Genomic DNA, 57671 nt, shown 5'->3' with positions numbered 1-57671 from the left:
GTGGATGCCGCCTTTGCCTTGCCGTCTGGGCCGATGAGCTTGGAGCAGGCGTGCAGCGAAGCACCGCGCCTGCTGCGTGAGCGCGCGGCAGATATTGCGCGGGTGTGGCGAGTGGCAGCGTTGCGCTCCTGATAGCGGCACTCCTACACTGGCCCGCCACTTGTCTTTCAAAGGATGAAACACAATGCACACACCTGAGCCCCACATCGTCATCCAGCGTTTCACCGAGGCCCATCTTGAAGGCGTCGCTGCGCTCTATAACGACCCGGCCGTGTGCCGTCAGGTGCTGCAGATGCCTTTCCAGGCCGTGGAGATGTGGCGCAAACGGTTGGTCATGGACAACGAACGGCGGCTACAGCTGGTGGCCGTGCATGGCGGCGAAGTGATCGGCCAGTTGGGCCTGGAGCAGTACCTGCGGGTGCGCCAGAGCCATGTCGGTTCGTTCGGCATGGGCGTGGCGACGGCCTGGCAGGGCAAGGGCGTGGGTTCGCGCTTGCTGGCGGCCGCGCTGGACGTGGCCGACAACTGGATGAATCTGCACCGTGTGGAATTGACGGTGTTTGCCGACAACGAGGCCGCGCAAAGCCTGTACCGCAAGTTCGGCTTTGAAGTCGAAGGCCGGCTGCGCGACTACGCGGTGCGCGATGGCAAGTATGTCGACACCGTGAGCATGGCCCGCCTGCGCCGGCCGGTTTAATCCCCCAGAGCAAACGCCACCGCAGCCTGCGCATGCAGCTCGGTGGTGTCCAGCAGCGGCAGGTCGCTGTGTTCCGGCTTGATCAGCAAGCCGATTTCCGTGCACCCCAGGATGATCGCCTGGGCGCCACGTGCGGCGAGGGACTCGATCACGCGTTGATAGACTTGGCGCGACGCGTCACTGATCACGCCCACACACAATTCCTCGTAGATGATCCGGTGTACCGCCTGGCGTTCGTCCGCCTCGGGCACCAGCACGGTCAGGCCCTGGGCGGCCAGGCGGGATTTAAGAAAGTCCTGCTCCATAGTGAACGCCGTGCCCAGCAAACCAACCGTCAGCGTGCCCGCTTCGACGGCCGCCGCACCCGCCGCATCGGCAATGTGCAGGAACGGAATCGACACCGCTGCCTCGATACGTGGCGCCACCAAATGCATGGTGTTGGTACACAGCACCACACACTCTGCGCCCCCGGCTTGCAGGCGCCGGGCGGCGTCTTCGAGGATCAGCGCGGTGTCGTCCCAGCGGCCAGCGTGCTGCGCCTGTTCCACCGGGCCGAAGTCCACGCTGTACATCAACAGCTGCGCCGAACGCAGCGGCCCCAGTTGGTCGCGCACGCGCTGATTGATGATGCGGTAATACTCGGCGCTGGACTCCCAGCTCATGCCGCCGATAAGGCCGATGGTGCGCATGCGATGCTCCTGACATGGAATGTCGCCTCACCTTACCCATTGGCCACGGATTAGTCATACGCAGTTGCCGAGCAAATGACCGGAGCAGTTCCTTCCTCCAGGCACCCTCTGTTCGGTGTTGTGCACTTGCACAGCGTTAACCGCACGCAGCACCCGCGTATCTGCCATGATCGACACTCGCAACCTGGCTCACCGGAGGACATTCGCAATGGACGACGTACAGCAACTGGGCGAGATGCTTCGTCATTACGCCGAGAGCGAAGCGCACAAAAAGCAGCAATTCGACGTGCAGTCGGCCCGTTGGGCGCAAAAGCTCAACGAGTTGTTCGGGCAGATCGAGCACTGGCTGGCGCCGGTCAAGACGGTGGGCTTGCTCGAAGTGCAGCGTGAAGCCTATGTGGCCAGTGGCCCGAGCGTGCCGGTGGAAGCCTCGATCTTCAAGACCGAGAAGCTGAATGTACAGATCACCGGAAAAACCGTGGAGTTCGTGCCGGATGTGATGGGCGCGGGTGGGTTGATTACGGTGGCGGTGATCGGTCTCACCGCCGCGCGCCACGGCAGCGTCTCGCTGGTACTGCCGGCGGATAAAAATGATTGGCTCTGGAAGAAAACCAACGGCCTCAAAGACCCGGACACCTTCGCCTTCGACGCCAACTTCCTCGCCGCCCAGCTCCAGAGCCTGATCCCGCGGGAACGTATTTAAGGCAACGGTTGCCATCGCCGGCAAGCCAGCTCCCACAGGTGACCGAGTACACCCGCTGACCTGTCCTCACTGTAGGAGCCGGCTTGCCGGCGATAGCGATCCATCAGCCAGCAGAGTTGCAGCTGACCCACCGCCATCGCTGGCAAGCCAGCTCCTACAGTAGATCTTCGTCGTTACGCAGCCCCCTGTGGGAGCAAGCTGTCGAGCTTTAGCGAGGCTGCGAAGACGGAGGTATTGGCGTTAAAGAGTGTTCAGACAAGCGCTTATTTCAGTGCCGGGTCGCCTGGGTTGAGGTTTTTCCAGGCTTGCATCACGACCTGGGCCTTGGGCTCCTGGCCGTTTTCCAGGTAGTACTGGATCAGTGACAGTCGTGCGTTACGGCTGTACGGCTGGCGCTGCAACAGCGACTCCAATTGTTGGCAGGCCTCATCAACCTTTCCACTGTCGTGCAACGCCACCGCCAGTACGTAGGCGTACTGGGCGTTCGCCGGGTCGAGGCGAGCGGCGTTGCGCAGGTGCGGCATCGCTTGGGCAGTGTCTCCTGCGCGGATCAACATCAACCCCTGGGTGTGTTGCAGCAGCGGTGCCTCAGGGTGCAGGACCAACTGATCGCCGATCAACGTGCGCGCCTCGTCCGCACGGCCATTGGCCTCCAGCCACTGAATCAGCGTTACCAATGCCGGGAAAAAGTCCGGATCACGCAGCAAGGCCGTGCGCAGTTGCGCCTCGACCTTGTCGCCACGGCCGCTGGCCTGGTAGAGCATCGCCAGGTTGAGGTTCGCTTCGGCACGCTCCAGCAGGCTCAATTGCACTTGTTCGTATTCGGCGATGGCGCTGTCCCACGCCGGCCCCAAGCCCTGGCTGGAGACACTCAATAAATCCCGCGCAGCAATGATGCGCACGGCGCGCACCGGGTCCTTGAGCAATGGCGTATACAGCGCAACCCGCTCTGGCGGCGGCAGCAACGCACTCACCGCACGCACGGCACTTTCGCGCACGTGTGGGGCAGGGTGACCCAGGTCCCGGGTGGCCAGCTTGAGCGCCTGCTCGCTGGGATAGTTGGGCAACTCCACCAGCAAGGTCGCTCGCTGGATGGCCGGCAGGTTGCTGCGTGCCAATTGGTCATACAGCGCTTGTGCCGCCCCCGGTTGGCCGCCGCGAATCAACAGCATGCTCTCGGCATAAGTAGGCGCCTTCAACGCGTCCCGTGCGCCGGCGGGGATGCTGAAACTATGGTCATGGCGCAAGTCATTGCCCATGTACACCTTGCCCGGCATATGGCAGTCGACACAGAACGAACCCGGCTGGCCCACCGGTTTGCCGGTGTGTTCGGGAGCATCGTAATTTTTGGCCTGCAGCCCACGCCCGTCCACCGTAGTAAACGGGGTTTTGCCGGCGCTGTTGTGACACTGCAAGCACACCGCATTGCCCGGCGCCTTGAGTTCGTTGCTGTGGGGGTTGTGGCAGTTGCTGCAGCGCACGCCTTTTTCGGCCATTTTGCTTTGGGCGAAGGAGCCATGTTCAAACACTTCGTCCTTGATCTTGCCGTCCAGGGCATACAGCTCGCGGGTCAGCACGCTGGGCAGGTAGTCATCCATCAAACGCTTGCCGACGGTAAACCCGTCACCCAACGGTGCGCGCCGGGCATGGCAGCGCGCGCAGGTTTCCAGCTCGACGGTGGCGTCCTTATCGTTGAGGTCCACGGCAAACCCGGCGTGCAGCAGGTCGCCTTTTTTAGCCGCCCATTGCAGGTGGTTGGAGGCCGGGCCATGGCAGGCCTGGCAGCCCACACCGAGGCTGTTCCATTGGCTGTTGAAGCTGTTTTTTACCGGATCGAAGTTGCGGGTGTAGCCGGTGGTGTGGCATTCGACGCACATGAAATTGGCGTTCTGGTTGGGCTTGCTCCAATGCAGCGGGTTCTTGAAGGTCACGCCTTGGCCTGGGTAGAGGTGAAACCAGCGATTTTTTTGCGTATCCCAGGCCACGCCCAGCGCCTGCAAGCGACCATCGCCCACGTCGATCAGGTATTGCTGTAGCGGCGCGATGCCAAAGGTGTAGGCCACCTTGAAGTCAGCAGGCTTGCCGTCGCTGCCGGGCGTATTGACCCAGAACGCATCGTCCCGGCGAAAGAACCGCGTGGTTTCACCCTCGCCGGTAAACGTGGCGTCATTGAAGTCGGCCGGCACCGTCTGTGGCGTGGCCTGCTGCATCGCCAATTGGTGGTGGGAGCCTTGCCAATCCTTGACCTGAGCCTGGTGACAGCCCTGGCATTGCTGTTCATCCACCATCGTCGCCGGTGCGATGGCCACCGGTTTTATCGCCACCACGGGCGCGGGCAGCCGAGGCGCGCTCGCCTGCAGGTAAAACCAGATCCCGGCCATGGCCAACAGCAACAACACAATCAGAATGGGGTACAGGTAACGACGGGGTGATTCACGGCGGGGTGCAGCTTTTTTGGTTTTGGGCGCTGGCATTCCGACTTCCGTTGTCTTGATGCAGGGACGCTCTACGGCGTGCTTTAAGCTCCGTGCAGCTTTGACGCTGGGGGCGGGTCTGTCAAACGCCGGGCAGGAAATAACGGCTATTTCCCCAGAGTTGGCTATACCTACAGCTCAGTGTTTCAGTGATGACTGCCAGGGAGTTCAATGATGAAACTAAGGCTAATGATCAGCACGCTGTGCCTCGCTTCAATTGGAATGACAGGCTGCGCCAGCAAAGTCACACAACCGGAGGAGTACTCCGGCTTTCTCTCGGACTACAGCCAACTCAAGCAAGCCAAGTCGCCTTCGGGCGCGGATGTGATGCGCTGGGTGGACCCCAAGCTGGACCTGAGCCGCTACACCGCGGTGTATGTCGAGCCGACCCAGTTCTACCCCAAGCCCCAGGCCACCGCGAAGATCCCTGAGAGCACCCTTGACGGTATCAACACCTACTACAACCAGGCGCTCAAGCGTGAGCTGGAAAAATCCCTGCCGCTGGCCAATGCGCCGGGCCCGGGTGTGATCGTCGTGCGGGCGGCAATCACCGCCGTGAGCAGCAAGACCGAAGCGCTCGCGCCCTATGAGTACATTCCGGTAGCGCTGGTCGTCGCGGCCGCGAGTACCGCCACCGGCCACCGCGACCAGGAAACCACCCTGGGCACCGAGGCGCAGTTCCTCGACGGTGCCAGCGGCAAGGTGATCGCCCAAGTGGTGCGCAAAGGTACCGGCAAGCCGCTGTCCAACGACGCGCAGGTGATGAAGGCCGACGATGTGAAGGGCGTTATCGATGGCTGGGCGTCAGACCTGCATCAGTCCTACGTGAAACTGAAAAGACACTAAGCCTCAAAACGCGTTGCGTGCCGGCCGGTTGTAATAGCTGAGCAGGGCGTCGTAGCGGCGGGTGACGAGGTAATAGTCGTCACTCAGTTGCTGCGGCGCGGCATGGTGCAGCCAGTCCTGGTGCAACGTGCCCAGCGCGGCCAGGTAGGCATCGGCGGCCGGGGTGATCGTGTACCAGAGGTGGCGCGCCTCCTCATCCAGGTGCTCGTTGGGGTGGGTGCGCAGGTAGGCTTTGCCAGCGTCGGCAGCCTGTTGCAAGGCCGCTGCCTGGCTGGCGACGGCCTGGGGTGTCAGGCGTGTGTCGCGCATCCCTTGCTCAAGCGTGTTCACAGCCTGGCGCGCGACGATCATGTAGTTGAGCACGTGCCAATGCAGATCGCGGCCGAAGCGCGACTCCAGCAGCGCCAATTGCGCCGGGCGTATGTTCAGGTCCTGCTCTTCCAGCTGTTGACGCAGTTGGGTGGAAACCCTCAGGTAGTCGTCGCTTTCTTGCACCAGCTCCTGCCTCAACGATTCTGTGACGGGCAGCACCACGGCTTGCCGGCCGCTCAGCGAGAGCCGTTCGGCCTGGGTCGGCGTGACCCGGTCGGCCACGGACGTGAACCTGTGCAGCCTGTACGCATACTCCGAGGCCAGGCCGACCAATTGGCTCCCGGGCTGTTGGCGCTCCAGCTTCAGGGTGTACAGCTGGGAGCAGACAGCCGCCTGGATAACGCGCGGTTCAGGCTCGCTGCTGTCGCCAAACTGATCGTGGTCCGGCGCTTCGGGTTCTGTTGAACGCATGCGGTAAAAGGCCAGGCGCGTGTCGCGGTCGATGCGGTTCGCGCAATCGATGATCGGCGCCAGGGCGCTCGCTGCTGCGGTATGGGGGCTGTCACGTTGGTCCAGCCAGAACTGAATCCGCTGCAGGGGTTTGGTGGCGCCGGCCAGGCCGAGCAAGGCCAGGCCCAGGATCAGGCCGATGGGTAACAACCATTTGGGGTTCATTGCGCGGCCTCCTGGCCATACCACTGTTTCTGGGTGGCAGGCGCCTGGCACTCGGCATCGCTGCGCGGCATGCGGCTGCACAGGCGCTCGGTCCACTGTTGCAGGCCCTGGTTACGCACGACCCGGTGGCCGTTGTCGAGCAACACCAAGCCCGCGTAGAGCGCAATCACACCGACCACGCCGAGGGCCGCACCCAGCAGGGCCCAGCGCGGGTGGCTTGCGGTCCAGGGCGTGTGACGGTTCATGCCGGGGCGCTTGATTACGCCGATCAGTGCCAAGGCCGCGATCAGCGTCACGCTGGCCAGCGGGCCGAATAGGTAGCCGAGGGCTGCCACCAGGACCAGACCGGGCACCAGGTCACGTACCGGCAGCAGCGGTAGGTGGGTAGGGCTGAGCCAGCCGGGCAGGCGCTGGCTGAACGCTTCGTCCTGCACACGGTAGTGATGGGCGAGGGGGCGCCAGCCTTGCCAGGCCAGCCCGGCGCCGACCACGAAGGCCAGCGACCACAAGAGCCCGTGGCCCAGCGTCGGCACCACATTGCCGGCCAGGAACTCGGCTTTCTCCAGCACGCCCACCAGGCAGCTCACGACCAGCGCGACGACCCAGGGCCAGGTGTCCATGGCCTTGTCCCAGTCTTGCCAGAAATACACGGTGCCGCCGGGCATGGCTTCAGCGACGACCACGTGGTCGGCATAGATGTCTGCGCTGAGGCTTTGGCAGGCCTTCCAGTCGTCTTCGTTCAAGCGCTGGGCGAAAGCCCGACGCTGGCCCAGGCTCATCGGCGCCAGCAGTAAACGTGCCGCGCGTTGCTGAGGGCTGTAGGGCGGTTCAGCGGCCAATGCCCGCTGGCGTGCGAGGAAGGCTGGCCCTTGCTGGCGCTTCAACAGCAGCGTCCAATCGCTGGCAGGGCAGTTGTGGTCGGCACCGCCGTGCCAGCCTTGGCCGGCACAGACGGCATCGAACACGGCACTGGACCAGAAATGGCTCTGGGCAAGCAGCTTGGCCAGCCATTCGTTGAACCACTCGCCGTGGGGATGATTGTGCACCCACGGGTATTCATCGCGCGCGGCATAGGCGACAAGGAACGCCGCTTCATCTTTTTGCTCAAGGGCCACACGCAACGGTTGCTGCAAGGCGACGCGCTGCTGGCGTTCGAGCCGCTCGATCAGCTCGGCTGGCAGTTCGAGGCGTTGCCAGGCCGTGAGCCAGTTGAAGGTCTGGAATGCCCAGCGGGCGTCTTCGGCGCTGAGTTCGCCGTCAACGCAGCGATGCAACAGGTGGATTTCGAAAAACAACGTCGTGCCGTTGGCCATTGCCGCTTGATAGCGTTGTTCCAGGGTTTCCTCCACGTGTTCGGTGACGACCTCAACGGCTTCACCCACGTGCGCGATGACCACCTCAGCGGTTTCCCCCACATGCTCGATGACCACCTCAACAGTTTCCCGCTGCTCCTGACTCCACCGCAGAGCCTGCTCGTAGGCTTCGCGCAGGCGCTGGAACCCCTCGGGATCATCGTCCGGCCGGGTTTTCTTCAGCAGCGCAGCGTATTGGCGCTTGATCGCGCGGCTGTCGGCGTCAGGCGTGAGGCCCAGGATATTCCAGCAGGTCATGTGCGGCGCAACTCCCTAAACAATCGCGCGCACATTACCTGTTTTAGGGGCTGATAAACCAGCGGTAGTAGGGGTTGGCACTGTCTTGTTGCAGCACGTCACGAATATCCCGGCCCCAGGCGTCGCGGTCACCGTCGTAGGCATGCAGGCTGGCGCGGTAGAACTGCATCAAGCGTTGTTGTTCAGCGGCCAGGGTGCGGGCAAAAGACGCCTCTGCGTTGATCAGCGGCGCCGGTACACGCAGGTCCAGCAGGGCCGGCAATACCCGGGTGATTTCCTTGCTGCGCACCCATGGGGCGTATTCGATGCGCGGCCTGTCGTCGGTGACCGGCAGCGCATCTGCGGCAAACCGCTCCAGGCCCTGGCGGTCAGTGACCCAGGTGGCGAGCAGCGTGGCCGCCGAATCGATGCCGACCTCAGCCAACGCCGAACGCACCTGGGGCTGTTCAAAGCGCTGGCGAATACGCTCGGCGTCCAGCGCCATAGGCTCCAGGGAGCCCACTAGCAACATCTCGTGGAACTCGCTGGTCCATAGCGAGGCGTGGGGGAATACATTGAGGAAACTGCGTACCAACGCGCGGGAGTCATCGATGTTTTGCGTGGGCAGCGGCAGCCACTGAGCCAGCAGCCCATGTTTTTCCAGCCGTGTTGCAGCCAACGCATAGAAGTCCTGGGAATACAGGTTGACCACCCCTGCAGCAGACGGCGGCGGTGGTTCCAGGGTGATCAGGTCATAGCGCTGGGCATTGCGCAGCAGTTCCTGGCGGCCATCGCGCAGGCGCAGGTCGATGGCCGGGTCCTGGGCAGCATTGAAGTTGCCCTTGAACAGCGACGCAGCCTGCACCACCGACGGCAGCAACTCAGCCACCACCCGATGCTCCAGCCCCGGGTAACGCAACAGCGCACCCGCTGTGATCCCGGTGCCAAAGCCAATCACCAGCGCCGACTTGGGCTCGGCATTGTGGATCAGCAATGGCAGCAACGCCTGGACGCGCATGTAGCGCAACGACGGCATCGCATCACCGGTATTGGAAACACCCTGGATATACAGACGCTGAAAAGCCCGCGCCCCTTGACCCTGGGTGACCACGGCCACCGTCGCGCCGCGACCTTCCTGGTAAAACGCCAGGCTGGCATTGCGTGCGCCGGGCAGCAACTTGGCCAGGCGATCGACTGGCGTCAGCAGCGCTACCGCCAACGACAGCAGCCCGAGCGCGACCACTGCCTGGCGCCGCGACTTCTTCACCCCGTGGCCCCGGCGCACCGCCAAATAGCCCACGCCACCAGCAACCACCGCCAGCAGGCCGAGGGTACGCACCAGGCCCAACCAGGGAATCAGCACAAACCCGCAAAGCATTACCCCGACGATCCCGCCCAGTGTGTTGAATGCCACCACCGCGCCGACATCCCGGCCGACATGGCGATTACCCACGCTCAAGCGCAACGCCAACGGAAATGCCGCCCCCAGCAGCAAGGTCGGAACTAACACAATGCACAGTGCCGCCACGGCGAACCGTGCACTCATGCCCGGCAACTCACTGCCCCCCAAGCTCAGCACCAACGCTTCAGCCTGGGTTTGCAGCAGAATCAGCCAGCGCCCCAGCACCGCGATTTCCAACAGCGCCACCAAGCCGGCGCCCGCAATCAGCAGGCCAAACACCCCCCAGGGATCGCGAATGCGCTCAACCCGCTGTGACATCAATTGGCTGCCGATAAACAAGCCGGTCAGATAGGTGGCCAGCACCACGGCGAACGCGTAGGTGCGCGTGCTCATGAACTGCACGATGGACTGCGACCACACCACTTCATAACCGAGGGCGACCCCCCCCGCGATGGCATACAGCACCAGCGCCAGGCGGGCCGGTTGAACGCTGCGCGCAGGGGCGACAACGACGGGAGCGTGATGACGCACAGACAACAACGCGCCGGCCGCTGCGACCAGGTTCAACGTCGCCGCCACCACCGCGCTGCCACGCACGCCGAACTGCGCGATCAACACAAACGCCGTGAGCAGGGTGCCGGCAATAGCCCCTGCGGTGTTGGCCGCGTACAAACGGCCACCGGCCTGGCTCAGGCCCTTGGCATTGATATCCAGTGCACGCACCAGTACCGGCAGCGTGCCTCCCATCAACAGCGCAGGCAGGCCCACCAACGCAAAAGGCAGCGCCCAGGCCGCAAGGCCGATGCGGTGTTCCAACCAGGCAAACGGCTCGGCCGCCATACCCAGCGCCACGGTGGCGCCCACGCCGAACGCGGCGACCAATAATTCCAGGGCGGCATACAACAGCAGCGGCCGCGAAAAGCGGTCTGCCAGCCGTCCAAACAACACACCACCCAGGGCCAGCCCGGCAAAAAACGCGCTGATGCCCGTGGTGATCGCATACACCTCCACGCCCACCACCAGCGACAGTTGCTTGATCCACAGCACCTGATAGACCAGCGCCGCGCCACCTGAGACAAACAGGAGCAGGGCAGGGATCAGGGTCGAGGTGGCATTGCCGATTTCAACAGGCTTGCTGGCGGTGCGAGAGGTCATTACAAAATTCCAGAACGTACAAAGAACCCCTGTAGGAGCCGGCTTGCCGGCGATAGCGGTGTGTCAGGGTAAATCGCTATCGCCGGCAAGCCGGCTCCTACACAGGGTGTTTGAATCAGGACGCCGGGACGGCCTTCATCTTCTCTTCAATTTTCTTGTCCACCGCCCCACGGATCTGGTCGATGCTGAAGCTCGCCGGTTTCTGGCTGGGTGGGTACTCGATAAAGGTCTGGAGGAACTTCGCGGATTTGGTCACGGCGACGGCCACCAGGTAGACGTTTTTGGTACTCCAGTCGTAATACTGGTCAGAGACCACGTCCGCCCGTTCATAAGGGTCCATGCGCAGGTTGAAGATCTTCGGCACCCGCAGGCACACGAAGGGCTCGCTCCACACGGCAAAACCACCCGGAGCACGCTGCTCGCAGTACACGGCTTTCCAATTGCCGAAGCGCGCCGACACCAGCACACCGTCATCGTTGAAGTAGTAAAACTCGTCACGAGCGCCCTTGGGTTGCTGGCCCGTCAGGTAGGGCAACTGGTTGAAGCCATCCAGGTGCACCTTGAAGCTCTGCCCGCCGGATGTCGGGGCCCAGCCCTTGAGCAGCTTGTCCTTGACGTCGGCGTCACCCGCTGCCGCCAACAGGGTCGGGAACCAGTCCATGCCCGAGAACATTTCGTTGGAGACCTCGGCCGGCTTGATCTTGCCCGGCCAGCGGATCATCGCCGGCACGCGATAGGCGCCTTCCCAGTTGGAGTTCTTCTCGTTACGGAACGGTGTCGTCGCCGCGTCCGGCCAGGAGAACTGATTCGGCCCGTTATCGGTGGTGTAGACCACGATGGTGTTGTCGGCGATTTTCAGGTCGTCGAGGGTCTGCAGCAGTTTGCCCACATCGCCGTCGTGTTCCAGCATGCCGTCGGCGTACTCGTTGCCGGGCATGCCGCTCTGGCCCTTCATCGAGTCACGTACATGGGTGAACAGGTGCATGCGCGTGGTATTCATCCACACGAAGAACGGTTTGTTGGCCTCGGCTTGTTTCTTGATGAACGCCTGGGCTGCCGCGGTGGTTTCGTCGTCGATGGTCTCCATGCGCTTGGTGGTCAAGGCGCCGGTGTCCTCGATCTTGCCGTCCGCGAAGCTATGAATGACGCCACGGGGCGAGTTGGCCTTGACGAACTCGGGGTCGTCCTTCGGCCAGTAAGGGCGTTCGGGTTCCTCTTCAGCGTTGAGGTGATAGAGGTTGCCGAAGAACTCGTCGAAACCGTGGTTGGTCGGCAGGTATTCATCTTTATCACCCAGGTGGTTCTTGCCGAACTGCCCCGTGGCATAACCCAGAGACTTCAGCGCCTGGGCAATGGTGATGTCGCGCTTTTGCAGGCCGACCGAGGCCCCTGGCGCACCGACCTTCGACAGGCCCGTGCGCAACGGCGTCTGGCCGGTGATGAAGGACGAACGCCCAGCCGTGCAGCTGTTCTCCGCGTAGTAGTCGGTGAACATCATGCCTTCTTTGGCGATCCGGTCGATATTGGGCGTCTTGTAGCCCACCACGCCCATGGAATAGGCGCTGATGTTGGTTTGCCCGATGTCATCGCCGAATATCACCAGGATATTCGGCTTCTCGGCGGCCAGGGCGGATGCCGAGGCGCCTATTACCGACACCGCCACCAGGGCGAGTTTCGGCAGCCACTTACGTATGCGAGTCATAAGACTTGCTCCTTTTAGGGCTTGAGTCGCATTGCCTGCGACCAACGTTTTTGTACAGTCCGTCGTGACGTTTTGTTATTGCACCTTTGCTTGCACAGCGGGCTCGAAGGGGTAGATACGGCGCCAGTCGCTCGCCATGTCCACCACGATCCAGCCGTTTGCCCTGGCCAGGTCCAACGCCTTGTCGAGGCGCCCCACCTGAGAGTTTCGGTCATAGGCCCACTCGCGCTGGGCGTCGGTGTGGTGCACCAGGCCCATCAAGCGCTTGCCACTGCCAGCGGCGGTCCACTGCAGCATTTGCAGGTCGCCGTCGGAGTTGCCGAAGGCCAGCAGGGGCCGCCGGCCGATAATCGCGTCGATGCTTTCCGGCTTGCCCGGGCCATCGTCGTTGTGCGCCAGCTTGGCGGTGCGCAGGATCTGGGGTTTGCCGTCCTTGAGCTGGTACTGGGTGACAAAGTTGGTGCCGATCACCTGTTCCGGTGGTACGCCATACACCACCTCGGCAAAGGCGCGCATGAAGGCCGTGTCGCCGCCCGAGACGATGTAGGTCTTGAATTGCTGGCTGCGCAGGTAGTCGAGCATTTCCAGCATCGGCTGGTAGATCATCTGGTCGAAGGGCTTGCCCGTCTTGGGGTGGCGCGCCTGCTTCAGCCAGGCTTTCGCGTTGTCGATGAAGGCTTCGGTGCTGATGCCGGTGTGGGTGGCGCCGATGATCTTCAGCAAGCCCTGCATGCCCGTGGCCGCGAGGGCCTGGTGGTCGCCTTCGAGTACCGCCTGGAATGGCTGGGTGGTTTTCCACTCGGGGTGCTGGGGCGCCATGCGCTTGATTTCATCGAAGGCGAACAACACCTCGAAATAGGCCGGTTGTTCGGTCCAGAGCGTGCCGTCGTTGTCGAAGACGGCGATGCGTTCGGCGGGTTTGACATAGTCCCTGGAGCCTTCGACGGTGACCGCCTGCACGAAGTCGACAATCTGTTTTTTGCTGGGGCCATCGTTCCATGACGGCAGTGGATCAGCGGCCAGGGCCGGCAGGCTGAGGAGAAAAAGCAGGGGCAGGGCAGAACGCAGCGACGTCATGGGAAGTCCTTTTCGTGACGAGGGTTCAGTGGAACCAAGCGTAGTTGACGACACACCCAGCGCAATGTTGTGCACACGTTTCGCCACAGTGGCGGCAGGCGTGGCCACAGCGCATGGAGCAGGTAACCGGCAAGAATCAGCATGGTCACCGCGGCAATCCAGGCAAACAGGTGCCGCGAGACTGACCAGCGGCTGTGCTGCCCGAGGGCCTTGAGGTCGTCGGCAATGGAGAAGGTGGGCGTGTAGACGCTGCCCGCCTGGGCCTCGAACGTGAGGGCGGGCAACTGGGCGGTTTGCACGCGCCGGTTGCGGCTGTCCCACCATTTCACACTGACCGATGGCAAGGTGTAATGACCCCCTTGCTCGACGCGATACACCAGCCGATCGATGCGCTGGCCACCGGTGATTACGCCGCGACCGTCGTCCAGGTTGCTGATGCTCGGCGCTTGCGGGTACAACCGCAGGCCCTGGATGGGCGCGGAGGCGGGCGGTGGCAGGGAAAGTCCCGGCGTGTCGTCGGCTTGCAGCGTGAAGGTGCGGGTCAGGCTGTCGCCTACCTTGAGGTCGGTGGCTGACAGCGTCTGGCTCAGGCGCAGGCCACTGGCGACCAGCACCGGCTCCCCGGGGGCGAACCCCGGTGGTTGGGTGGCGGTGAACGACAGCGGCGTGCTCTGGGCACTCAAGGGCGCAGTGGCCTGGCCCGGCTGGGCGCTGACGGTCAGTGCCGGCACCGTGAATGCCTGGGCGACATTCGGCGTGATGCGGTAGCGGTAGCGCATGCCGTAGAACATCTGCCCGCCAATCTCTTGGGTGGTGTGTTCAGCTTCGCCACCCGGGGGCTGTACCCGTGCACCGGCCAGTTTCAGCACCGGCAGGCTGGCGCCGGAGGTAAACCAGGTGTCGGTGAGCACATCCACCTGCACTTGCAGTTGTTCACCCACTACCACCGCAGCGCCGGGCAGCAGGTGTGCCTGCACCTTGAGCTGCGGCTCGGCCGCCCACAACGGCCCGGAAAGCAACAACAGCACGCCGCAGTAGCGGTTCATCGCTTCGCCTCCTGATCCTGCAGGCTGAATTTGCGCCGCAGGAAGTTGGCCGGTGAGGTCGTCAGGTTCTGCAACCAGAGGGCATCGTTGTTGGCTTGTTCGGTCTGGATCGCCTTGCTTTGGCCCTTGCCCGGTGCCTTGTCGAACTTGATCTCATCGGGCTTGACCTCGGGGGTGTTGTTCGCTGCGCTCTCAGTGTCCTTTTTCAGCGCAATGGCCAGGGCCAGGTTGGCGCTGGCCTCGGGAAACGTCGGTTGCAGCTGCAATGCACGCTGATAGGCCACGATGGCGTCGTCGAACTTGAAGCGGCGCACATGGATATTGCCCAGGTAGAACGCCGCCTGTGCGGTGTCGAGGGTGGTGAAGGTGGTTTCGGCCAACGCGTAGTCAGCCGCGTTATAGGCGGCAATGCCTTTCCAGTACGGGTCCTGGAACAGGGAGGCCGCCTCGGGGTAATGATGATGCTCGAACGCCCAGCGGCCTTGCTGGTCGGGGGTGAGGAACGGGTTGGCTTCGGCGTGCAGCGGTTGCAGCAACAGGCCGAGCAGTACCGTCGCCACCCAGTTCAGGCTCCAGCCGCGCCGCAGGCTCAGCAGCGCCACCACCAACAGCGGCCAGCACAGCCAGTAACCGGCGTCCTTCCACTGCAACAGGCGCTGTTGCTCATCGGCATTTTGGAAGTGCTGCTGGGCGTGCAGCTCGATCCAGTCCAGATCGTCGTCATTGAGGGTCAGGCTGCCCAGTGGCGCGTCGGTGGCCGAGGCCAGTTGCTTGAGGGCGGGATTGCTGCCCAGTGCCAGCACCAGCACTTGCAGCGGGCTGTCGGCCAGGTGTTGCTTGAGGCTTGGCAATTGCGTGCTGTCGGCGCCATCGGTGACCAGCAACAACGTGCCGGGCGACTGTGCCAACAACCGCTTGGCCTGGTCGATGACGCCGGCGACATCCTTGCCGGCTGTGCTGATCAAGTCGGTGCCAAGCGCCTGGATGAAGGTGTCGAGCAGCGCCGGGTCATCGGTCGGCGGCAACACCAGATGGGCACTGCCGGCATACACCAGCAGCGCAGTGCGCGCCCCTTTGCGCCCCTGTACCAGGTCCTGGAGCTTGTGCTTGGCGGCGGTCAGGCGGGTCGGTGGCACATCGGCGGTGTCCATGGACGGCGACAGGTCCACGGCGATGATCAACGGCGCGCGGTTTTCCAGGAAATCCGGACGGTCCTGCTCCCACGTCGGCCCTGCAGCGGCGACTGCGCCGAGCATCAACAGCACGCTCGCCAGGTGCACCGGGCGTAGACGGTGCGAATCCGTCGGGGTGAGCAACAAATGCGGCAGCAGGTGTGGGGCGATATTGCCACGCAGACGACGTTGCAGGTCGCGGCTGCGTTGCCAGGCCAGTGGCAATAAAGCCCCCAGTAAGGCCAGCAATAGCCACGCGGGGCGCAGGAAGTGGAAGTCACTGAAGTCCATCGGCGACCTCCCGTTTGATCCGGTGGGGCCATAACGCCGCCAACAGGTGGTACAGCGCAAACAGCCCAAGCGCCGCGCACAGCGGCCACCAGAACAGGTCGCGCTTGGGTTGGTGGCTCAAGGTCTTCACTTGATGCGGGGTGATCTGGTCGAGCGTTGTATACACCTGGTTCAGGCTGTCGCGGTCTTCGGCACGGAAATAGCGGCCGCCGGTGGCGCTGGCGATATCTTGCAATGCGCTGAGGTTGACCTTGGCTTCGCCGCTGGCCTGCGGGTCGCCAATGCCGATGGTATGGATGACCACGCCCTTGGCGGCCGCCATGTCGGCGGCATGGTCGGGGGTGATGGCGCTGCTGGTGTCGTTGCCATCGGTGAGCAGAATCAGCACTTTCTCGGGTTCATGGGCCTGGTCCAGCAGCTTGAGCCCCAGGCCGATGGCATCGCCAATGGCGGTGTTCGGCCCGGCCATGCCGATACCGCTGTCATCCAGCAGCAGCGACAGGCTGCTGTGATCAAGGGTCAACGGCGCCTGGGGGTAGGCGCCGCTGCCAAACAGAATCAGGCCGATGCGATCGTCTTTGCGGCGCGCGATAAAGTCATGGACCACCTGTTTGACGGCGGCGAGACGGTCGATCTTTTGCCCGGTTGCGTCGGTAAAGTCCTGGGTTTGCATGGACTGGGAGATATCGATGGCGAGCATCAGGTCGCGCACCGGCTGCTGGCGTTCGATGGGTTTTTCCACCCACACCGGGCGGGCAACCGCCAGCACCAGCAGTACCCAGACCATCAGGTTGAGCACGAGCTGGCTGCGATTATTACGCCCGCCACTCGCAGCGGGCGCGCCACCGACGGCCTGGCTCATGCCGGTGAAAAACGGCACCCGCACGGCGCTGCGAGCTTCGAGGTAGGCAGGCAGATACCGGTACGCCAGCCAGGGCAGCGGCAGCAGTAGCAACAGCCACGGGTTATCAAGCTGCCACATGGTGCTGCTCCACCCAGGCTTTGCACTGGGCCAGTAGTTGCGTGTGTTGGGCGTTGGGCAAGGACGCGGCGTAAGCCAGCTCAGCCAGTTGCTGGCTCAAGTCCTCGGGGATCGGTGCGCCTGCGTGGCGCTGCAAAAACGCTTGCCAATCAGCCCCCGTCAACGTCGGGATGGAGGCGTGTTCCTGCGCCGGGAGTGGCATCGACAGCGCCACACGCTTGAGCAGTTCGGGCAATTCACGCAGGTCGGTCAGCGCGTCCAGGCGTGCCACGGCCTCACGTCGATAGGCATCGCGGCGCCAGTGCAGCCAGTTGCGTACCACCAGCACCAGCAGAGCCAGCACCACCAGGCCAAGGACTACCGCCCACCCCCAGGTTTGCGGCCAGTAACTGACGGGCGCGGGCAAGCCCAACTCCTGCAGTTGTTCGATGCTCGGCACAGGGGTACTCACTGGCGTCTACCCAGTTCGCTGCGCAGTTGGTCGGCAGCTGGCAGGGCGGTGCTGATCATCAGCAACGGCACCTGGCTGCGGCGCAGCAGGGTCGCGACGTCCTTGATCCGCCCGCCCAGATAGTCCCCCAAGGGCTGGCGAACCTGGCGTTTGTTCACGGCCAGCTCCACTTGCAACTGGCCCTGGGTGACCATCAGTTGCCCGCTGTCGGGCACGTTGAGGGCCAGGGGGTCGTACACCTGCAACGCCACCACGTCGTTATGCGTTGACAGTTCGCGCAGCAGTTGCAGGGTGCGCGGGCCGGCACCGGCGAAGTCACTGACCAGGCAGATCAAATGATCATGCCCGGCTACTGCGCGACACTGCTGCAGCACGCGGTCAAGCTGGCTGTCGCCTTCGTGGTCAGGGCAGGTGGCGTTCAGTTCGCCGTTTTGCTGGGCGATACGACTGCACAAGGCTTCAACGCGTTTGCGACTGCGCAGCGGTGCCACGCTGTCGATGCGCGTGTCATTGAACACCAGGCCGCCGACCCGATCCCCGGCGTTGAACACCATCCACGCGGCGAGGGCACCCAGCTCGGCGGCAACCGCCGATTTGAAGCTGCGCACCGAGCCAAAAAACATCGACATGCGTTGGTCCACCACGATCAGGGCCGGGCGGTCGCGCTCTTCGGTGAAGGTGCGCACCACCGGTTTGCCGGTGCGCAACGAGGCGCGCCAATCCAGGTGACGCAGGTCATCGCCGGGCTGATAGCGCCGCAGTTCGTCGAAGTTCAACCCACGCCCGCGCAGCCTTGAGGCATGGTTGCCGGCCAGGACGCTGCCCTGGGGCTGGCGCGCAACAAAACTCAAGTCCCGCGCCTGGAACTGCAAGGCCATCAGTTGCGCCAGGCTGACGTAGACGAAGCCGTCGGCGTTCATGCCGGGATCGCCACTGTGCTGAGCAGGCGGTCGAGCACTTGGTCGGCCGTCACGCCGTCTGCCACCGCGTCATAGCTTAATTGCAGGCGGTGGCGCAGCACCGGGTGCGCCACCGCCCGCACGTTGTCCGGGGTCACGAAGGTTTGGCCTTGCAACCAGGCGTCCGCCCGCGCGCAGCGATCCAGCCCGATACCGCCCCGTGGGCTGGCACCCAGGCTGATCCAGCGGGCCAGGTCGGGGTCGTAGTCGGCGGGGTGGCGCGTGGCGTTGATCAGGTCGATCAGGTAGCGGTCGATGGCCGGCGACACCTGGATCGCGCTGACTTCCTTGCGCGCCGTGAAAATCACCTCTTGAGCCAGGGTACAGCCCACGGCCACCTGGGCGGTGGCAGCCTGTTCTTCGTCGCGCAATAGCCGCAAGACCTGGCTTTCGTTGTCGGCACTGGGGTAATCCAGCAGCACCTTCATCACGAAACGGTCCATCTGCGCTTCCGGCAGCGGATAGGTGCCTTCCTGCTCGATGGGGTTTTGTGTGGCCACCACGATAAACAACGCAGGCAGCGGATGGCTGGCCCCGGCGACGGTGATTTGCCGTTCTTCCATGGCCTCCAGCAATGCGGCCTGAACCTTGGCCGGTGCCCGGTTGATCTCATCGGCCAGGATCAAGTTGCCGAACAGCGGGCCGGGCTGGAAGCGGATCTGGTTCTGGCCGTCGACCTGATGCAGCACTTCGGCGCCGGTGATGTCCGAGGGCAACAGGTCGGGGGTGAACTGGATGCGGCTCATCTTCGCCTCCAGGTGCCGCGCCAGGGCCTTGACCGTGCGGGTCTTGGCCAGCCCCGGCAAGCTTTCCAGCAACAGGTGACCATTGGCCAGGAGGCCCAGCAGGATCTGGCGGATCACCTGGTCCTGGCCGAGTACGCTTTCAGCCATGCTGGCCTGCAGGGCATTCACATCGTTGAGTGCTGTCATACCAATCGTCCTTGAAGCAGTGGGTCACCAGGGCGCGGCGACCACGATGTATTGCACGGCATCGCCGACATAACGCGGCGGGTACAAAGTGGGCCCGCAGTGCTGGCGCCGATGCGAAAGGCCAAGGATTACGACCCTGCGTGTGCGATGAAAACGCGACATGGCGCACCTCGTTCACAGCATGAAAGTGGGGATCACCGGGATAAACGACACGCGGAAATTCCAGCGGCTGCTGATCAGGTCGTCAGCGTGGATCACCGAGTACTGCACTTCACCGGAAATGCGCACCGGCAACTTGCCGAAATTGACGATGCGTCCGGCGCCGATGCCGATGGGGAAGTTGACCTTGTTGCCACCTTCGGCTTTCCAGTTGACGGTGACATTGGGCGTCATGCCCACCCGCCATTGCCCCGGGCCAGGAATGGCGCGTTGGATGAAGTACTGGATGTTGGTCAGGCTGACGTCCTTGCGTCGCGCATCGCCACCCACAGACCACCAATGCTGGGGGAATACGCCCAGGGTCCAGTCTTCGCCCAGGTAGGCCGCGACAAAGGCAGGGCCAAGTGAGTATTTGCCGGTGCCCAGCACGTCTTTCTCGGCCGTCGGGAACATGGCCGTGGGGCCGAAGCCCCAGACCATCTTGCCGCCATTGGCAAAACGCACCGGCTGCTTGGGCGAGAACACCCCCACGTACGCCAGGTCGCCGAAGCCCGAAGTGCGGTCGAACGGGTCGTTGACCACCGAGGGGAAGTCGCGGTCAGTCAGCACGCCATAGGGGCTCATGCCGATCAGGTCACCGGCCTTGGAATTGACCGGCGCGCTGACATAGCTGACCGGAAGGCGGTTGATCAGGTTCCAGTCGTCCCCCAGTGAGATGGGAAAGGTCGGCATGAAGCTGTATTTGCCCAGGTAGCGAGTGCCGTTGCTATGGGGGCCTTTGAGGGCGCTGTAGTCGAACTGGTTGAACAGCAACACCAAGTTGCCCACCGGGTTGTCCATCAACTTGGCGATCTGCTCGGTTGACGGCTCGCAACCGGCCTTGACCACTTGCTTGAGGTCGATATCGAAGTCTTGCTGGAGGCGATGGCAGGTTTCGGTATCGGCCTTGGGGGGCGGTGTGGGGCTGCCCAGTTGCGGCAGGTTGGCCGCCGACACACCGCAGCTGGTGAGCAGGCTGAAAACCAGAGGCGTAGCGCGGAACCCTTGCGCACGAGCAGGTGAAATCATGGCGTCATCCATCCTTGTATCGGCCTGATATCAGGGGGTTACATGCCCGGCCTAACCCTGTAGCGGCCGGGCATGCGGCGTTACTTGAGCGGCGTCAACGGCGGCAGTTTCCATTGACCATTACCCACCTCAGGCTTGGGCAGGTAAATCCGCAGTACGGCGTAAAACGGGCCGGGAGGTGCCGGCAGCCAGTTGCTCTGTTCGGCTTTCGGCGGTTCGTGATGCTGCAACGCCAGGGTCAGGCCGCCGTCGGCGTCCAGCTTGAGGTTGGGCAACATGCGCGAATTGATCAGGTAGCGTTTCTTCAGGTTCGGCGCCAGTAGCTTGGTCTTGGCGTCGTACATGGTCAGCGACCAGAAGGCGTCGGCGGGCGGCAGTTGGTCCTTGGCGAAATGCACGGTGTAGCTGTGGCGTGCGCCGTTGGCCGGCTTACCTTCGCTGTCGACAAAGTAGGTCATGTAGATCGCTTCGTCGGTGGAATTGCCGAAAATCCCCAGGTCTGCCCCGGCATAGCGGTACAGGTAGTTGTTTTTCAGGCGGTCACGGCTGCCGAACAGGTCGCCGCTGGACACCTGATGGGTGTCGATTTTGTCTTTCTTGAAGGCCGCAAATTCAGCCCGGGCGTCGGCGATACCGTCTTCCAGGGCCTTGCGTTGCTCAACCGTCAGCTCTTTGACCTTGAATGGCGCGCCCGGGGCGATGCCAATCTTGGCAAACCGTGCGAGCAGGTCCTTTTCGCTGTCCTGGGGCGCGGCGAAGCTCAGCATGAAGTTGAGGTAGCGGAACAGCTGCGGACCTTCGGTCATGGTGGCCATCGGCTTGGGCCATTCAATCTTCGGCACGGCGGCCGGCGCCGGCTGTTTCACATAACTGCTCAGCGACTGCACTTTGTAGCCGTTCTGGATCTGCTTGACCTTGTTCAGGTCTTTTTCATCAAACAACTGCGTGCGGTAAAGGGCGTAGGCGATGTTGCTTTCGCTGTAGATCACACGGTCGACGTCTACCGGCTGCTGACCTTTCCAGTCCGGGCCGGCGATCATGTAGTGGCCGCCATTGTTGCCGGTGCTGCGGGTGCCCAGGTAGGCGATGTTCTGGGTGTAGAGGTCGATCAGTTGCACCGAGTAGTAACGGTTGTCTTCGATCTTCGGCAGGGTCAGGACCAGGGGTTCCTTACGCAGGTCCATCCACACGAAGGAGTAGGGCGTGTCCGAGTTCGGGGTGACGAACGCGGTGTCCTTGGGGCTGAACACCTGGGCGGTGTTGCCGATATGGTTGAACGGGGCCTTGAAGTTGGCACCGCCTTTATCAACGGCCTGGGTGTAGAGCGTCTTGTACATCGCCACGACCGGGTAGCCATACAGGTACGCCTCCTTGGCAATGGCCCGGGCTTCGGCGGGGGTGGCCGTGAAGTCGGCCAGGGCGCCGGTACTCATCAGTATCGAGAGGCTCGCCAACAGCAGGCGCGTCGGTTTTCCAATCATGTTGTTGCGTCCTTCCAGAGATCTTTTTAAAGGGCGTGGGATGAAAGCGCCGAGTTTCCAGTTTTATTTGCCGAACGTCACGTTAATCCCTGCAAACAAGGTGAACTGGGGCAGGCCATCGCCTTTGCGCGCCACGGTCCATTGCGGCTCGACATAAGCGTTCACGATGTTGGTGCCGGCTTTCCAGGCTTTGCCCGCGCCGAAACCGACAGGAATGTAGTGGGTGTCGTTCTTCAAATCGAAGGTCCAGGTGCCGGTGGAACGCAGGTACCAGCCCTTCGGCAGGTTATGAATGATAAACGGCTGAAAAGTTGCACTCTCCACGTGCGCTCGGTCACGGTCGCCGGCAAATGAACGTTGGTATTGCACCAGCGCACCCAGCAACCCTCGGGGTGACGCATCGATGGCAATGGCCGCCAGCCCGGCCTGCCATTTGCCGGTACCCAGCTCATCGTGCTCAGCGGTGGGCGCGGTGATTTGCGGGCCGATGCCCAGTTGCACGCCTTCGGTCTTGAGCAAGAAGATATCGAACAGGTTCAGGTCGCCGATGCCGGTGCTGTAGCCGCTGTGTGGTTCGGGTCGAGTACTGATGGGCAACGTGGCACGCAGCAGTTGCGGCACGCCGATGAAGTCCGAGGGCGCGACCGGCAACGTGCCGCGCAGTAACAGGTCGTTGGTGTGGGCGTTGGTGTCGAAGAGCCTGGGGGTGTAGTAGTCCTGCAGGTTGGCACCCGGCGCGAGGTTGAGGGGGTTGTTGCTCTTGTTCGCCGTCTCGGCGTTGTCGGCCAGGGCGCTGGCGCCGGGCAGTGTCAAAATGGCCAGCATCCATGCCGACCTGTGCGGCGACTTGAACATGCGCGCTCCCCCCATACCTGGGCGACTATTCCTTGTGATTAATACCTGTAGAGCATGTCGATTGAAGCTAGCAGCTAAATCCGGACGCGCTAGGCAAAACGGCGAATTAGTGCAGGAGTGAGGGGGCTGTCACAGGTGTGTCATAAGGTGCCAGGCGCCGCCCAGGCTGGGCGGCGAGGGGCAAGGCGGGCGTCAGGCGCTGGGCAGCATCGATTTGACTTTGTCGCGCAATTGATCGATCGAGAAGGGTTTGCCGATCACCTGCATGCCGGGCGGTACATCGATATTTTCGGCATAACCGCTGGCGAACAGGATGGGCAGGGCGGGGCGCAGTTCGCGCACGTTGGTTGCCAGTTGCTTGCCGTCCATGTCAGGCAGGCCGACGTCGGTCATCATCAGGTCGATGGCCTGGGCCGAGTCCTGCACGATCGCCAGGGCCTCCTCGGCATCAGCGGCTTCAAGCACCCGAAACTCCAGTTCTTCGAGGACATCGACGATCAGCATGCGCACGATGGCGTCGTCTTCGACTACAAGGATGGTGGAATCAGCGGCGGACATAAGTAGGGTTCCCGAGAAGTGGAGGTGCAGGTCTTGATCGGATAAAGACCATCCTCTAATGAGTCATGACAATCTCGGCAAGTTCCCGGCCTGGGGATGGCATTGTGAAGGCATTCGTAGGGAATGTCTCGCTCGAACCGCTCTTGCTCCGTACGAATCGGCAGGCATTTGCCCCAAGTTGTCGCGTAAACATAGCCCTGGCCATGGACTTTGGGGCAAACTCCCGGTTTTTCCACACTTGGCCAAGGCATGCCCATGACTCCTGCGTCGTCCGTCGATGAAAAGAGCTTTCGTAACCTACTGAGCCGAAATGTGGCCTTGCCCCTGGGTGTGGGCGTGCTCAGCGCGGTGTTTTTCGTCTGCCTGATCACCTACTTGCTGACGGTGATCCAGTGGGTGGAGCACACCGACCGCGTCATCAATAACCTCAATGAATCGTCCAAACTGACGGTCGACCTGGAAACCGGCATGCGCGGCTTCCTGATCACGGGCGACGAGCATTTCCTCGACCCTTACGAAGTGGCCAAGCCGCGGATCATTGCCGACCTGCGCAATTTGCAGGACCTGGTGGCGGACAATCCCCAGCAGGTCGACCGCCTCAAACGCCTCGAAGCCTTGCAGATCGAGTGGAACAAGTACGCCCAGTCGATGATTGATATGCAGCGAGAAAGCGGTGACTACCGCAGCGCAGTCAAGGCGGGGCGAGGCAAGCGCCTCACCGATGAGATCCGCAAGGAATACGACGATGCGGTGGCGATGGAGCAGCAGTTCCGTATCACCCGTAACGAAGAGGTCACCCGTACAACGGTGGTCAGTGTCACGTTGTACTTGGCCTTTGTGCTCGGCCTGAGCGGTTTTCTGGCCTATATTGGTCGGAAAAATCTTTTAGCATTATCAGAGAGTTACAACGCAAACCTCGCGTCACAGCAGAGGATTGCAGGGCGCCTGGAACAGCAGGCCTGGCTGCGTAATGGCCAGACTGAACTGGCTGAACAGGTGCTGGGGCAACTGACCCTTAACATGCTCGGCCGCAATATCCTGCAGTTTTTTGCCCAGTACATGGGCTCGGCCGTGGCCGCGCTGTATGTGCGCGAAGAGCATGGCGGCCTGCGGCGCGTGGCCACTTATGGCTTCTCCCGTGAACAGGAGCAGATGGAACAGTCGATCTACAGCGATGAAGGCATCGTCGGCCAGGCTGCCCAGCTGGATCGCCTGATCCGCCTGGACGATGTGCCAGTGGATTACTTCAAGGTCAGCTCCGGCCTGGGCGAAGGTTCGACTCGTAGCGTGCTGGTGATGCCCACCAGTGATGATGACCGCGTCAACGGCGTGATCGAGCTTGGCTTCCTGCGCCCGTTGCAGGAGCGTGACGTGGAACTGCTGGAGCTGATCGCCGGCAATATCGGCACCTCCATCGAGGCCGCCCGCTATCGCCAGCGCCTGCAGGAAGTCTTGGCCGAGACCCAGCAGCTCAACGAAGAGCTGCAAGTGCAGCAGGAAGAGCTCAAGACCGCCAACGAAGAGCTGGAAGAACAGTCGCGCATCCTCAAGGAATCCCAGGCCCACCTGGAAACCCAGCAGGCCGAGCTGGAGCAGACCAACGAGCAACTGGCCGAGCAGACCCAGACCCTGGCCGAGCAGCGCGACGCCATGGACCGCAAGAACGTCGAGCTCAACCAGGCCCAGATGGAGCTCGAAGACCGCGCCGACGAACTGCAGCGCTCGAGCAAGTACAAGTCTGAATTCCTTGCCAACATGTCCCACGAGTTGCGCACACCGCTGAACAGCTCGCTGATCCTGGCCAAGTTGCTGGCCGAGAACCCCCAGGAAAACCTCAGCGCCGAGCAGGTCAAGTTTGCCGAGTCGATCTATTCGGCCGGCAACGACCTGCTGAACCTGATCAACGACATCCTGGATATTTCCAAGGTAGAAGCCGGCAAACTGGAAATGCGTCCGGAGAACTCCAGCGTCGCACGGCTGGTGGATGGGCTGCGCGGCATGTTCGAGCCGCTGGCGGCCGATCGCAAGCTGGGCTTCCAGGTACAGGTCCAGGCAGACGCGCCGGCGATGCTGTTCACCGACCGCCAGCGCCTGGAGCAGATCCTCAAGAACCTGCTGTCCAACGCGGTCAAGTTCACCGAGCAAGGCGATGTGAGCCTGTCGGTATCCCGTGCGCCGGGGGAGGGCATTGCCTTTACCGTGCGCGACTCCGGCATCGGCATTGCGCCGGATCAGCAGGAAAGTATTTTCGAAGCCTTCCGCCAGGCCGATGGCACCACCAACCGCCGCTATGGCGGCACCGGGCTGGGCCTGTCGATCTCCCGCGACCTGGCCACCTTGCTCGGCGGCTACATCAGCGTGACCAGTGAACCGGGCAAGGGCAGCGTATTCACGCTGGTCATGCCCGAGCAGTACGTGGAGCGCGTAGAGGATGCGCCGGCCATTGAGCAACCGCGTCAGGTGGTGACGGCGCCCGCGCCGACGCCAATCAAGGTGTCACCGTTGCCGATGGCCGACACGGCCGCCATCCCACGCTTTGCCGACGACCGCGACAAGGCACCGTTCACCAATCGCTGCATCCTGGTGGTGGAGGATGAGCCCAACTTTGCGCGCATCCTGTTCGACCTGGCCCATGAGCTGGGTTACCACTGCCTGGTGGCCCACGGTGCCGATGAAGGCTACAGCCTGGCCGAAGAGTTCATCCCGGACGCGATCCTGCTGGACATGCGCCTGCCCGACCACTCCGGCCTGACCGTGCTGCAACGCCTCAAGGAACACGCCGATACCCGCCACATTCCGGTGCACGTGATTTCCGTGGAAGACCGCGTCGAAGCCGCGATGCACATGGGCGCCGTGGGCTATGCGGTCAAACCCACTACCCGCGAAGAGCTCAAGGACGTGTTCGCACGCCTGGAAGCCAAGCTGACCCAGAAGGTCAAGCGTGTGCTGCTGGTGGAGGACGATGACCTGCAACGCGACAGCATTGCCCGCCTGATCGGCGACGATGACATCGAAATCACCGACGTCGGCTACGCTCAGGCCGCACTCGACCTGCTGCGCACCAACGTCTATGACTGCATGATCATCGACCTCAAGCTGCCGGACATGCTCGGCAACGAGCTGCTCAAGCGCATGGCCACCGAGGACATCTGCTCGTTCCCGCCGGTGATCGTCTACACCGGGCGCAACCTGACCCGTGATGAAGAGGCCGAGCTGCGCAAGTATTCGCGCTCGATCATCATCAAGGGTGCGCGCTCGCCGGAGCGCCTGCTGGACGAAGTGACACTCTTTCTGCACAAAGTCGAATCCCAGCTGTCCCATGACCGCCAGAAGATGCTCAAGACCGCGCGCAGCCGCGACAAGGTCTTCGAGGGGCGCAAAATCCTGTTGGTGGACGACGATGTGCGCAACATCTTCGCCCTGACCAGCGCCCTGGAGCACAAAGGCGCCGTGGTGGTGATCGGGCGTAACGGCCGAGAAGCCATCGACAAACTCAATGAAGTCGACGATATCGACCTGGTGTTGATGGACGTGATGATGCCGGAAATGGACGGTTACGAGGCCACCGCCTTGATTCGCCAAGACCCGCGCTGGAAAAAGCTGCCGATCATCGCGGTGACGGCCAAGGCCATGAAGGACGATCAGGAGCGCTGCCTGGCAGCCGGCTCCAATGATTACCTGGCCAAGCCGATTGATCTGGACCGTCTGTTCTCACTGATTCGCGTGTGGCTACCCAAGATGGAACGCATTTAAGTGGAGCGAAGTTTTTTGGACAAAAGCAGCGATATTGAGCTGCGCCTGTTGATCGAGGCGATATACCTCAAGTACAGCTACGATTTTCGCGACTACTCCGGCGCGTCGGTCAAGCGCCGCGTGGCGCATGCCCTGCGCCAGTTCGACTGCGCGACGATTTCGGCGCTGCAGGAGCGGGTGCTGCATGACCCGGCGGCGTTCATGCAATTGCTGCAGTTTTTGACGATTCCGGTGAGCGAGATGTTTCGCGACCCGTCGCACTTCCTGGCGATCCGCCAGGAGGTGGTGCCGCTGCTCAAGACGTACCCGTCGATCAAGATCTGGATCGCCGGCTGCAGCACGGGCGAGGAGGTGTACTCCATGGCCATCCTGCTGCGTGAGGAAGGGTTGCTGGAGCGCACGATCATCTACGCCACGGATATCAACCCGGCGTCGCTGGACAAGGCCAAGCAGGGGATCTTCTCCCTGGAGAACGTGCGCGCTTACACCGCCAACTATCAGCAAGCCGGTGGCCAACGTTCATTTGCCGACTACTACACCGCGGCATACGATTACGCGATCTTCGACAAGACGTTGCGCGAGAACGTGACCTTCGCCGACCACAGCCTGGCGACCGACAGCGTATTCTCAGAAACTCAATTAATTTCGTGTCGTAACGTATTGATTTACTTCAATAAGAAATTGCAGGATCGTGCGTTCGGATTGTTTCATGAGTCGCTGTGTCACCGCGGCTTCCTGGTGCTGGGCAGCAAGGAAACCCTGGATTTTTCCGCGTTCGGCAAACAATTCGAACCCTTGGTCAAGCAAGAACGGATCTACCGAAAACTATGAACACAGTGGCGGCCGGCCCGGCACGTGTCCCGGGGATAGAGGCGATTGTGATCGGCGCATCCGCAGGCGGCGTCGAGGCTTTGTTGACGGTGTTTGGCGAGCTGCCGAGCGACTTCGGCTTGCCGATCATCACCGTGCTGCACTTGCCGGACGAGCGCCGCAGCCAACTGGCCGAGGTGTTCGACCGCCGTGTGGCGATGCCGGTGGTCGAGGCGCGTGACAAGGAAGCGATCCGCCCTGGCACCCTGTATTTTGCCGGCCCGGGTTATCACCTGTCGGTGGAGCATGACCGCAGCCTGTCGTTGAGCCAGGAAGACCGGGTGCACCATTCGCGGCCGGCCATCGATTACCTGTTCGAATCCGCCGCCGATACGTATGGCGCAGGCCTGATGGCCATCCTCCTGACCGGCGCCAACCACGATGGTGCCCGTGGCCTTGCCCAGGTCAAGCAAAAGGGCGGAACCACCGTGGTGCAAGACCCTGCCGAAGCACGGGTGGCCGTGATGCCCCGGGCGGCCCTGGCACTGCATACACCTGACCACATTCTTTCTTTGAGCCGCATTGGCTCATTGCTGGCTTCCCTGGAATATTCCCCATGTTAAGTACTGTCCAGGCCAAACTGCTGATCGTTGACGATCTGCCGGAAAACCTGCTGGCCCTCGAAGCGCTGATCAAGCGCGAGGACCGCCAGGTGTTCAAGGCATTGAGCGCCGACGAGGCCTTGTCACTGTTGCTGGAGCACGAGTTCGCCATGGCGATTCTCGACGTGCAGATGCCCGGCATGAACGGTTTCGAGCTGGCCGAACTGATGCGCGGCACTGAAAAGACCAAGAACATCCCGATCGTGTTCGTCAGCGCCGCTGGGCGCGAACTCAACTACGCGTTCAAAGGCTACGAAAGCGGCGCCGTGGACTTCCTGCACAAGCCGCTGGATATCCATGCGGTGAAAAGCAAGGTCAACGTATTCGTCGACCTCTACCGCCAGAGCAAGGCCATGAAGCAACAGGTCGAAGCCCTGGAACGCAGCCGGCGCGAACAGGAACTGCTGCTGACGCGCCTGCAGGCCACCCAGGCCGAGCTGGAGCAGGCAGTGCGCATGCGCGATGACTTCATGTCGATCGTCGCCCATGAGGTGCGCACACCCCTCAATGGCCTGATCCTCGAAACCCAGCTGCGCAAGATGCACCTGGCCCGGGATAACGCCGCCGCGTTCACCCTCGACAAGATGCACGCCATGGTCGACCGCGATGAACGGCAGATCCAGAGCCTGATCCGCCTGATCGAAGACATGCTCGACGTGTCGCGCATCCGAACCGGCAAGCTGTCGATCCGGCCTGCGCGGTTTGACCTGGCGCAGCTGGTGCACAACCTGGTGGAAAACTTCGCGCCGCAAGTGGCCGCCGCCGGGTCGTCGATGCAACTGACCGTCGAAGGGCCTGTGGAAGGCAACTGGGATGAGTTCCGCATCGAACAGGTCATCACCAACCTGCTGACCAACGCCCTGCGCTACGGGGCCAAGAGCCCGGTGGATGTGCGGGTGTACACCGAACACGGTGAAGCACGGGTGGAAGTGCGTGACCGGGGGATTGGTATCAGCGAAGAAAACCAGAAGCGCATTTTCCAGCAGTTCGAGCGGGTCTCGGCCAGCCACGTCGCGGCCGGGCTGGGCCTGGGGCTGTTTATTTCAGAGCAGATCGTCGCGGCCCATGGCGGCACTATCGAAGTCGAAAGCCAGATAGGCGAGGGCGCCCTGTTCCGGGTGTGCCTGCCCCTTGAAGCGTCGGCATGAAATCAATCGTCAGCTTGACGCAACCTTCTGCGTGACCCCATGGTCGTAATTGCAGCTATTGACCGGACAAAGGCTTCCCATGAGTGAAGATGCACAAGATGTCGTCCTGATCGTTGAGGACGACGAATCCATTATGTTTGTGCTGGGTGAATACCTGGCGGGCCAGGGTTATCGGGTCTTGAAAGCCATCGACGGCGAACAGGCCTTCAAAATCCTGGCGACCAAACCGCACCTGGACCTGATGGTCACTGATTACCGCTTGCCGGGCGGCATTTCCGGGGTACAGATCGCCGAGCCCGCGATCAAGCTGCGCCCGGAGCTGAAAGTCATCTTTATCAGCGGTTATCCGCAGGAAATTCTGGAATGCAACAGCCCGATTACGCGCAATGCGCCGATTCTGGCCAAGCCGTTTGATCTGGATACATTGCAGGAGCATATCCAGCGTTTGTTGGCGTAGCGTTCTTCCCGTCAGAACATCTGCTCATACTTTGACAGGCTGCCCCGTGGAATCCTGCGGGGAGTTTCCACACTCAGATAATGCTATTTCCGACCTTCTACGCTCTGAAGGCCTGATGAAGATATCTAACTACGGAAACCCAGATGATCCCTACACATACGGCTTCGCACAGGCTTTTGACGCCCCCTCCAAGCAGGCTGGTTCCCCCCGTTTCGCCGAACGCCCAATTCGGTACGGCATCCGCGCTCAATAACGATTTTGCCTCCCGCACCAAACGTAGCATTGATGCTCCCCTGAGTACGCCGTTGCTGGCAGCGCGCCTGCAACGCGTTGCTGCCGAGACGCCAGAGGCAGCATCGGGAGACAGTAAAAATATCGAGTACTTTCGCCAAGCAATGATTGAGGGTATCCGGCAAGACATCCCACTGTTCAAAGAGCAAAAGAGCCGAAACCCTGCTGGGATGACACAGGAACAGTTGGACGAGCAGGCCAGCGAGCGCATAGCGAACCTTCTTCAAACAATTCAAATGAAGGTCGAACCGAACTCTACCTACGCGCATTTGTACAAGTTGGGGGCAGCGGGCACGGTCAGTCTCAAGCAATTCATTCTCGACCATGGCTGGATTCTGCCATCGAGCAGCAACGAGTTGAGAAACCTACTGAATTACCTCCAGCGCCCCATGCTCCCGGTGCAAGTATTTGGCGATTGCGGCGGCGCGATGTCATGGCCGCAACCGACTCCTCATGAGCAGCTGTTGGGCGCCTATTACCATCCGGTGCAGACACTGGAAATGCCTGATGGCTCCGAACTGTTCGGTTTGTTGACATCAAAGCTGTCGCTCAGCCAAACCGAAGCCGTTGATCCGAAACAGGTGATCCGTGCCTTGCTTGATTCTCCGGCCGGCCAGGAGGTCGGGCGCGTGCTGCACGATAAATTTGGCACCGTGCCGATGCCCGATGGTGACACCGACTGGCTCCTGACGGCATTGCAGGTTTCTCTAGACCGAGAGAGTGTTCTGGGTCAACAGCCTCCACCCCGCAACCGAGTGGCCGGGTTCGATCTGGCGGATAGCCGCTTCTGGGGCAAGCCGCCTTCGGTGGTCGTGGCCGGACTCACCGAACATCTCAAGAAGTTGAACCGCGCGAGCGAGGCTATGGCACCAACGGCAGCCTATCTATTGCTCGCCCGCAACGCCCCGCAGTTTCTGGTCAAGGGCGTCCCGCCTGGCGTGGTGTATGGCTCCCACAGTTGGGCCAGCCTGTGCACGGCGGTTGCGCGTATCGAGGCACAGGCTCCGGGGAGCGCTGCCACCATGAGCTACGGGCAGGTCATGGCCTTCGACAACGTAGCCCCCGTCACGCTGGCTGATCAAATGGTAGAGCGACATGCGCAGAATGAGGCGATCATCGACTGGGCCGTATGTCATAGCATCATTCCTGCCAATCCCTCTGGTCACTACACGCCAGAACAAATGCTGCGGATCAGGAGCGCCTTCGACGAAGAGGTAAGCCGACTGGCCCAGGCATCGGCGGTCCAGCGGGCCGACATCCCCAGCCGCAAACAGGTCGCCGTGGATTGGCTAAAAGAAGCGTTTGGCGCCGATACGGATTACGAGAAAAAATGTATTTACCCCGAGCCATCGCTCAATGACTTCCCCGGTCCTTACTCGGTGGCAGACCTGGTTATTGAAGGCAAGTTATTGTACGCACCTGTTATAACCCTACCCAGGCATTCGTTCAGAGCGGCGGTGTTCCGCGAGGTGACCGTTCAGTGGAAGTCAACGGATCCGGGCGTGCCCATCGCCCAGATTGTCAGCCAGGCGAAAACCCTGACGTTGCCTGACCTCAATCAACGGTTCGAGGCTAAGGCCAACGAGCATCTGGATCAGCTCGAAGTCAGCTCCTTTGACGCCATCGTACACATGCTGACCAACTTGCCCCTGGAAGACCGGGAGTTCATCGAATATGGCAAGGTCGAGGTCTACCGCGAGGAGTTGATCCATCATCAGCCCTTGTCCTTTCCCTATTGGCGCCGTGGGCAGCCGGACGGGCAAAAGCCGTTGCTCGTCCGTGCCGAACGCGAGGGCAACATCAGGTTTTACGAAGTAAATCCCAATCAACACAAGATTATCCCGAGACCCGACCTTGAGCGCGATTTCAGGGTGGGACACAGCGCGTTCAAGTACCGCTACGAACTTCATCCCAAGCCAATCGATGATGACAAGATCAAGGTGACGAACTATGCGGATATTCCGCGGGATCGACGCTATATCGAAAAGGTGTCGATTGCTCCAGAGGACGAGCAGCGTTTCGCCGAACGCCCGGGTATTTCTGACATTCCCAAGACGTCCGGCAGTACTCGAACCTTTCGTATCGCCCAACTGGTGCGGGACAATATGTACGATCAGGTACGCGAGAAGCTCCTCAAAGAGGCTAAAGGCCTGACGACCTTTGAAAGTGAAGTCCCGTTCATTCGCAAATTTCGCGATTTTTTGCTCAATCTCATCCCCCTGCGCTCGGCCATTGTCAACTTCAGTCGTGGCAATATTGGCGGCGGGATTCAGGATCTGTTTTTCGATACGTTGGGGTTTGTCATCGCCGGCGCGTCAGCGGCGGGGCAGGCCGGGCGAGTTATCAACACTGCCGGTTCGGCGACCTCCAAGGCCTGGCGCGTGGGCTCCATTATCGGGCGCGGTGCCATCGGCGCACTGAGTCCGATTCCCGGCGTCGAGAACGCTGTCGCGGGGGTGGGCCGCTCGGGAATCGCCAGCGCGTCTCGCGCCCGAGCTGTGATTAATCGCGTTCGTGGCGCTACGGGGCACTATGACCTGCTCAAAACCAGCAAGCATTTCGATGCCGCGGCAACAGGCACTTATAAGGTAGGAGGGGAAATCGTCGAGGGCTCTGCCGTTCTGCACCACGGCAAATGGTATCCCTACTCTCCCGCATCCGGGCGCCCCTATGGCGCGGCGATAGACGATTTCACCCCCTCGTTGCGCGCCGGTGGCGAGCACCTGGAAAGCTGGCAAGGCGCCGCACCTGTATTGTCCGAGCAGTCCAGGCGCATTCGCGAAAGCTTCAAATCCCTCAGCCAAAAACTTAAGGAGGGGCCCCACAATGCAGAATTCAGCCACGGCTACGGCAAGGGTGACCCACACAGCATCAAGGGGTTTTCACCCAAGCTGAACTCTGAGCAGGTCATGAAGCTGGCACAGACCCAGGGGCTGACGCCTGCGCAGGTGGGCACGCTGGTGCGCCAGCAGGAACGCCTTGCGGTGCAGCATGCGTTCAGTGGCGTAAAACAGGCGCAGTCGCTCATTGATGCGGCCGGCGGTACTTTCACCCCCAACCCACAGCTGTTTTACTTCAGCCAAGTCGATTCGCTTTCGCAAGGCCAATGTGCGGCGCTTTCAAGGATCATGGCCTCTGCAATGGAACAGGGAAAAGCTCAAACGCTGGTTGAAAACATGTTCAGCGTCGCTGCGCACCCCACACATCCGGCGTCCACGGCATTTACTAAAACGCTGTACGACGCACAAAAACAACTGGGTAGCCCGACGGTTTTCCATGCCGGTAACCCCGTACGGCAAATCTCCCATCATGAACTGATCGCCGAGCTGGGCCGTGCCGACACGTCCATGACCCTGATGATCGATTCGCCAGGACACGCGATGATGGCTGGGGTGAAGGTTGAGGGTAGCCACAAGCAGTTCTTCTTCTATGACCCCAACCTGGGTATTGCCAGTTTTCCAACCCAAGAGGCCATGGAACAGGGCTTGAAAGCGTTGTTTACCCAGAAAAAACCGGCCGTCCCTTACCGCACCTATAGCAACAACCCTGACCGGCTCGAATTCAAGGTCAGTCGCCATGATGAGGGTTGGACGAGCAAGGCGAGCATTCATGAAACGTCGATCAAGCAGTTGTACGAGAAACCTGTCGATACGTCGGTAACGAACACCGGCCAGCAAGTGACCAAGACCATTCCAGTGGAACCCGTTCGCATTTACGTACCCGTCACGGAAGCGGCTCAAAGCCAAGATGCCCATTCGGTGCTGTATACCCGTGGTATCAGCGATTGCACGGCATTGGTGGTGCTGACCGATCTGAAAGACGGGATTTATCACAAGCGCACCCTGATACACCTGCAAGGCGGCGTGGCCGATCCACAGATGCTGCCGTTGTTGAAACAGCTGGATGCATCGCTGGCAGGCGGTGGCAAAGTTATCTTCATCGGTGGTGATAGCGCACGCAGTGCCCAGGGCCTGGCCAGTTCCTTGAAGCAAACACTCGGAGATAGCCAGCCGCTGCTGGACATCATCAACAGGCAGCCTCAATCGACGGTATTGGCCACCGCATCCGGTATCGATGTGAAACCCGATGGGACGTTTGATCTGATAGAAGGCCTGCACCCCACGCAGGTGCTGGATGCCGCGGCGAAAAAACAGGTCTACGATCGAATCGATTGATTCGGAAAGAGGCGTGGGCTGGATTAATCAGCCCACGCGTCAGGTTCTGATCATTTCTCGGACTTTGGCGGTCAGCAGGTCGAAGGTGAAGGGCTTGGTGATCAACTGCATCCCCGGGTCGAGAAAACCGCCGCGTACCGCCGCATGTTCGGCGTATCCGGTAATGAACAGCACCTTGAGTTCCGGGCGGATCTGCCGGCCGATTTCCGCCAGTTGCCGGCCGTTCATACCGGGTAAGCCAACATCGCTGATCAACAGGTCAATACGCTGGTCCGACTCGATGATCGGCACTGCCGTATCGGCGTCGCCGGCTTCGACAAACCCATACCCCAGCTCCTTGAGCACCGCACTGACCAGCACCCGTACCGCCGGGTCATCCTCGACAATCAGCACAGTTTCACCGGCATTGGCAAACGGCAGCAGCGCAGGGTTGGCCGCCTCGACCTGGGCGATTTCGCCGAGGAAGCGCGGCAGGAACAGACTCACGGTGGTGCCTTTGCCGACTTCACTGTGAATCGTCACATGCCCATGGGACTGGCGGGCAAAACCGTAAATCATCGATAAGCCCAGCCCGGTGCCCTGGCCGATCGGCTTGGTGGTAAAAAACGGGTCGAACACCCGGCTCAAGAGGGTTTCCGGAATGCCGCAGCCTGTGTCGCTGACGCTCAGCTCCACGTAATCACCGGGTCTCAACGTGCCATAAGCGGCAGTAAACACGCTGTCGAGGTGACGATTGGTGGTTTCGACCATCAACTGACCGCCATTAGGCATGGCATCCCGGGCATTGATCACCAGGTTGAGAAGGGCGCTTTCCAATTGGTTGGGGTCCGCTTCAGCGGTCCACAGTTCATGGGTCAGGCGCATGTCCAGGGCGATGCTTTCGTTGATGCTGCGCTGCAACAACTCACCCATGGAACTGACCAGTTGGTTGATCTCCACAGGCTTGGAGTCCAACGACTGGCGACGGGAAAAGGCCAGTAGGCGATGGGTCAGGCCGGCAGCGCGGTTGGCCGAGGTCACGCCCAAGTCGATCAGGCTGTCGAGGTCGTCCAGCTTGCCCCGTGCCACGCGACGTCGCAGCAGCTCCAGGCTGCCGATGATGCCGGTGAGCATGTTGTTGAAGTCATGGGCGATGCCGCCAGTCAATTGGCCCACCGCTTCCATTTTCTGCGACTGGCGCAGTGCATCCTCGTTGTAGCGCAACTGGGCGGTACGCTCTTCTACCTGCTGTTCAAGGGTTTCCAGGGTGCTTTGCAGGCGCCGTTCGCTTTCGCTCAAGTCGATCAGGCGGTCGCGCGCTTCGTATTGCCGGCGTCGACCGCGCAGGGCGGCGCTGACCATACTGATCAGGGTGACCGGATGAAACGGCCGCTCCAGGAAAGTTACGTTGCCCAGCAGGCCGCTCAGGTGAGACGAGCCGTTCTGTTCGCTGCCGCCGTGATGGGTCATCAGCACGATCGGCAGGTCAGACCACGCCGGCTGCTGGTGCAGGTACTCCAGGAGCGGGTCCAGCTCAACGCCGCGCAAGGCTTCGGCCGCGATCACCAGCAAGCCGGCACCTTGCTCCAGCGCGTCGCACAGGTGGGCCAGATTGTTGGCAACGATTCCGCTGTAGCCGGCTTCGTTGAGCATCATCAGCGCCAGGGTGCTGTCGCGTCCCAAAGGCGCGAGGATAATCGCGCGCTCGGAGACCGGGTTCGGGTCGGCCACTAGCCCTCATCCTTGAGCAGAGGCGAACCGGCACCCAGGTAGGTAGGAATGCCGCGCAGTACGCCCTGGAAGTTGTCCAGCGGTTCGCCTACGGTCATGCCACGGCTACCGATACGGTATTCACGGATGGTCGATTCATGGGAGCCGGTGCGCTTCTTGATGATCGAGATCGCCCGGCGCACTTTGCCCAGCGCTTCGAAGTAGCGCAGCAAAATCACAGTGTCGGCCAGATAAGTGATGTCCACCGGCGCCTGCATGTCGCCGACCAGGCCATGCTGGGCCACGGTCATGAAGGTGGCTGCGCCGCGTCGGTTGAGGTACAGCAGCAACTCGTGCATGTGCAGGATCAGCGCATTTTCTTCCGGCATCGCGGCCTGGTAGCCGTTGACGCTGTCGATCACCACGGTCTTGATCCCGCGCTCATCCACACAGCGCCGTACGCGGTGGGAGAACTCGCCGGGCGACAACTCCGCGGCGTCCACCTGTTCGATCAGCAGGTTACCGGTAGCTTGCAGCGCCGCCAGGTCGATGCCCATGTTTTTCATGCGTTCGAACAGCAGGCCCAGTTCTTCATCAAAGATGAAGAGGGCGGCTTTCTCGCCACGGGCCACGGCGGCGGCAGCGAAAATCATCGAGATCAGCGATTTACCCGTACCGGCCGGGCCGAGAATCAGGCTGCTGGAGCCGGTCTCGATACCGCCGCCCAACAGCGAGTCCAGTTCCCTGATGCCACTGGTCAAGGTTTGACGGCTGTAGCCACCCCGATGTTCGGCAGCGACGAGGCGCGGGAACACCTGCACGCCGCCTTGCATGATGGTGAAGTCATGGAAGCCGCCGCGGTATTTCTGGCCGCGGTATTTCACCACCCGCACCCGACGCCGTTCAGCGCCGTAGTTGGGGGTCAGTTCTTCCAGTCTAATCACCCCGTGGGCCACGCTGTGCACGGTTTTGTCGAGGGATTCGGTGGTCAGGTCGTCCAGTAGCAGGACGGTGGCGTCGTAGCGCACGAAGTAATGCTTGATGGCCAGGATCTGCCGGCGATAGCGCAGGGAGCTTTGGGCCAGCAGGCGGATCTCGGACAGGCTATCGACCACCACGCGGGTGGGCTTGACCCGTTCCACCACTTCGAAGATCTGCCGGGTCGCTTCGCCCAGTTCCAGGTCCGAGGAGTACAGCAGGCTCTGCTGGTGCTCGGCGTTGAGCAGGCTCTCGGGCGGGGTCAGTTCGAAGATATGGATGTTGTCATCCAGGTCCCAGCCGTGGGACTTGGCGCCCTGGCGCAATTCGCGCTCGGTCTCGGACAAGGTGATGTACAGCGAACGCTCACCGTTTTTGGCTCCGGCCTGCAGGAAGTGAAGGGCCACGGTGGTCTTGCCGGTCCCCGGCTCACCTTCCAGCAGGAACAGGTGGCTACGCGATAGCCCCCCGGAAAGAATGTCATCAAGACCTTCGATCCCGGTGGCGGCTTTGTCGTTTAACAGCGCATTGGATGTAGACAAGAAGTACCCTCAAGTCACGTACAAGTAGAGGTGCGCGCCGCTCGGGGCGCGCCATATTTACTTGACCGTAGTGGCACGTGGCGGTTCAACGCTTGTTGAGATTTGTACAACGAGAGTTTGGTTTTACAAGTTTTTGGAGTCGACTACAGGCCTTGCTGCAACGCGGGGTCGTCCGGATTCTGCTGTTCAAGCTGCGCCAGCAACACCTGCACATTCTGCAACTGACCGGTTTCCTTCCAGTAGTTGATCAGCAACACCCGGGCTTTGCGATTGGCGGGGTGGCGCTGGACGATCTCTTCCAACTGGCGTTGGGCGGCTTCCAGTTCTTCCTGGGCATGCAGGGTGGTGGCCAGGTCGTAGCGGTAATCCTGATTGTCCGGCTCCAGTTCCACAGCCTTGGACAATCCGAGCAGTGCGTACGGGCGTTCACCATGGTGCAGCAGCCACATGCCCAGGGCGTGTTGCAGGTAGGCCGACTCCGGGTGAGCCGCCAATTGGCGCGCCAGCAGTTGGCGGGATTCTTCGGTCTTGCCTTGTTTATCCAGCAGCTCAATTTGCGCGACCACCGCTTGCAGGTTGTCCGGCTGCAGGCGGATGGCTTGCTCCAAGGCGTTTTGTGCGTCTGGCAACAGGGCGCTGTGAATATAGAGGCGCGCCAGTTGAATCCAGCCCTCGGCGGTTTCGGGTTGGCCCTTGAGCTTTTTCACGAATTCATCGAGTACTTGCTGCAAGGGCCCGAAGTACAAGCCCAGGGTGTCCGGCGAGAGGCCGAGCAACGCGTTGGCGGCGGCGAAGCGCACGTCTTGTTCCGGGTCATCCAATACAGGGCCAAGCAACAAAGTGCGCTGGCCGGTGGGCACCAGGCCGACAATGCTGTGGATCGCGGCTTCGCGTACCAGCGGGGCATCGTTGGCCAGGTCTTTATCCGCCAGTTTCAACGCCTGGGGGCTTGGGTAGTTGGGCAATTCGGCGTGCAGCGCGGCGCGGCGCTCGGGCGAAAGGTCGGGGCGGCCCAACTGTTGATACAGCACGCGAGCGGCTCCCGGCTCACCGTTATGCGCCTGGCGCAGGGCCTTGGCGTAACCATGGGCAATCGCCGGTGGCACGGTCACTTGGGGGGAGCGGGAGAAAAACCAGGTGATGAGCACAATAGACAACAGGGCGCACAGGCCGATGAGGGCGTAACGGCGTGACTTTGACATGCAGGCGTCCAAAAGCTGGGGCAGCTATCGCAAAGCCACCAGCTTCGGTCAGACCACGGCGAGTGTCAAACCCGCATCAGGTGAGCACGTACTCAACGGGTTCCAGGGGCGGGGGCAGGTCGGTTTCGCCCAAGGCGGCGCGGACCTCCCGTTCCAGCGTGCGCAAGATGGCGTTGCACGGCAGGTCGTTCTCGTCGAAACCGAAGGGGTCTTCCAGGTCATCGCCAATTTCGTCCAGGCCAAAGAACGTGTAGCTGACGATGGCGGTGAACACCGGCGTCAACCAGCCCAGCGGCTCGGCCATGGCAAACGGCAGCAGGATGCAGAACAGGTAGATGGTGCGGTGCAGCAGTAGGGTGTAAGGGAAGGGCAGCGGCGTGTGCTTGATCCGCTCGCACGAGGCCTGCACCTGGCTGAGGCTGACCAGCCGGGCTTCCAGTTGGGTGTAACGCCACTCGCTGATCACGCCTTGCTCGGTCAACGCGGAAAAGCGCGCGCCGAGTCGTTGCAGAACTTGATCCGGCAGGTTCGGATGCCCTTGATCGACCGGGGTCCAGGGCGTGATAGCACGGGTTTCATCCTCCAGGCGCAAGCGCGCGATCAGCCCATGGGCAAACCCGCAGAGCCCGCGCAAAACGCCGGCACGCTCAGGCGTATCACCAAGCACCTGAGTCTCGCGGATCAACGAGCGCACATCGATGATCATTTGCCCCAATTGCTTGCGCCCCTCCCACCAGCGGTCATAGCAGGCGTTGTTGCGAAAGCTCATGAAGATCGACAGCGACAGGCCCAGCAACGTGAAGGGCGTGGCGTTGACCTTGGAAAAGTAGGCCGGGTGCCAGGTTTCTACCAGCACGATCACCGAAGCCAGCAGGGTCACCAGCAGGCTGCGCAGGGCAATGCGCTTGGCAATTGAGCCCTTGAGGGAAAACAGGATACCCAGGAGGTTGGGTTTGGGACGGACAATCATCGAGGGGCTTCTTATGTGGCGCAGGCCCTCAGGTTAGAAGCTGGCACCCGCGACGTCCAATCGCTTGGGCCAACCCATTGATAAGCGCGCTCAATGATTGGCCAAACCAGTCAGCCATGTTGAAAGCTTTGACCATTGCCGCTGCGCCGCTCTAGAGCGACTATTTCCGCGATTCGTGTGATGCAAAATGTCCTGAAAATAAAAATACAGAAGGATTTGAAGCAATGCGTGAGTATTTGGCTGCCACTACCGAGTTCGATTACCAGCACACCGTCGACGCCGCACTGGCCGGCACCCTGCAGGGCCTCAATGCCTGTGTGGAGTGTTGCGACCGCCACGCGTTGCCGGGGCGCATCGCCTTGTTTTGGGAGGGCAAGGACGGCCGCAGCGCCACGTCCACCTTCACCGAGTTACAGGACCAGGCCTCACGTTTTGCCAATTTCCTGCTGGCCCAGGGCGTCGAGCGCGGCGACAAGGTCGCCGGCCTGCTGCCGCGCACGGCCGAATTGCTGGTGGTGGTATTGGCCACCTGGCGTATCGGTGCGGTGTATCAACCGCTGTTTACCGCCTTTGGCCCCAAGGCCATCGAACACCGCCTGGGCAGCTCGGGGGCTAAGTTGGTGGTCACCGACGCGGTGAACCGGCCCAAGCTCGCCGAAGTCGAGGGCTGCCCAACCATCGTCACCGTCGCCGGGCCCAAAGGCGAAGGCATCGTGCGCGGCGACTACAGTTTCTGGGCCGAGTTGCCCAACCATTCCAACGATTGCGCGCCGGTGCTGCTGGGCGCCGATGACCCGTTTCTGCTGATGTTCACCTCGGGCACCACCGGCCCGTCGAAGGCGCTGTCGGTGCCGCTCAAGGCGATCGTTGCGTTCCAGAGCTACACCCGCGACGCCGTGGACCTGCGCCCCGAAGACGCGTTCTGGAACGTTGCCGACCCGGGCTGGGCCTATGGCATTTATTTCGGCGTGACCGGCCCACTGTCCATGGGCCACCCGATTACGTTCTACGATGGCCCGTTCACCCTGGAAAGCACTTGCCGGGTGATCAACAAATACGGGATCACCAACCTTACCGGCTCGCCGACCGCGTACCGCCTGCTGATTGCCGGTGGCGAGCAGTTCGCTCAGTCGATCAAGGGCAAGCTGCGTATCGTCAGCAGCGCGGGCGAACCCCTGAACCCGGAAGTGATCCGCTGGTTTGCCGACAACCTCGGCGTGACCATCCACGACCACTACGGCCAGACCGAACTGGGCATGGTGCTGTGCAATCACCATGGTCTGGAGCACCCGGTGCACGTTGGTTCGGCGGGTTTTGCCTCGCCGGGGCATCGCATCGTGGTACTGGACGACGACTATCAAGAACTGCCGGCCGGGGTGCCCGGCATCCTGGCCATCGACCGCGAGCAATCACCGATGTGCTGGTTCGCCGGCTACGACGGCGTGAAGACCAAGGCCTTCGTCGGTAAGTACTACCTTAGCGGCGACACCGTGGAGCTCAACCCCAACGGAAGCATCAGTTTCGTAGGGCGCAGCGATGACGTGATCACCACCTCCGGCTACCGGGTCGGCCCGTTCGACGTGGAAAGCGCCCTGGTGGAGCACCCAGCGGTGATCGAAGCGGCCGTGGTGGGCAAACCCTGCCCGCAACGCACCGAAGTGGTGAAGGCTTTTGTGGTGATCAATGCGCACTACCGCGCCACCGAGGAACTCGCCGAAGAGCTGCGCCAGCACGTGCGCAAGCGCCTGGCGGCGCACGCGTATCCCCGCGAAATCGAATTCGTCAGCGACTTGCCCAAGACCCCGAGCGGCAAGCTGCAACGCTTTATTTTACGCAATCAGGAAATCGCCAAGGCGGCGGTGGCCTGACCTTTTTTCAAGGACACTATGATGCAAATCCAAAACAAGGTTTTTCTGGTCAGCGGCGGTGCTTCGGGCCTCGGCGCGGCAACTGCCGAGATGCTGGTCGCGGCCGGCGCCAAGGTGATGCTGGTGGACATGAACGCCGACGCAGTGGCGGCCAAGGCCAAACAGCTGGGGGATAACGCACGCAGTGCAGTCGCCGATATCAGCCAGGAAGCCGCTGCCGAAGCCGCCATGCAGGCCACTGTCGCCGCCTTTGGTGGGCTGCACGGCCTGGTCAACTGCGCCGGCGTGGTACGTGGCGAAAAGATTCTGGGCAAGAACGGCCCCCACGGGCTGGCCAGCTTCGCCCAGGTGATCAACGTCAACCTGATTGGCAGTTTCAACCTGCTGCGCCTGGCTGCTGCTGCCATCGCGGAAACCGAAGCGAATGCCGATGGCGAGCGCGGCGTGATCATCAACACCGCCTCGGTGGCCGCGTTCGACGGGCAGATCGGCCAGGCGGCGTATTCGGCCTCCAAAGGCGCGATTGCCAGCCTGACCCTGCCTGCTGCCCGCGAGCTGGCGCGCTTCGGCATCCGCGTCATGACCATCGCCCCGGGCATTTTCGAAACCCCGATGATGGCCGGCATGACCCCTGAGGTGCGTGAGTCGTTGGCGGCCGGCGTGCCATTCCCGCCACGCCTGGGCAAGCCTGCCGAGTACGCCGCCCTGGTGCGACACATCATTGAAAACAGCATGCTCAATGGCGAGGTGATCCGTCTCGACGGCGCCTTGCGCATGGCAGCCAAGTAAGGAGCACACCCCATGAGCGATCCGATTGTTATTGTCAGCGCCGTCCGCACGCCGATGGGCGGTTTCCAAGGCGACCTCAAGGGCCTGACCGCACCGCAGCTGGGTGCTGCGGCCATCCGTGCGGCGGTCGAGCGCGCCGGAATTGCCAGCGACGCGGTCGATGAAGTGCTGTTCGGCTGCGTACTGCCAGCGGGCCTCGGCCAGGCACCGGCGCGGCAAGCCGCGTTGGGCGCCGGCCTGGATAAATCCACGCGCTGCACCACCCTCAACAAAATGTGCGGCTCAGGCATGGAGGCGGCGATCCTGGCCCACGACTCGCTGCTGGCCGGCAGTGTCGAGGTGGTGATTGCCGGTGGCATGGAGAGCATGTCCAACGCGCCGTACCTGCTGGACCGTGCGCGCAGCGGCTACCGCATGGGCCACGGCAAGGTGCTGGACCATATGTTCCTCGACGGCCTGGAAGACGCCTACGACAAGGGGCGCCTGATGGGCACCTTTGCCGAGGACTGCGCGGTGCACAACGGCTTCAGCCGCGAAGCCCAGGACGCGTTTGCCATTGCCTCCCTGACCCGTGCACAGGAGGCGATCAACCACGGCAGCTTCGCCGCCGAAATCGTGCCCGTGCAGGTCACCGTGGGCAAAGAGCAAAAAACCATCCTGCATGACGAGCAGCCGCCCAAAGCCAAGATCGACAAGATCGCCAGCTTGAAGCCGGCCTTTCGCGAAGGCGGTACGGTCACGGCAGCCAACTCAAGCTCGATTTCCGACGGTGCGGCGGCTTTGCTGCTGATGCGTCAGTCCGAGGCGCAAAAGCGTGGCCTCAAGCCGCTGGCGGTGATTCATGGGCACGCCGCATTTGCCGATGAGCCAGGGCTGTTCCCGGTGGCGCCGGTGGGCGCGATCCGCAAGCTGATGAGCAAGACTGGCTGGAACCTGGGTGAAGTGGACCTGTTTGAGATCAACGAAGCCTTCGCCGTGGTCAGCCTGGTGACCATGAGCAAGCTGGAAATCCCTCACGCCAAGGTCAATATCCACGGTGGCGCCTGCGCCCTGGGCCATCCGATCGGCGCCTCGGGCGCACGCATTCTGGTGACCCTGCTCTCGGCCCTGCGCCAGAAAGGCCTCAAGCGTGGCGTTGCCGCCATCTGCATCGGCGGTGGTGAAGCCACGGCCATGGCCGTCGAATGCCTGTATTAAGGACTCACCCCCATGCTACCCAATGACGAACAACTGCAAATCAGCGACGCGGCCCGGCAATTTGCCCAGGAACGCCTCAAACCCTTCGCCGCGGAGTGGGACCGTGAGCACCGCTTTCCCAAGGAGGCCATCGGCGAGATGGCCGAACTGGGCTTTTTCGGCATGCTGGTGCCGGAACAGTGGGGCGGTTGCGATACCGGCTACCTGGCCTATGCCATGGCCCTGGAAGAAATCGCGGCCGGTGACGGGGCGTGCTCGACCATCATGAGCGTGCACAACTCGGTGGGGTGTGTGCCGATCCTCACGTTCGGCAACGACTACCAGAAAGAGCACTTCCTCAAGCCCCTGGCCAGCGGTGCCATGCTCGGCGCCTTCGCGTTGACCGAGCCGCAAGCCGGTTCCGATGCCAGCAGTCTGAAAACCCGTGCGCGGCTGGAAGGCGAGCATTACGTGCTCAACGGCTGCAAGCAGTTCATCACCTCGGGGCAGAACGCCGGCATCGTGATTGTGTTTGCCGTGACCGACCCTGCGGCGGGTAAGCGCGGGATCAGCGCGTTTATCGTGCCTACCGATTCGCCGGGTTATACCGTGGCGCGGGTCGAAGACAAGCTCGGCCAGCATGCGTCCGACACTTGCCAGATCCTGTTCGAGGACGTGAAGGTGCCGGTGGCCAACCGCCTGGGCGAGGAGGGCGAAGGCTACAAGATCGCCCTGGCCAACCTGGAAGGCGGCCGCGTCGGTATCGCCTCGCAATCGGTGGGCATGGCCCGCGCCGCCTTTGAAGCAGCCCGCGACTACGCCCGTGAGCGCGAAAGTTTCGGCAAGGCGCTGATCGAACACCAGGCCGTGGCCTTTCGCCTGGCGGACATGGCCACGCAAATCGCCGTGGCCCGGCAGATGGTGCACTACGCCGCCGCCCTGCGTGACAGTGGCCGGCCGGCGCTGGTGGAAGCCTCCATGGCCAAGCTGTTTGCCTCGGAAATGGCCGAGAAAGTCTGTTCGGCCGCCTTGCAAACCCTGGGCGGTTACGGTTACCTGAGCGACTTCCCGTTGGAGCGCATCTACCGCGATGTGCGGGTTTGCCAGATCTACGAAGGCACCAGCGATATTCAACGCATGGTCATCTCACGCAATCTCTAAGGAGCCGATACATGAGTTACGAAACCATCCAGCTTGACGTCCACGGCCGTGTCGGCCTGATCACCCTCAACCGTCCACAGGCCCTGAACGCCCTCAACGCGCAACTGGTCAGCGAACTGAACCAGGCGCTGGACGGCCTGGAAGCCGACCCGCAAATCGGCTGCATCGTGTTGACCGGTTCGAAGAAGGCCTTTGCCGCCGGTGCCGACATCAAGGAAATGGCCGAGCTGACGTACCCGCAGATCTACCTCGACGACCTGTTCAGCGACAGCGACCGCGTGGCTAACCGCCGCAAGCCGATCATTGCCGCCGTCAACGGTTTTGCCCTGGGCGGCGGCTGTGAACTGGCGTTGATGTGTGACTTTATCCTCGCAGGCGACGGCGCCAAGTTCGGCCAGCCGGAAATCAACCTCGGCGTGCTGCCGGGCATGGGCGGCACCCAGCGCCTGACCCGCGCCGTGGGCAAGGCCAAGGCCATGGAAATGTGCCTGACCGGGCGCTTTATCGATGCAGTGGAAGCAGAGCGTTGCGGCATCGTGGCCCGTATCGTGCCAGCCGATGAGCTGTTGGACGAAGCGTTGAAAGTTGCCACCCTGATCGCGGGCAAATCGGTGCCGATCAGCATGATGGTCAAGGAAAGCGTGAACCGTGCCTTTGAGGTGAGCCTGTCTGAAGGCGTTCGCTTTGAACGCCGCGTGTTCCATGCCGCGTTCGCGACCCAGGACCAGAAGGAAGGCATGGCCGCATTCGTTGCCAAGCGCGCGCCCGACTTCAAAGACCAATAACCCGCCCCACCCACATAGTAGGAGCCGGCTTGCCGGCGATGCAGACGCCTCGGTTTATCAGGGATACCGAGGCGATTCCATCGCAGGCAAGCCAGCTCCCACAGTGGAGAGTGGTTTCCAGGCCCCGCAATTCTCCTGTAGGAGCCGGCTTGCCGGCGATGCAGACACCTCGGTTTATCAGGGATACCGAGGCGATTCCATCGCAGGCAAGCCAGCTCCCACAGTGGAGAGTGGTTTTCCAGGCCCCGCAATTCTCCTGTAGGAGCCGGCTTGCCGGCGATACAGATACCTCGGTTTATCAGTGACACCGAGGTGATTCAATCGCCGGCAAGCCGGCTCCTACAGTTGGTAGTGTTTGAGCTCCCGGGCAATCACCATCCGCTGAATCTCGCTGGTGCCTTCGTATATCTGCGTGATCCGCGCATCCCGGTAGTAGCGCTCCACCGGGTAATCCTCCAGATACCCATAGCCGCCATGAATCTGCATCGCCGAGGAGCAGACCTTTTCGGCCATCTCTGAAGCAAACAATTTGGCCTGGGACGCTTCCGACAGGCACGGCTTGCCAGCACTGCGCAGGCGCGCAGCATGCAGGATCAGCAGGCGTGCGGCGTTGAGCCGGGTCTGCATGTCGGCCAACAGGTTGGCGACGCTCTGGTGTTCGATGATCGCCTGGTTGAACTGCACACGGTCGCGGGCGTAAGCCAACGCAGCCTCGAAGGCCGCGCGAGCGATGCCCAGGGCCTGGGCGGCAATGCCGATACGACCACCTTCCAGGTTGGACAGGGCGATGGCCAGGCCTTTGCCACGCTCACCCAGCAGGTTGGCTTCCGGCACGGTGCATTGGTTGAGGGTGACGGCGCAGGTGTCTGACGCCCGAATACCCATCTTGTGTTCCGTGCGGTCGACCACAAAACCTGGGGTGTTGGTCGGCACCAGGAACGCCGAGATACCTTTCTTGCCCAGGTCCGGGTCGGTGACCGCAAACACGATGGCCAGCTTGGCGCGCTTGCCGTTGCTGACAAACTGCTTGGCGCCGTTGATCACCCATTGGCCGTCGCGCAATTCGGCGCGGGTGCGCAAGTTATGCGCCTCGGAACCGGCTTGGGGCTCAGTGAGGCAAAAGCAGCCAATGGCTTGGCCACTGGCGAGGTCGGCCAGCCAGGTCTGTTTCTGTTCGGTGGTGCCGTAGTTGAGGATCGGCCCGCAACCCACTGAATTATGGATACTCATGAGGGCGCCGGTAGCACCGTCGCCGGCTGAAATCTCTTCCACCGCCAGGGCATACGCCACGTAGTCGACATAGGTGCCGCCCCATTCTTCAGGGACCACCATGCCCAACAGGCCCAGCTCACCCATCTTGGCGACCAGCCCATCGTCGATCCACCCGGCTTTTTCCCAAGCCTGGGCGTTGGGGGCGATTTCGCCACGGGCAAAGTCGCGCGCCATGTCGCGGATCATCACTTGTTCTTCTGTGTATTCAATGTCTTGCATGGCTTAGTGAACCTTCTGCGCGAAATCGTGAAAGAAGCTCTCGACGTGGGTGGCGTCCAATCCGTGCAGCGTAGGCGGGTTCCAGTGCGGGGTTTTGTCCTTGTCGATGATCAAGGCGCGAACGCCTTCGATCAGGTCGCCACGCTCGAACCACTGGCGATCCAGGTGCAATTCCAGCGCGAAGCACTGTTCCAGCGGCAGGCGACGGCCGCGACGCAGCATCTCCAGGGTGACGGCCATGGCCAAGGGGGAGCGGGTTTGCATCAGGTCGGCGGTGGCCAGCGCCCACTCATGGCTGTCGGCGATGGTGACGGCGCGCAATTGCTCAACGATGCTCGGCACGTCCGGCAAGGCGAAAAAATGGTCGATGACGGGGCGCAGGGCAGCCAGCGGCGCGTCCGGCAGTTGTTGCACGGCGAGCTTGGCGAGTACGCCTTGCAGGTCTTTTAGGGGAGAGTCGTGCCACTGCAGGCGGTCGAGCTTCTGGTCCAACTCGGCGAGCCTGGTGCTTTCCAGGTACCAGTCGGCCAACCCGCAATACAGGGCGTCTGCGGCACGAATCTGCACGCCGGTCACGCCCAGGTAAATGCCCAGCTCACCCGGAATGCGCGGCAGGAAATAGCTACCGCCCACATCAGGGAAATACCCGATGGCCACTTCCGGCATCGCCAGGCGGCTGCGTTCGGTGACAACGCGCAGGTCGGCGCCTTGCACCAGGCCCATGCCGCCGCCGAGGACAAACCCGTCCATCAGGGCCAGCACCGGTTTGCGGTAATGGTGGATAGCCAGGTCGAGGGCGTACTCCTCGACGAAGAAGTCTTGGTGCAGGGTGTCGCCGCCTTTGAAACTGTCGTACAGCGAGCGAATATCGCCTCCGGCACAGAAGGCTTTTTCGCCGGCACCGCGCAGGACCACGGCGTACACCTGCGGGTCCTCGGCCCAGGCCTGCAACTGCTGGGTCAGGCTGCGCACCATCTCCAGGGTGATGGCGTTCAAGCCTGCCGGGCGATTGAGGGTGAGGTGGCCGATATGGTTGCGAACGTCGGCCAGTACCTCGTCTTGAAGAATGTCGGCGCGGCTTGCTTCGGATGAAACCTGAGCAGTCATCTCTAACTCCCTGCTTTTATTGTTCTTTATCAAGATGTTCGTAGGCGAACGCTCTCGCGATCGTACCAGTGCAAATTTGCCCCGTACAACCTTGAATCATGCAGGTCGTTTTTGCATTTTTGCAGAGGAACTCAAGCCGCCCGATGGGCCAGCACCTCACCGATGCTGCGTCGTCGCGCATGGCCTTCAGCCGCGTGGATCAGCTGCTCAAGCTCAGTGGGTTCGATGTCGTAGAACTGCTCCATTTCGGCCAACGCCAGCTTCAGGTCGGCGGCCGTGATCGTGGGGTCGGTGGCGGGCGTCGGGGTGCCCATCACCACGGCAGGCGATTCGGCAGCGCCCTTGGGATAACGCGTGCGGGTGGCATTGTTGTAGGCCAGTGCACACAGCAACAGCGCACTGGCGCCGAACATGACCGGCGCCATTTCGTACCAGCCCAGGCTGATGGAAGCCGGATCGGCCAGCACCAGGCTCATGGCCAGGCCGCCGGCGGGTGGATGCAGGCAACGCAGCCAGCAAATCAGCACCACCGTGATGCCCGCCGCAAGGCAGGCGCTGCCCAAGGTTCGCCCCAACACCCGCGCCACCAACAGCGCGACGACACTGGCACACAAGTAGCTGCCAATAATCGACCAAGGCTGCGCCAGGGCGCCCGACGACACGGCAAACAACAGCACCGCCGAGGCCCCGAGAGGGCCGAGCAGATGCAGCGCCACGTCCATGCCAAACACGTGGGCACAGGTCCAGACACTGAGCATCGTGCCCAGGGCCATGCCGATGGCGGCGCGGCTCCATTCGGCGGGGCGCGTGTTGATTGCAGCGGGTAAAAAACGAGCGAGCATTAAAAAGGGTCCATAAACAGCGGGCGAAAAAAAAGGCTTGCCTGGTTTCCCGGAAAAGCCCTTTGAAAGTTCCAACATTTGGGGGAGGAACCTGTGCAGTGTGCCGATCTGAGTGAGCGGCCACCAGTGCATATTAATGAGGGTTGAGTGCAATAATAATGAAGTTAAAGGACGGCGCCAAAGGGAATCTGACGCACGCTATGCAGATCGGGGATGTTGACCTTGCCGAGTACGCGGCAATCGGTCTCTTCGTTGAACAGGTGTTTTTGCAGGTTTTTCTTCAGCTCAGGGTCGTCAGCCAGCGGCCCTTTCAACGCCACCAGGGCGTCCCGCAAGCCCATCAGTCGTTCCAGTGCCGGCAGGGGCAAGGTCACTCGATCATCTCGCACAAAATTCTCCTCTCAGTGAAAGAGGCCATCACGGTGGGGATGGCCTACAGCATCCTTGTCGTTATGCGTTTAAAAACCTTCGGGCCTGGTGGTAGATAGTTAAGGCACTTGGTGAGCGAGTCTACATTTGGGGTCTGAGCGCCGGAAGAGGTGAGTGCCCCAGGCATTACGCATTGGGCTGTAGGATGTTTCTTGGCGATAAGAATGCAAAACGCCCACTCTTTGAGGAGTGGGCGTTCTTTCGTACAGAACCACGCAACAGCGCTATCAATGCGGCGTGGATTTGGCCAGGTGCAGCAGCACGTAAGGGTTCTTGTCGAACTCCCCGGTGAGCGTGGGAGTAATGGAGCGCAACCGAGGGTCTTGCAGCCCCTCGTAATCTTCCTGGCTCATCACCAGCCAGGCGGGACCTTGCACCGGGGCCAGCTCGGCTGGCAACTGGGTGAACAGGGGCACCCGGTCGCAGTCGAGGTTGACCATCAACTTGATGGCTTTCGCGTCTTTGCCCAGTGCATGCAGCACCACGGGCGCCGGTTGCTGGTTGATCTGTGCCTTGACCGCCAGGCTGAAGGTACGGGTGTCATACAGGCTACGCTCAAGCGGCTCAACCACCACGATGTACGTCGTCCAAATCGCCAACACGGCCGCCAGCGCAGGGCCTGCCGGGCGTAACCGCACGTTGAACACCGCCAGCAACGCGAGCACTTGAAGCACACCCAGCACGACAAACATCAGCGTCAGGCTACCCAACTGCTCTGCATAGCGGCGGCGCGCCACCAGCAAACCGATGGCCAACAGGGCAGGGAACAACGTCCAGATGCCCAGCATCAGGCCGCGCAACCCGGCAAACAAACGTCCCTGGGTGACCTGGAACGGGTACGCCGCAATGATTGCCGCCATGGGCAGCATCGGCAGTATGTAGCGGGCTTTCTTCGCCTGGGGAACCGACAGGCCGAGCATCACCAGCAAACCTGCCGCTGCGCAGTACAACACCAACTGCAGCGCAGGATCCGGCACACGTCGCCCGTTCAGCGCCACCGCCAGCAGCACCAGCAACGCCACCGGGTACGCCAGCGCGTAATTGCCGATGGAGCTGGTGAAGTAGTACAGCACGCCGCTGGAGCCTTCGGTGCCATCCATGCGCCCCAGGAACTGCATGCGAATCACATCGCGCATGAAGTCTTCACCGCCGCTGAGCTTGGCCAACAGCAACAACAGGCCGACACACGCCGCCAGCAACGCCAGGGCCAGCAAGCCGAAGCTGAACAACTGGCGCCATTGGCGGTTGATGAGGTAATAGCTGCACAGCACGCCGGTGGGGATCACCAGGCCAATGGGCCCACGGATCGCAAAGCCGATGATCAGCAGCAAGAACAGCCAGTGCAGGCGCTTGCCCGCACCGAAGTGGTCGTGGGCGTAACCCAGGTAGAACACCGCCAACGCCACGGCCGCGAGCATCTGGTCAAGAGACACCGCGCGGGTTTCGCTGATGAAGGTACTGCTGAGCAGCAACATCGCCACACTCAGCAGGCCCCAACGCTGGGAGTAGGGCGCCGTGAGGCGGTACACCAGGGTGACGATCACCGCCGAAGCAATGGCCGTCGGCAGCCAGGCCGTGAAGCTGGTCACCTGCCCCAAGGGCAGGGAAAACAGCCACGTCAGCAGGGTCGAGGTGGCCAGGTAGTCGGCATAGGGCTGCCCGTACGTGGTGGGGAAAAAGCTAGGCCCATGGCGCAGCATTTCCTGGGCGAACACCACGAAACGCGAGTCGAAGCCGATGATTGCCTGGTGCCAGTTACCGGCAACGAACAGCACCAGCGCCAGGAGCCCGAGCCCCAGCGACTGGTGTCGAATCGTTGCATTGAGCAGCGGCGGATGAGCTTTGTTCACGTATCAGGCTTCCTGACCCTGCGGCACCCACTGTTGCTGAGGGATTGGCAATTCACAGGAGTCACCACGCCCAATCGGGAAGTACTTGAAGCCTTTGCGCGATAGACGCTCGCCATCGTACAGGTTGCGGCCGTCGAAGATCACCGGGGTTTTCAGGCGCTGGTGGATCAGGTCGAAGTCCGGGGCCTTGAACTGCTGCCATTCGGTGCAGACGATCAATGCATCGGCGCCGCTCAGGGCCGATTCCGGAGTGCCCAGCAGCGTCAGGCGCGATTCATCGCCGTAGATGCGCTGGGTTTCCTGCATGGCTTCAGGGTCGAAGGCACGTACATTGGCGCCGGCGGCCCACAGGGCTTCCATCAGCACGCGGCTGGGCGCATCACGCATGTCATCGGTGTTGGGCTTGAACGCCAGGCCCCACAACGCGAAGGTCTTGCCCTTCAACTCGCCTTTGAAATAGGCGTTGATGCGTTCGAACAGCTTGCTCTTCTGGCGCTGGTTGATGGCTTCGACGGCTTCCAGCAGGTCGCTGGAGCAGTTGGCCTCTTTAGCGCTGTGGATCAGGGCGCGCATGTCTTTGGGGAAGCACGAGCCGCCGTAGCCGCAGCCCGGGTAGATAAAGTGGTAGCCGATGCGCGAGTCGGCACCGATGCCCAGGCGCACGGCTTCGATGTCGGCGCCCAGGTGCTCGGCCAGTTCGGCGATCTGGTTGATAAAGCTGATCTTGGTGGCCAGCATGCAGTTGGCGGCGTACTTGGTCAGTTCGGCGCTGCGCAGGTCCATAAAGATGATGCGGTCGTGGTTGCGGTTGAACGGCGCGTACAGGTCGCGCATCACTTCGCGCACTTCTTCACGCTCGCAACCGATGATGATGCGGTCCGGGCGGCGGCAGTCGGCAACGGCCGAGCCTTCCTTGAGGAATTCCGGGTTGGAGACGATATCGAAGTCCAGGTGACGGCCGGCCACGCGCAGGTTCTTCTCGATGTGCGCGCGCAGGGTGTCGCCAGTGCCCACGGGTACGGTGGATTTTTCCACCAGGATCACCGGCTCTACACGGTGACGGGACACCGCGTCGCCGACCGACAGCACGTACTTCAGGTCGGCCGAGCCGTCTTCGTCGGACGGCGTGCCCACGGCGATGAACAGCACTTCACCGTGTTCCACGGCGAGTTTTTCGTCGTGGGTGAAATGCAGGCGTCCGCTTTCCAGATTCTCTTTCACCATCGCGGCCAGCCCCGGCTCGAAGATGGTCACATGGCCTTTTTGCAGCGATTCGACCTTGTTCTTGTCTACGTCCATGCAGATGACATCGTGACCGACTTCGGCCAATACGGTGGCCTGCACCAGACCGACGTAACCACTACCAAATACACTGATTTTCATGGGGCATTCCTGGGACTTGTGGTGCTAGCACGACGAGAGTTAATAACCAGTACACCGAGGATGACCAGCGCCACCCCCAGGGTTTTCGAAAGCGAGAAATGTTCGTTGAACACCGGCAGGCTGGCAGCCAACAGGTACACCAGCGCGTAGCTGATGCTGAGCAGCGAATACGCACGGCCGAGGGGCAGATCCTTGAGCGCGCCGAGCCAGCAGAGCATCGACAGCGCATAGGCGATGATCGCCAGGATCACCACGCCCAGGGCGCCAAGGTCGATGGCATTGCTGTTGAAGGCTGTGAGCCATTCAGTCGGCAGCGGCAGGCGCGTCATGCTCCAGCGCATGCCCAACTGGGCGGCGCTGACCAGTCCGACGCTGCCCAGGGCCAGGGCAAAACCACGCGCCCGGCTCATACCTGACGCCCCAGCAACACGACACCGGCGATCACCAGCACCACGCCAAACCAGTGGCGGCCGTCGATGTGTTCGTGGAACACAAAGCGCGCCATCAGCGTGACCAGCACAAAGTTCAGGCTGAGCATGGGGTAGGCGATGCCCACTTCCAGGCGCTGCAATACCAGCAACCACACCAGCAGGCCCAGACCCAGGCAGATCAGCGCCGACCACAGCCACGGCGAGCGCAGTTTCAACGCCCAGCCGTCGGGCTGGTCACGCCAGCTTTCTACGGCAAACTTTTGCGAAACCTGGCCCATGCAGGTGAGCAGGCAGGCACCGAGTAATAGAAGCAGGGTGATCATGGAGCGGCCTTGGGGAAGATCAGGATCACGATGTTGCCTTGCTCGTAACGCTTGCCATCCTGGGGCAGCAAGTTCACTTCAGCGACCTCATCGTCACCCTTGACGCGCATCACCACACCGACCGGGCCTTGTTTGCGCGCATCGCTCATCCATTGCTGGACCTGGCTGATGTCCACCTTGCGATGGGCCGTGTCTGCGAAAGCAAGACCGTATTTCACTTCACCGACGGTGTTGTAGAGGGTCACGTCGGGGCGGTGCAGGCGCCACGCCAGGGCCGAGGCGGCGCCCAGGTCATTGCTCAGCAGTGCGGTGGTCGGTTGCAGTTCCTGCAGGTGGTCGATGATGAATTGGTCCGGGGTCTTGTTGTACACCACCGAGTGGGGCAGTGCGGCCGGCACCAGGGCCACCAGCAGCCAGCTGCCGATCGCCGGTGCTGCCCAGAGTTTCAAGGGGCGCGCCGCTTGCAACAGATTGACCAGGATCCAGCCGAACAAGAAGGTAAACACCAGCACCAGGCTGAGGGTTTCCTGGCCATGCTCGTACACCGGCTTCTTCATTTGGAACCAGCTGAGGGCCAACATCGCCACCAAACCGATCACCAGGTTCAGCCAGCCGTTGATGCGCAGCGCACGCCCACGGTTTTGGGCCAGCTTGTCGGCCAGGGTCGAACCCATCAGCAGGGCCAGGGGCAACAGGCACGGCATGATGTAGGACGGCAGCTTGCCTTTGGCCAGGCTGAAGAACGCCAGGGGCATCAGCAGCCACAGCAGCAGGAAGGCAGTTTTCGGCAGGCGCTTGTCTAGCCAGGCCTGTTTGACCGTGGACGGCAGCAGCGCCACCCAAGGCAACGAGAACGCAATCAACAACGGCAGGTAGTACCAGAACGGCTCGGCGTGCTGGGCGTCGTCACCGGCAAAGCGTTGGATATGCTCGTGCCAGAAGAAGAAGTTCCAGTAGTCCGGCTCCTGCAGGTGCACGGCCAGCGCCCACGGCAGGCTCACGACAATCGCCACGACCACCGCCACCAGGCCGTAGCCGAGCAATTCACGAAAGCGTTTTTGCCAAATGGCGTAGGGCAGGGCGATGAGCACCGGCAGCAACCAGGCCAGGAACCCTTTGGTCATGAAGCCCATGCCACAGGCAAAACCCAGCAAGGCCCAGGCGCCCAGGCGGCCACGGCGCGTGGTGTTGTCGAAGCAGAACCACAAGGCGACGCCGGTCAGGTTGACCCAGAAGGTGAACTGCGGGTCGAGGTTCGCATAGCCGCCCAGCAGGGCCACACTGGCGAAACTCATGTAGAGCACGGTGCTGACCAGGCTCTTGCGCGGGTCATTCCACAACCGGCGCGACACCAGGTACACCAGCAGGATGCTCAGGCCGGTGCTCAAGGCGGAGGCAAAGCGCACGCCGAACAGGTTCTGTCCGAAGATCGCCTGGCCCAGCGCGATCATCCAGTAGCCGGCGGCGGGTTTTTCAAAGTAGCGGATGCCCATGAAATGCGGCGAGGCCCACTTGCCGGTCAACAGCATTTCCTGGCTGATCTGCGCGTAGCGGGTCTCATCCGGGATCCACAGGCCATGGGTGGCCAGCGGCAACAGGTAGAACACGCCAAACGCCAACAGGAGCAGGGGCAATGCCAGGCGCCGGATCATGCTTGTTGCACTCCGAGCCAACCCTCGCGCCCAGGCAGGGCGCCACGCACCAGCTGTTGCTGGGGCAAGGTGGTCACATCGGCGGGCAACAGGTCGCCCAGCGGTTTGAAATCGATGCCGCGCTGCCCAGCCTGGGCAAGCAACTGGCGAAAATCATTAGCCATCAGAATCCCTTCTACTTCGGCATGAATCGTGTAGACGTTCAGCTTGGACTCGGCAAAGCGGTCCAGAATGAAGCCGTTGAAGTCTTTGGCAGCCACTACCGGCCCGACGACTTCGTCGAAGGTCGGCAGGTCTACCGGAATTTGTGGGGTGCCCGCGCTGCCATCGGCCAAGGTTGGACGAAACAGGCTGGTGCCCCGGCAATCACTGTTGTAGCGAAAGTTGAAACCTTGCTTGGCTTGCACCACGCGTTCATCGGCACGCCAGCCGGCCGCCGCTGAACAATCGATACGCTCGCCGAGGATGTCGCTGAGGGTGTCGACGCCACGGCGGATCTGCTCGATCAGCTGTGCCTCGCTCCAGCGCCCGGTGTTGGCCTGCCAGCCGTGGTGGTCCCACGCGTGCAGGCCCACTTCATGCCCGGCAGCCTTGGCCTGGCGCATCAAATGCCCCAGGTCGCGGCCAATCGGCTTGCCCGGCCAGGCGGTGCCAGCCAGCAAGATGTCCAGGCCATACAGACCGACGGCGTTGGAGCGCAGCATCTTCCACAGGAACTGCGGGCGGATGAGGCGCCACAAGTGGCGCCCCATGTTGTCCGGCCCAACGCTGAAGAAGAAGGTTGCCTTGACCCCGGCTTCATCCAGGGATTCAAGCAACCGCGGCACACCTTCACGGGTGCCACGGTAGGTGTCTACGTCGATGCGAAGGCCTGCCTGCATTACTTCTTGTCCGCGATTTCGAGCATGGCTTCTTTCAGGAAGAAGTCCAGGGTGTTACCGATGGTCTCGCTCATCTCGACGGTCGGCTCCCAGTTCAGCAGGCGCTTGGCGTTTTCGATGCTTGGCTTGCGGTGCGCCACGTCCTGGTAACCGGTACCGTAGAACGCCTTGCTTTCCACGTCGCGGAAACCGGCGAACGGAGGGAAGTTGCTACGCAGCGGGTGCGCTTCGAACTGACGCAGCAGTTCTTCGCCCAGCTGACGAATGCTGGCTTCGTTTTCCGGATTGCCGATGTTGACGATCTGGCCGTCGCACACGCCGTTTTCGTTATCAATGATGCGTGCCAGCGCTTCGATACCGTCGGCGATGTCAGTGAAGCAACGTTTTTGCTCGCCGCCGTCGAACAGACGGATCGGGGTGCCTTCCACCAGGTTCAGGATCAGTTGGGTGATTGCACGGGAGCTGCCGATACGCGCCGAATCCAGGCGATCCAGGCGCGGGCCCATCCAGTTGAACGGACGGAACAGGGTGAATTTCAGGCCTTTGTCGCCGTAGGCCCAGATCACGCGGTCCAGCAGTTGCTTGGAGACCGAGTAGATCCAGCGCTGCTTGTTGACCGGGCCGACCACCAGGTTGGAGGTGTCTTCGTCGAAGTACTGGTCCTGGCACATGCCATACACTTCAGAGGTCGACGGGAAGATCACGCGCTTGTTGTACTTCACGCAGTAGCGAACCAGTTTCAGGTTCTCTTCGAAGTCGAGCTCGAAAACGCGCAGCGGGTTACGGGTGTATTCGATTGGGGTGGCGATGGCCACCAGCGGCAGCACCACGTCGCACTTCTTGATGTGGTACTCGATCCACTCGGTGTGGATGCTGATGTCGCCTTCCACGTAGTGGAAGTTCGGGTGGCTGCGCAGGCGCTCGATAGCGTCGGAACCGATGTCCAGACCGTAGATTTCGTAGCGGTCGTCACGCAGCAGGCGTTCGGACAGGTGGTTACCGATAAAGCCGTTCACACCCAGGATCAGTACACGGGTACGACGTGGCTTGCGGCCGGACTCGGCGCCGCGCAGCACGGAACCGTCGACCAGGCCCAGTACATCGGCCAGGGCAGGGCCGGCCAGGAACAGGCCGTCGGCGTTGCGCTGGCCGAAGTTGACCACCAGGGAGTCTTCGCCGCAGGCAATGCGCAGCGGGTTAACGCTGATCACACGACCTGGCGCCAGGCCTTCGTTGCCCTTGACCACTTCGGCTTGCCACACGATCAGTTTGTGCTCGCCCACGGCGCAGAACGCGCCCGGGTACGGCTGGGTGACGGCGCGAACCAGGTTGAACAGCTCTTCAGCGGGTTTTTTCCAGTCAAGCTTGCCGTCAGCCGCGGTGCGGCGGCCGAAGTAGCTGGCCTGGCTTTCGTCCTGGGCGGTTTCGCTCAGCTTGCCGGCAACCAATTGTGGCAGGGCATCGCGCAGCAGGTTGGCGGCGGCGTCACGCAGCTTGGCGTGCAGGGTCAGGCCGGTGTCGGTGCGGTCGATGATGACTTTTTGCTGGGCC

Annotated in this window: 47 protein-coding genes (2 of these 47 cut by a window edge); 15 read left to right on the top strand and 32 right to left on the bottom strand. The window is 61.9% G+C overall.

Annotation, left to right across the window (positions count from 1 at the left end):
* Both AC07SU_RS00480 and AC07SU_RS00475 read left to right on the top strand, forming a co-directional pair.
* On the top strand, positions 1 to 132 hold the 3' portion of the coding sequence (locus tag AC07SU_RS00480) for a glycerate kinase (protein WP_494995826.1). It extends 1011 nt beyond the left edge of the window; only the last 132 of its 1143 coding nucleotides appear in the window; the start codon falls outside the window, past its left edge; it ends in the stop codon at positions 130 to 132.
* Positions 133 to 184: 52 nt separating this feature from the next.
* Complete coding sequence (locus AC07SU_RS00475; protein ID WP_494995825.1) at positions 185 to 697, top strand: GNAT family N-acetyltransferase; 513 nt, start codon at positions 185 to 187, stop codon at positions 695 to 697.
* On the opposite strand, the gene AC07SU_RS00470 is transcribed toward AC07SU_RS00475, so the two are convergent.
* Complete coding sequence (locus tag AC07SU_RS00470; protein ID WP_494995824.1) at positions 694 to 1386, bottom strand: aspartate/glutamate racemase family protein; 693 nt, start codon at positions 1384 to 1386, stop codon at positions 694 to 696. The genes AC07SU_RS00475 and AC07SU_RS00470 overlap by 4 nt on opposite strands.
* 208 nt (positions 1387 to 1594) lie before the next feature.
* Here AC07SU_RS00470 and AC07SU_RS00465 point away from each other — a divergent pair, with 208 nt between their 5' ends.
* Complete coding sequence (locus AC07SU_RS00465) at positions 1595 to 2089, top strand: hypothetical protein (protein WP_494995823.1); 495 nt, start codon at positions 1595 to 1597, stop codon at positions 2087 to 2089.
* A gap of 263 nt (positions 2090 to 2352) precedes the next feature.
* Here the strand turns inward: AC07SU_RS00465 and AC07SU_RS00460 are convergent, their stop codons facing one another.
* On the bottom strand, positions 2353 to 4563 hold the full coding sequence (locus AC07SU_RS00460) for a tetratricopeptide repeat protein (RefSeq protein ID WP_494995822.1): 2211 nt from the start codon (positions 4561 to 4563) through the stop codon (positions 2353 to 2355).
* A gap of 174 nt (positions 4564 to 4737) precedes the next feature.
* Here AC07SU_RS00460 and AC07SU_RS00455 point away from each other — a divergent pair, with 174 nt between their 5' ends.
* Positions 4738 to 5409, top strand: a complete 672-nt coding sequence (locus tag AC07SU_RS00455) for a DUF3313 domain-containing protein (RefSeq protein ID WP_494995821.1) — start codon at positions 4738 to 4740, stop codon at positions 5407 to 5409.
* Between the two features lie 3 nt (positions 5410 to 5412).
* Here AC07SU_RS00455 and AC07SU_RS00450 read toward each other — a convergent pair whose 3' ends face one another.
* From AC07SU_RS00450 to AC07SU_RS00380, 15 genes are all read right to left on the bottom strand, one after another.
* Complete coding sequence (locus tag AC07SU_RS00450; RefSeq protein ID WP_494995820.1) at positions 5413 to 6396, bottom strand: DUF3829 domain-containing protein; 984 nt, start codon at positions 6394 to 6396, stop codon at positions 5413 to 5415.
* The gene (locus tag AC07SU_RS00445; protein WP_494995819.1) at positions 6393 to 8006 is read right to left on the bottom strand and encodes a J domain-containing protein; all 1614 of its coding nucleotides are present in this window, start codon (positions 8004 to 8006) and stop codon (positions 6393 to 6395) included. Before AC07SU_RS00445 ends, AC07SU_RS00450 begins: the two co-directional genes overlap by 4 nt.
* A 43-nt stretch (positions 8007 to 8049) precedes the next feature.
* Positions 8050 to 10542: a fused MFS/spermidine synthase gene (locus AC07SU_RS00440; RefSeq protein ID WP_494995818.1), complete on the bottom strand. Its 2493-nt coding sequence runs from the start codon at positions 10540 to 10542 to the stop codon at positions 8050 to 8052.
* Positions 10543 to 10657: 115 nt separating this feature from the next.
* Entirely contained in the window at positions 10658 to 12244 is a 1587-nt protein-coding gene (locus tag AC07SU_RS00435; protein WP_176996058.1) for an arylsulfatase, read from the bottom strand.
* A 75-nt stretch (positions 12245 to 12319) separates the two neighbouring features.
* Positions 12320 to 13321, bottom strand: coding sequence for an HAD family hydrolase (locus AC07SU_RS00430; protein ID WP_176996059.1), 1002 nt, complete (start codon positions 13319 to 13321; stop codon positions 12320 to 12322).
* Complete coding sequence (locus AC07SU_RS00425; protein ID WP_494995817.1) at positions 13318 to 14367, bottom strand: hypothetical protein; 1050 nt, start codon at positions 14365 to 14367, stop codon at positions 13318 to 13320. The genes AC07SU_RS00430 and AC07SU_RS00425 overlap by 4 nt, the downstream gene beginning before the upstream one ends.
* A complete protein-coding gene (locus AC07SU_RS00420) occupies positions 14364 to 15830 on the bottom strand; it encodes a vWA domain-containing protein (protein WP_494995816.1) in 1467 nt (488 codons plus the stop codon). The genes AC07SU_RS00425 and AC07SU_RS00420 overlap by 4 nt, the downstream gene beginning before the upstream one ends.
* Positions 15817 to 16812 carry a vWA domain-containing protein gene (locus tag AC07SU_RS00415; protein ID WP_494995815.1) on the bottom strand — a complete coding sequence of 332 codons (996 nt, stop codon included), beginning with the start codon at positions 16810 to 16812 and terminating at the stop codon, positions 15817 to 15819. Before AC07SU_RS00415 ends, AC07SU_RS00420 begins: the two co-directional genes overlap by 14 nt.
* The gene (locus AC07SU_RS00410) at positions 16799 to 17263 is read right to left on the bottom strand and encodes a DUF4381 domain-containing protein (RefSeq protein WP_494995814.1); all 465 of its coding nucleotides are present in this window, start codon (positions 17261 to 17263) and stop codon (positions 16799 to 16801) included. The genes AC07SU_RS00415 and AC07SU_RS00410 overlap by 14 nt, the downstream gene beginning before the upstream one ends.
* Positions 17260 to 18183 (bottom strand): DUF58 domain-containing protein, encoded by a 924-nt coding sequence (locus AC07SU_RS00405; protein ID WP_494995813.1) that lies wholly within the window; start codon positions 18181 to 18183, stop codon positions 17260 to 17262. Before AC07SU_RS00405 ends, AC07SU_RS00410 begins: the two co-directional genes overlap by 4 nt.
* Positions 18180 to 19154, bottom strand: a complete 975-nt coding sequence (locus AC07SU_RS00400) for an AAA family ATPase (protein WP_494995812.1) — start codon at positions 19152 to 19154, stop codon at positions 18180 to 18182. The genes AC07SU_RS00405 and AC07SU_RS00400 overlap by 4 nt, the downstream gene beginning before the upstream one ends.
* Positions 19155 to 19328: 174 nt before the next feature.
* Positions 19329 to 20381: a transporter family protein gene (locus AC07SU_RS00395; RefSeq protein WP_494995811.1), complete on the bottom strand. Its 1053-nt coding sequence runs from the start codon at positions 20379 to 20381 to the stop codon at positions 19329 to 19331.
* Positions 20382 to 20461: 80 nt separating this feature from the next.
* Positions 20462 to 21862, bottom strand: coding sequence for a DUF1254 domain-containing protein (locus AC07SU_RS00390; protein WP_494995810.1), 1401 nt, complete (start codon positions 21860 to 21862; stop codon positions 20462 to 20464).
* A gap of 63 nt (positions 21863 to 21925) precedes the next feature.
* Positions 21926 to 22687: a hypothetical protein gene (locus AC07SU_RS00385; RefSeq protein WP_494995809.1), complete on the bottom strand. Its 762-nt coding sequence runs from the start codon at positions 22685 to 22687 to the stop codon at positions 21926 to 21928.
* Between the two features lie 222 nt (positions 22688 to 22909).
* Complete coding sequence (locus tag AC07SU_RS00380) at positions 22910 to 23275, bottom strand: response regulator (RefSeq protein WP_176996069.1); 366 nt, start codon at positions 23273 to 23275, stop codon at positions 22910 to 22912.
* A gap of 255 nt (positions 23276 to 23530) precedes the next feature.
* On the opposite strand from AC07SU_RS00380, the gene AC07SU_RS00375 reads away from it, so the two are divergent.
* From AC07SU_RS00375 to AC07SU_RS00350, 6 genes are all read left to right on the top strand, one after another.
* Positions 23531 to 27028 carry a response regulator gene (locus tag AC07SU_RS00375; protein WP_494995808.1) on the top strand — a complete coding sequence of 1166 codons (3498 nt, stop codon included), beginning with the start codon at positions 23531 to 23533 and terminating at the stop codon, positions 27026 to 27028.
* Positions 27029 to 27859, top strand: coding sequence for a CheR family methyltransferase (locus tag AC07SU_RS00370; RefSeq protein WP_371319340.1), 831 nt, complete (start codon positions 27029 to 27031; stop codon positions 27857 to 27859). It abuts the gene before it with no gap.
* Positions 27856 to 28461, top strand: coding sequence for a chemotaxis protein CheB (locus AC07SU_RS00365; protein WP_494995807.1), 606 nt, complete (start codon positions 27856 to 27858; stop codon positions 28459 to 28461). The genes AC07SU_RS00370 and AC07SU_RS00365 overlap by 4 nt, the downstream gene beginning before the upstream one ends.
* Complete coding sequence (locus tag AC07SU_RS00360; RefSeq protein ID WP_494995806.1) at positions 28455 to 29648, top strand: hybrid sensor histidine kinase/response regulator; 1194 nt, start codon at positions 28455 to 28457, stop codon at positions 29646 to 29648. Before AC07SU_RS00365 ends, AC07SU_RS00360 begins: the two co-directional genes overlap by 7 nt.
* A gap of 79 nt (positions 29649 to 29727) precedes the next feature.
* The gene (locus AC07SU_RS00355) at positions 29728 to 30105 is read left to right on the top strand and encodes a response regulator (RefSeq protein ID WP_494995805.1); all 378 of its coding nucleotides are present in this window, start codon (positions 29728 to 29730) and stop codon (positions 30103 to 30105) included.
* A gap of 143 nt (positions 30106 to 30248) precedes the next feature.
* Positions 30249 to 34571, top strand: a complete 4323-nt coding sequence (locus tag AC07SU_RS00350; protein WP_494995804.1) for an Mcf1 protease effector domain-containing protein — start codon at positions 30249 to 30251, stop codon at positions 34569 to 34571.
* Between the two features lie 39 nt (positions 34572 to 34610).
* Here AC07SU_RS00350 and AC07SU_RS00345 read toward each other — a convergent pair whose 3' ends face one another.
* The 4 genes from AC07SU_RS00345 to AC07SU_RS00330 form a co-directional block, all read right to left on the bottom strand.
* Positions 34611 to 36206: an ATP-binding protein gene (locus AC07SU_RS00345; RefSeq protein WP_494996013.1), complete on the bottom strand. Its 1596-nt coding sequence runs from the start codon at positions 36204 to 36206 to the stop codon at positions 34611 to 34613.
* 74 nt (positions 36207 to 36280) lie between these two features.
* Positions 36281 to 37780, bottom strand: a complete 1500-nt coding sequence (locus tag AC07SU_RS00340) for an ATPase domain-containing protein (protein ID WP_494995803.1) — start codon at positions 37778 to 37780, stop codon at positions 36281 to 36283.
* A 143-nt stretch (positions 37781 to 37923) separates the two neighbouring features.
* Entirely contained in the window at positions 37924 to 38982 is a 1059-nt protein-coding gene (locus AC07SU_RS00335) for a tetratricopeptide repeat protein (RefSeq protein ID WP_494995802.1), read from the bottom strand.
* A gap of 76 nt (positions 38983 to 39058) precedes the next feature.
* Positions 39059 to 39952 carry a bestrophin family protein gene (locus AC07SU_RS00330; RefSeq protein WP_494995801.1) on the bottom strand — a complete coding sequence of 298 codons (894 nt, stop codon included), beginning with the start codon at positions 39950 to 39952 and terminating at the stop codon, positions 39059 to 39061.
* Between the two features lie 224 nt (positions 39953 to 40176).
* On the opposite strand from AC07SU_RS00330, the gene AC07SU_RS00325 reads away from it, so the two are divergent.
* Genes AC07SU_RS00325 through AC07SU_RS00305 form a run of 5 tightly spaced genes read left to right on the top strand, consistent with a single transcriptional unit; the run spans position 40177 to position 45731 of the window.
* Positions 40177 to 41820 (top strand): AMP-binding protein, encoded by a 1644-nt coding sequence (locus AC07SU_RS00325; protein WP_494995800.1) that lies wholly within the window; start codon positions 40177 to 40179, stop codon positions 41818 to 41820.
* Positions 41821 to 41841: 21 nt separating this feature from the next.
* Positions 41842 to 42609, top strand: a complete 768-nt coding sequence (locus AC07SU_RS00320; RefSeq protein WP_494995799.1) for an SDR family NAD(P)-dependent oxidoreductase — start codon at positions 41842 to 41844, stop codon at positions 42607 to 42609.
* A 12-nt stretch (positions 42610 to 42621) separates the two neighbouring features.
* Positions 42622 to 43806, top strand: a complete 1185-nt coding sequence (locus AC07SU_RS00315; protein WP_494995798.1) for an acetyl-CoA C-acyltransferase — start codon at positions 42622 to 42624, stop codon at positions 43804 to 43806.
* 12 nt (positions 43807 to 43818) lie between these two features.
* Complete coding sequence (locus AC07SU_RS00310; protein WP_494995797.1) at positions 43819 to 44946, top strand: acyl-CoA dehydrogenase; 1128 nt, start codon at positions 43819 to 43821, stop codon at positions 44944 to 44946.
* Positions 44947 to 44957: 11 nt separating this feature from the next.
* A complete protein-coding gene (locus AC07SU_RS00305; protein ID WP_494995796.1) occupies positions 44958 to 45731 on the top strand; it encodes an enoyl-CoA hydratase in 774 nt (257 codons plus the stop codon).
* 339 nt (positions 45732 to 46070) lie between these two features.
* Here AC07SU_RS00305 and AC07SU_RS00300 read toward each other — a convergent pair whose 3' ends face one another.
* From AC07SU_RS00300 to arnA, 11 genes are all read right to left on the bottom strand, one after another.
* Positions 46071 to 47222 carry an acyl-CoA dehydrogenase family protein gene (locus AC07SU_RS00300; protein WP_494995795.1) on the bottom strand — a complete coding sequence of 384 codons (1152 nt, stop codon included), beginning with the start codon at positions 47220 to 47222 and terminating at the stop codon, positions 46071 to 46073.
* 3 nt (positions 47223 to 47225) lie between these two features.
* Positions 47226 to 48329, bottom strand: a complete 1104-nt coding sequence (locus AC07SU_RS00295; RefSeq protein WP_494995794.1) for an enoyl-CoA hydratase/isomerase family protein — start codon at positions 48327 to 48329, stop codon at positions 47226 to 47228.
* 131 nt (positions 48330 to 48460) lie between these two features.
* Entirely contained in the window at positions 48461 to 49171 is a 711-nt protein-coding gene (locus AC07SU_RS00290; RefSeq protein WP_494995793.1) for an HPP family protein, read from the bottom strand.
* Between the two features lie 164 nt (positions 49172 to 49335).
* Positions 49336 to 49539 (bottom strand): type VI secretion system contractile sheath small subunit, encoded by a 204-nt coding sequence (locus AC07SU_RS00285; RefSeq protein ID WP_256349841.1) that lies wholly within the window; start codon positions 49537 to 49539, stop codon positions 49336 to 49338.
* Between the two features lie 288 nt (positions 49540 to 49827).
* Complete coding sequence (locus AC07SU_RS00280) at positions 49828 to 51450, bottom strand: ArnT family glycosyltransferase (RefSeq protein ID WP_494995792.1); 1623 nt, start codon at positions 51448 to 51450, stop codon at positions 49828 to 49830.
* A gap of 3 nt (positions 51451 to 51453) precedes the next feature.
* Entirely contained in the window at positions 51454 to 52833 is a 1380-nt protein-coding gene (locus tag AC07SU_RS00275) for a UDP-glucose dehydrogenase family protein (RefSeq protein WP_176996089.1), read from the bottom strand.
* The gene (arnF, locus tag AC07SU_RS00270) at positions 52830 to 53243 is read right to left on the bottom strand and encodes a 4-amino-4-deoxy-L-arabinose-phosphoundecaprenol flippase subunit ArnF (protein WP_176996090.1); all 414 of its coding nucleotides are present in this window, start codon (positions 53241 to 53243) and stop codon (positions 52830 to 52832) included. The genes AC07SU_RS00275 and arnF overlap by 4 nt, the downstream gene beginning before the upstream one ends.
* Positions 53240 to 53587 carry a 4-amino-4-deoxy-L-arabinose-phosphoundecaprenol flippase subunit ArnE gene (gene arnE / locus AC07SU_RS00265; RefSeq protein WP_494995791.1) on the bottom strand — a complete coding sequence of 116 codons (348 nt, stop codon included), beginning with the start codon at positions 53585 to 53587 and terminating at the stop codon, positions 53240 to 53242. Before arnE ends, arnF begins: the two co-directional genes overlap by 4 nt.
* The gene (gene arnT, locus AC07SU_RS00260; RefSeq protein WP_494995790.1) at positions 53584 to 55239 is read right to left on the bottom strand and encodes a lipid IV(A) 4-amino-4-deoxy-L-arabinosyltransferase; all 1656 of its coding nucleotides are present in this window, start codon (positions 55237 to 55239) and stop codon (positions 53584 to 53586) included. Before arnT ends, arnE begins: the two co-directional genes overlap by 4 nt.
* Positions 55236 to 56120 carry a 4-deoxy-4-formamido-L-arabinose-phosphoundecaprenol deformylase gene (gene arnD, locus AC07SU_RS00255; protein WP_176996093.1) on the bottom strand — a complete coding sequence of 295 codons (885 nt, stop codon included), beginning with the start codon at positions 56118 to 56120 and terminating at the stop codon, positions 55236 to 55238. The genes arnT and arnD overlap by 4 nt, the downstream gene beginning before the upstream one ends.
* On the bottom strand, positions 56120 to 57671 hold the 3' portion of the coding sequence (arnA, locus tag AC07SU_RS00250) for a bifunctional UDP-4-amino-4-deoxy-L-arabinose formyltransferase/UDP-glucuronic acid oxidase ArnA (RefSeq protein WP_494995789.1). Its footprint extends 440 nt past the window's final position; only the last 1552 of its 1992 coding nucleotides appear in the window; its start codon lies beyond the right edge, outside the window — the gene reads right to left on this strand; the stop codon is at positions 56120 to 56122. The genes arnD and arnA overlap by 1 nt, the downstream gene beginning before the upstream one ends.

This window comes from Pseudomonas sp. GW821-FHT05H12 (genome assembly GCF_059419385.1).
Note: the sequence above shows the minus strand (reverse complement) of the source record. Positions and strands in the feature narration are given on the sequence as shown.

Coding starts and splice junctions, on each gene's coding strand:
- AC07SU_RS00475 (WP_494995825.1), top strand. CDS start 185: ATGCACACACCTGAGCCCCACATCGTCATCCAGCGTTTCACCGAGGCC.
- AC07SU_RS00470 (WP_494995824.1), bottom strand. CDS start 1,386: ATGCGCACCATCGGCCTTATCGGCGGCATGAGCTGGGAGTCCAGCGCC.
- AC07SU_RS00465 (WP_494995823.1), top strand. CDS start 1,595: ATGGACGACGTACAGCAACTGGGCGAGATGCTTCGTCATTACGCCGAG.
- AC07SU_RS00460 (WP_494995822.1), bottom strand. CDS start 4,563: ATGCCAGCGCCCAAAACCAAAAAAGCTGCACCCCGCCGTGAATCACCC.
- AC07SU_RS00455 (WP_494995821.1), top strand. CDS start 4,738: ATGAAACTAAGGCTAATGATCAGCACGCTGTGCCTCGCTTCAATTGGA.
- AC07SU_RS00450 (WP_494995820.1), bottom strand. CDS start 6,396: ATGAACCCCAAATGGTTGTTACCCATCGGCCTGATCCTGGGCCTGGCC.
- AC07SU_RS00445 (WP_494995819.1), bottom strand. CDS start 8,006: ATGACCTGCTGGAATATCCTGGGCCTCACGCCTGACGCCGACAGCCGC.
- AC07SU_RS00440 (WP_494995818.1), bottom strand. CDS start 10,542: ATGACCTCTCGCACCGCCAGCAAGCCTGTTGAAATCGGCAATGCCACC.
- AC07SU_RS00435 (WP_176996058.1), bottom strand. CDS start 12,244: ATGACTCGCATACGTAAGTGGCTGCCGAAACTCGCCCTGGTGGCGGTG.
- AC07SU_RS00430 (WP_176996059.1), bottom strand. CDS start 13,321: ATGACGTCGCTGCGTTCTGCCCTGCCCCTGCTTTTTCTCCTCAGCCTG.
- AC07SU_RS00425 (WP_494995817.1), bottom strand. CDS start 14,367: ATGAACCGCTACTGCGGCGTGCTGTTGTTGCTTTCCGGGCCGTTGTGG.
- AC07SU_RS00420 (WP_494995816.1), bottom strand. CDS start 15,830: ATGGACTTCAGTGACTTCCACTTCCTGCGCCCCGCGTGGCTATTGCTG.
- AC07SU_RS00415 (WP_494995815.1), bottom strand. CDS start 16,812: ATGTGGCAGCTTGATAACCCGTGGCTGTTGCTACTGCTGCCGCTGCCC.
- AC07SU_RS00405 (WP_494995813.1), bottom strand. CDS start 18,183: ATGAACGCCGACGGCTTCGTCTACGTCAGCCTGGCGCAACTGATGGCC.
- AC07SU_RS00400 (WP_494995812.1), bottom strand. CDS start 19,154: ATGACAGCACTCAACGATGTGAATGCCCTGCAGGCCAGCATGGCTGAA.
- AC07SU_RS00395 (WP_494995811.1), bottom strand. CDS start 20,381: ATGATTTCACCTGCTCGTGCGCAAGGGTTCCGCGCTACGCCTCTGGTT.
- AC07SU_RS00390 (WP_494995810.1), bottom strand. CDS start 21,862: ATGATTGGAAAACCGACGCGCCTGCTGTTGGCGAGCCTCTCGATACTG.
- AC07SU_RS00385 (WP_494995809.1), bottom strand. CDS start 22,687: ATGCTGGCCATTTTGACACTGCCCGGCGCCAGCGCCCTGGCCGACAAC.
- AC07SU_RS00380 (WP_176996069.1), bottom strand. CDS start 23,275: ATGTCCGCCGCTGATTCCACCATCCTTGTAGTCGAAGACGACGCCATC.
- AC07SU_RS00375 (WP_494995808.1), top strand. CDS start 23,531: ATGACTCCTGCGTCGTCCGTCGATGAAAAGAGCTTTCGTAACCTACTG.
- AC07SU_RS00365 (WP_494995807.1), top strand. CDS start 27,856: ATGAACACAGTGGCGGCCGGCCCGGCACGTGTCCCGGGGATAGAGGCG.
- AC07SU_RS00360 (WP_494995806.1), top strand. CDS start 28,455: ATGTTAAGTACTGTCCAGGCCAAACTGCTGATCGTTGACGATCTGCCG.
- AC07SU_RS00355 (WP_494995805.1), top strand. CDS start 29,728: ATGAGTGAAGATGCACAAGATGTCGTCCTGATCGTTGAGGACGACGAA.
- AC07SU_RS00350 (WP_494995804.1), top strand. CDS start 30,249: ATGATCCCTACACATACGGCTTCGCACAGGCTTTTGACGCCCCCTCCA.
- AC07SU_RS00345 (WP_494996013.1), bottom strand. CDS start 36,206: ATGATGCTCAACGAAGCCGGCTACAGCGGAATCGTTGCCAACAATCTG.
- AC07SU_RS00335 (WP_494995802.1), bottom strand. CDS start 38,982: ATGTCAAAGTCACGCCGTTACGCCCTCATCGGCCTGTGCGCCCTGTTG.
- AC07SU_RS00330 (WP_494995801.1), bottom strand. CDS start 39,952: ATGATTGTCCGTCCCAAACCCAACCTCCTGGGTATCCTGTTTTCCCTC.
- AC07SU_RS00325 (WP_494995800.1), top strand. CDS start 40,177: ATGCGTGAGTATTTGGCTGCCACTACCGAGTTCGATTACCAGCACACC.
- AC07SU_RS00320 (WP_494995799.1), top strand. CDS start 41,842: ATGCAAATCCAAAACAAGGTTTTTCTGGTCAGCGGCGGTGCTTCGGGC.
- AC07SU_RS00315 (WP_494995798.1), top strand. CDS start 42,622: ATGAGCGATCCGATTGTTATTGTCAGCGCCGTCCGCACGCCGATGGGC.
- AC07SU_RS00310 (WP_494995797.1), top strand. CDS start 43,819: ATGCTACCCAATGACGAACAACTGCAAATCAGCGACGCGGCCCGGCAA.
- AC07SU_RS00305 (WP_494995796.1), top strand. CDS start 44,958: ATGAGTTACGAAACCATCCAGCTTGACGTCCACGGCCGTGTCGGCCTG.
- AC07SU_RS00300 (WP_494995795.1), bottom strand. CDS start 47,222: ATGCAAGACATTGAATACACAGAAGAACAAGTGATGATCCGCGACATG.
- AC07SU_RS00295 (WP_494995794.1), bottom strand. CDS start 48,329: ATGACTGCTCAGGTTTCATCCGAAGCAAGCCGCGCCGACATTCTTCAA.
- AC07SU_RS00290 (WP_494995793.1), bottom strand. CDS start 49,171: ATGCTCGCTCGTTTTTTACCCGCTGCAATCAACACGCGCCCCGCCGAA.
- AC07SU_RS00275 (WP_176996089.1), bottom strand. CDS start 52,833: ATGAAAATCAGTGTATTTGGTAGTGGTTACGTCGGTCTGGTGCAGGCC.
- arnF (WP_176996090.1), bottom strand. CDS start 53,243: ATGAGCCGGGCGCGTGGTTTTGCCCTGGCCCTGGGCAGCGTCGGACTG.
- arnE (WP_494995791.1), bottom strand. CDS start 53,587: ATGATCACCCTGCTTCTATTACTCGGTGCCTGCCTGCTCACCTGCATG.
- arnT (WP_494995790.1), bottom strand. CDS start 55,239: ATGATCCGGCGCCTGGCATTGCCCCTGCTCCTGTTGGCGTTTGGCGTG.
- arnD (WP_176996093.1), bottom strand. CDS start 56,120: ATGCAGGCAGGCCTTCGCATCGACGTAGACACCTACCGTGGCACCCGT.